The sequence below is a fragment of the Treponema sp. genome, assembly GCF_052169735.1.
GTDB lineage: Bacteria > Spirochaetota > Spirochaetia > Treponematales > Treponemataceae > Treponema.
The window spans coordinates 1-57,657 of record NZ_JBQNBW010000007.1 but is presented as its reverse complement, the minus strand read 5'-3'; the positions used below and the strand labels follow the sequence as shown (position 1 = coordinate 57,657).

The 57,657-nt window shown below is 43.6% G+C and carries 49 protein-coding genes and 3 pseudogenes; 22 read left to right on the top strand and 30 right to left on the bottom strand.

The annotated features are described in order from the left end of the window. Positions 1 to 445: 445 nt before the first annotated feature. Positions 446 to 1,840 (top strand): ribosome biogenesis GTPase Der, encoded by a 1,395-nt coding sequence (gene der / locus ACTTJ8_RS02360; RefSeq protein WP_442715343.1) that lies wholly within the window; start codon positions 446 to 448, stop codon positions 1,838 to 1,840. After that, positions 1,816 to 2,181 (top strand): MerR family transcriptional regulator, encoded by a 366-nt coding sequence (locus ACTTJ8_RS02355; protein ID WP_442715342.1) that lies wholly within the window; start codon positions 1,816 to 1,818, stop codon positions 2,179 to 2,181. The genes der and ACTTJ8_RS02355 overlap by 25 nt, the downstream gene beginning before the upstream one ends. A gap of 400 nt (positions 2,182 to 2,581) precedes the next feature. Here ACTTJ8_RS02355 and ACTTJ8_RS02350 read toward each other — a convergent pair whose 3' ends face one another. Further along, the gene (locus ACTTJ8_RS02350; RefSeq protein WP_442719183.1) at positions 2,582 to 3,931 is read right to left on the bottom strand and encodes an ATP-dependent 6-phosphofructokinase; all 1,350 of its coding nucleotides are present in this window, start codon (positions 3,929 to 3,931) and stop codon (positions 2,582 to 2,584) included. A gap of 139 nt (positions 3,932 to 4,070) precedes the next feature. Between ACTTJ8_RS02350 and ACTTJ8_RS02345 the strand changes: the two genes are divergently transcribed. From ACTTJ8_RS02345 to ACTTJ8_RS02330, 4 genes are all read left to right on the top strand, one after another. Then, positions 4,071 to 5,606 (top strand): DUF5312 family protein, encoded by a 1,536-nt coding sequence (locus ACTTJ8_RS02345; protein WP_442715340.1) that lies wholly within the window; start codon positions 4,071 to 4,073, stop codon positions 5,604 to 5,606. Positions 5,607 to 5,754: 148 nt separating this feature from the next. After that, on the top strand, positions 5,755 to 7,293 hold the full coding sequence (locus tag ACTTJ8_RS02340) for an NAD(P)H-hydrate dehydratase (protein WP_442720206.1): 1,539 nt from the start codon (positions 5,755 to 5,757) through the stop codon (positions 7,291 to 7,293). A 136-nt stretch (positions 7,294 to 7,429) separates the two neighbouring features. After that, positions 7,430 to 9,436 carry a methyl-accepting chemotaxis protein gene (locus ACTTJ8_RS02335; protein ID WP_442720205.1) on the top strand — a complete coding sequence of 669 codons (2,007 nt, stop codon included), beginning with the start codon at positions 7,430 to 7,432 and terminating at the stop codon, positions 9,434 to 9,436. Next, positions 9,433 to 9,558, top strand: a complete 126-nt coding sequence (locus ACTTJ8_RS02330; protein ID WP_442720204.1) for a hypothetical protein — start codon at positions 9,433 to 9,435, stop codon at positions 9,556 to 9,558. The genes ACTTJ8_RS02335 and ACTTJ8_RS02330 overlap by 4 nt, the downstream gene beginning before the upstream one ends. 165 nt (positions 9,559 to 9,723) lie before the next feature. On the opposite strand, the gene ACTTJ8_RS02325 is transcribed toward ACTTJ8_RS02330, so the two are convergent. Next, entirely contained in the window at positions 9,724 to 9,852 is a 129-nt protein-coding gene (locus tag ACTTJ8_RS02325) for a hypothetical protein (RefSeq protein ID WP_442719187.1), read from the bottom strand. A gap of 193 nt (positions 9,853 to 10,045) precedes the next feature. On the opposite strand from ACTTJ8_RS02325, the gene ACTTJ8_RS02320 reads away from it, so the two are divergent. The 3 genes from ACTTJ8_RS02320 (at position 10,046) to ACTTJ8_RS02310 (ending at position 15,214) form a co-directional block, all read left to right on the top strand. Then, positions 10,046 to 12,658 carry a hypothetical protein gene (locus ACTTJ8_RS02320; protein WP_442720203.1) on the top strand — a complete coding sequence of 871 codons (2,613 nt, stop codon included), beginning with the start codon at positions 10,046 to 10,048 and terminating at the stop codon, positions 12,656 to 12,658. Then, positions 12,658 to 13,773 carry a glycosyltransferase family 2 protein gene (locus ACTTJ8_RS02315; protein ID WP_442720202.1) on the top strand — a complete coding sequence of 372 codons (1,116 nt, stop codon included), beginning with the start codon at positions 12,658 to 12,660 and terminating at the stop codon, positions 13,771 to 13,773. Before ACTTJ8_RS02320 ends, ACTTJ8_RS02315 begins: the two co-directional genes overlap by 1 nt. A 157-nt stretch (positions 13,774 to 13,930) precedes the next feature. Next, on the top strand, positions 13,931 to 15,214 hold the full coding sequence (locus ACTTJ8_RS02310) for a GAF and HD-GYP domain-containing protein (protein WP_442720201.1): 1,284 nt from the start codon (positions 13,931 to 13,933) through the stop codon (positions 15,212 to 15,214). On the opposite strand, the gene ACTTJ8_RS02305 is transcribed toward ACTTJ8_RS02310, so the two are convergent. The 6 genes from ACTTJ8_RS02305 to infC are packed head-to-tail and all read right to left on the bottom strand — an operon-like array spanning position 15,144 to position 17,521. Next, a complete protein-coding gene (locus ACTTJ8_RS02305) occupies positions 15,144 to 15,611 on the bottom strand; it encodes a YaiI/YqxD family protein (RefSeq protein WP_442720200.1) in 468 nt (155 codons plus the stop codon). The genes ACTTJ8_RS02310 and ACTTJ8_RS02305 overlap by 71 nt on opposite strands. A 2-nt stretch (positions 15,612 to 15,613) precedes the next feature. After that, a complete protein-coding gene (zapA, locus tag ACTTJ8_RS02300) occupies positions 15,614 to 15,946 on the bottom strand; it encodes a cell division protein ZapA (protein WP_442715332.1) in 333 nt (110 codons plus the stop codon). A gap of 2 nt (positions 15,947 to 15,948) precedes the next feature. Then, complete coding sequence (locus ACTTJ8_RS02295) at positions 15,949 to 16,386, bottom strand: cell division protein ZapB (RefSeq protein WP_442715331.1); 438 nt, start codon at positions 16,384 to 16,386, stop codon at positions 15,949 to 15,951. A gap of 3 nt (positions 16,387 to 16,389) precedes the next feature. Further along, on the bottom strand, positions 16,390 to 16,749 hold the full coding sequence (gene rplT, locus ACTTJ8_RS02290; protein ID WP_442715330.1) for a 50S ribosomal protein L20: 360 nt from the start codon (positions 16,747 to 16,749) through the stop codon (positions 16,390 to 16,392). 28 nt (positions 16,750 to 16,777) lie between these two features. Further along, positions 16,778 to 16,984, bottom strand: a complete 207-nt coding sequence (gene rpmI, locus ACTTJ8_RS02285) for a 50S ribosomal protein L35 (protein ID WP_442715329.1) — start codon at positions 16,982 to 16,984, stop codon at positions 16,778 to 16,780. 15 nt (positions 16,985 to 16,999) lie between these two features. Beyond that, entirely contained in the window at positions 17,000 to 17,521 is a 522-nt protein-coding gene (gene infC / locus ACTTJ8_RS02280; RefSeq protein ID WP_442715328.1) for a translation initiation factor IF-3, read from the bottom strand. A gap of 527 nt (positions 17,522 to 18,048) precedes the next feature. On the opposite strand from infC, the gene ACTTJ8_RS02275 reads away from it, so the two are divergent. After that, a complete protein-coding gene (locus ACTTJ8_RS02275; RefSeq protein WP_442715327.1) occupies positions 18,049 to 18,684 on the top strand; it encodes a TetR/AcrR family transcriptional regulator in 636 nt (211 codons plus the stop codon). 24 nt (positions 18,685 to 18,708) lie between these two features. Here the strand turns inward: ACTTJ8_RS02275 and ACTTJ8_RS02270 are convergent, their stop codons facing one another. Both ACTTJ8_RS02270 and ACTTJ8_RS02265 read right to left on the bottom strand, forming a co-directional pair. Next, positions 18,709 to 20,247 (bottom strand): histidine kinase N-terminal 7TM domain-containing diguanylate cyclase, encoded by a 1,539-nt coding sequence (locus tag ACTTJ8_RS02270; RefSeq protein WP_442720199.1) that lies wholly within the window; start codon positions 20,245 to 20,247, stop codon positions 18,709 to 18,711. Between the two features lie 275 nt (positions 20,248 to 20,522). Continuing rightward, positions 20,523 to 22,613, bottom strand: coding sequence for a methyl-accepting chemotaxis protein (locus tag ACTTJ8_RS02265; protein WP_442719462.1), 2,091 nt, complete (start codon positions 22,611 to 22,613; stop codon positions 20,523 to 20,525). A 482-nt stretch (positions 22,614 to 23,095) separates the two neighbouring features. On the opposite strand from ACTTJ8_RS02265, the gene ACTTJ8_RS02260 reads away from it, so the two are divergent. From ACTTJ8_RS02260 to ACTTJ8_RS02225, 8 genes are all read left to right on the top strand, one after another. Further along, positions 23,096 to 24,661, top strand: coding sequence for an ABC transporter substrate-binding protein (locus tag ACTTJ8_RS02260; protein ID WP_442720198.1), 1,566 nt, complete (start codon positions 23,096 to 23,098; stop codon positions 24,659 to 24,661). A 75-nt stretch (positions 24,662 to 24,736) separates the two neighbouring features. Next, complete coding sequence (locus ACTTJ8_RS02255) at positions 24,737 to 25,690, top strand: ABC transporter permease (RefSeq protein WP_442720197.1); 954 nt, start codon at positions 24,737 to 24,739, stop codon at positions 25,688 to 25,690. Next, positions 25,687 to 26,511, top strand: a complete 825-nt coding sequence (locus ACTTJ8_RS02250) for an ABC transporter permease (protein WP_442720196.1) — start codon at positions 25,687 to 25,689, stop codon at positions 26,509 to 26,511. The genes ACTTJ8_RS02255 and ACTTJ8_RS02250 overlap by 4 nt, the downstream gene beginning before the upstream one ends. Then, a complete protein-coding gene (locus tag ACTTJ8_RS02245; RefSeq protein ID WP_442720195.1) occupies positions 26,508 to 28,241 on the top strand; it encodes an ABC transporter ATP-binding protein in 1,734 nt (577 codons plus the stop codon). The genes ACTTJ8_RS02250 and ACTTJ8_RS02245 overlap by 4 nt, the downstream gene beginning before the upstream one ends. A gap of 47 nt (positions 28,242 to 28,288) precedes the next feature. Beyond that, on the top strand, positions 28,289 to 28,546 hold the full coding sequence (locus tag ACTTJ8_RS02240) for a type II toxin-antitoxin system Phd/YefM family antitoxin (protein WP_162662793.1): 258 nt from the start codon (positions 28,289 to 28,291) through the stop codon (positions 28,544 to 28,546). After that, positions 28,539 to 28,799: a Txe/YoeB family addiction module toxin gene (locus ACTTJ8_RS02235; RefSeq protein WP_162662792.1), complete on the top strand. Its 261-nt coding sequence runs from the start codon at positions 28,539 to 28,541 to the stop codon at positions 28,797 to 28,799. The genes ACTTJ8_RS02240 and ACTTJ8_RS02235 overlap by 8 nt, the downstream gene beginning before the upstream one ends. Before the next feature lie 70 nt (positions 28,800 to 28,869). Beyond that, positions 28,870 to 29,220, top strand: a complete 351-nt coding sequence (locus ACTTJ8_RS02230; protein ID WP_442720194.1) for a PadR family transcriptional regulator — start codon at positions 28,870 to 28,872, stop codon at positions 29,218 to 29,220. A gap of 120 nt (positions 29,221 to 29,340) precedes the next feature. Further along, the gene (locus ACTTJ8_RS02225) at positions 29,341 to 30,144 is read left to right on the top strand and encodes a class I SAM-dependent methyltransferase (RefSeq protein ID WP_442720193.1); all 804 of its coding nucleotides are present in this window, start codon (positions 29,341 to 29,343) and stop codon (positions 30,142 to 30,144) included. Between the two features lie 155 nt (positions 30,145 to 30,299). Here the strand turns inward: ACTTJ8_RS02225 and ACTTJ8_RS02220 are convergent, their stop codons facing one another. Further along, complete coding sequence (locus tag ACTTJ8_RS02220; protein WP_442720192.1) at positions 30,300 to 31,187, bottom strand: InlB B-repeat-containing protein; 888 nt, start codon at positions 31,185 to 31,187, stop codon at positions 30,300 to 30,302. A 569-nt stretch (positions 31,188 to 31,756) separates the two neighbouring features. Between ACTTJ8_RS02220 and ACTTJ8_RS02215 the strand changes: the two genes are divergently transcribed. From ACTTJ8_RS02215 to ACTTJ8_RS02205, 3 genes are all read left to right on the top strand, one after another. Next, entirely contained in the window at positions 31,757 to 33,259 is a 1,503-nt protein-coding gene (locus ACTTJ8_RS02215) for a Do family serine endopeptidase (RefSeq protein ID WP_442720191.1), read from the top strand. 176 nt (positions 33,260 to 33,435) lie between these two features. Continuing rightward, positions 33,436 to 34,431, top strand: coding sequence for an efflux RND transporter periplasmic adaptor subunit (locus ACTTJ8_RS02210; protein WP_442720190.1), 996 nt, complete (start codon positions 33,436 to 33,438; stop codon positions 34,429 to 34,431). 7 nt (positions 34,432 to 34,438) lie between these two features. Next, positions 34,439 to 35,140: an ABC transporter ATP-binding protein gene (locus tag ACTTJ8_RS02205; RefSeq protein WP_442720189.1), complete on the top strand. Its 702-nt coding sequence runs from the start codon at positions 34,439 to 34,441 to the stop codon at positions 35,138 to 35,140. Between the two features lie 81 nt (positions 35,141 to 35,221). Here the strand turns inward: ACTTJ8_RS02205 and ACTTJ8_RS02200 are convergent. From ACTTJ8_RS02200 to ACTTJ8_RS02150, 11 genes and pseudogenes are all read right to left on the bottom strand, one after another. Continuing rightward, positions 35,222 to 35,386, bottom strand: a pseudogene (locus ACTTJ8_RS02200) (IS5 family transposase); the annotation flags it as partial. Between the two features lie 284 nt (positions 35,387 to 35,670). After that, the gene (locus tag ACTTJ8_RS02195; protein ID WP_442715314.1) at positions 35,671 to 36,639 is read right to left on the bottom strand and encodes a hypothetical protein; all 969 of its coding nucleotides are present in this window, start codon (positions 36,637 to 36,639) and stop codon (positions 35,671 to 35,673) included. Positions 36,640 to 36,713: 74 nt separating this feature from the next. Next, a pseudogene (locus ACTTJ8_RS02190) lies at positions 36,714 to 37,299 on the bottom strand (hypothetical protein); the annotation flags it as partial. A 141-nt stretch (positions 37,300 to 37,440) separates the two neighbouring features. Further along, positions 37,441 to 37,706 (bottom strand): annotated as a pseudogene (locus ACTTJ8_RS02185) (hypothetical protein); the annotation flags it as partial. A 141-nt stretch (positions 37,707 to 37,847) separates the two neighbouring features. Beyond that, positions 37,848 to 38,018, bottom strand: a complete 171-nt coding sequence (locus ACTTJ8_RS02180; RefSeq protein WP_442715313.1) for a hypothetical protein — start codon at positions 38,016 to 38,018, stop codon at positions 37,848 to 37,850. Positions 38,019 to 38,025: 7 nt separating this feature from the next. Then, positions 38,026 to 38,532, bottom strand: coding sequence for an ankyrin repeat domain-containing protein (locus ACTTJ8_RS02175; RefSeq protein ID WP_442715312.1), 507 nt, complete (start codon positions 38,530 to 38,532; stop codon positions 38,026 to 38,028). Between the two features lie 212 nt (positions 38,533 to 38,744). Further along, positions 38,745 to 39,632, bottom strand: coding sequence for a hypothetical protein (locus ACTTJ8_RS02170; RefSeq protein ID WP_442715311.1), 888 nt, complete (start codon positions 39,630 to 39,632; stop codon positions 38,745 to 38,747). A gap of 35 nt (positions 39,633 to 39,667) precedes the next feature. After that, the gene (locus ACTTJ8_RS02165; RefSeq protein ID WP_442715310.1) at positions 39,668 to 41,092 is read right to left on the bottom strand and encodes a dynamin family protein; all 1,425 of its coding nucleotides are present in this window, start codon (positions 41,090 to 41,092) and stop codon (positions 39,668 to 39,670) included. An 88-nt stretch (positions 41,093 to 41,180) separates the two neighbouring features. Continuing rightward, positions 41,181 to 42,590 (bottom strand): dynamin family protein, encoded by a 1,410-nt coding sequence (locus tag ACTTJ8_RS02160; RefSeq protein ID WP_442715309.1) that lies wholly within the window; start codon positions 42,588 to 42,590, stop codon positions 41,181 to 41,183. Continuing rightward, positions 42,553 to 44,811, bottom strand: a complete 2,259-nt coding sequence (locus ACTTJ8_RS02155; protein WP_442715308.1) for a dynamin family protein — start codon at positions 44,809 to 44,811, stop codon at positions 42,553 to 42,555. Before ACTTJ8_RS02155 ends, ACTTJ8_RS02160 begins: the two co-directional genes overlap by 38 nt. 5 nt (positions 44,812 to 44,816) lie before the next feature. Further along, a complete protein-coding gene (locus ACTTJ8_RS02150; RefSeq protein WP_442715307.1) occupies positions 44,817 to 46,586 on the bottom strand; it encodes a dynamin family protein in 1,770 nt (589 codons plus the stop codon). Between the two features lie 253 nt (positions 46,587 to 46,839). Between ACTTJ8_RS02150 and ACTTJ8_RS02145 the strand changes: the two genes are divergently transcribed. Then, entirely contained in the window at positions 46,840 to 47,199 is a 360-nt protein-coding gene (locus tag ACTTJ8_RS02145; protein ID WP_442715306.1) for a helix-turn-helix domain-containing protein, read from the top strand. Between the two features lie 110 nt (positions 47,200 to 47,309). Here the strand turns inward: ACTTJ8_RS02145 and ACTTJ8_RS02140 are convergent, their stop codons facing one another. The 8 genes from ACTTJ8_RS02140 to ACTTJ8_RS02105 form a co-directional block, all read right to left on the bottom strand. Beyond that, positions 47,310 to 48,362, bottom strand: a complete 1,053-nt coding sequence (locus ACTTJ8_RS02140; protein ID WP_442715305.1) for a s-methyl-5-thioribose-1-phosphate isomerase — start codon at positions 48,360 to 48,362, stop codon at positions 47,310 to 47,312. Between the two features lie 17 nt (positions 48,363 to 48,379). Continuing rightward, complete coding sequence (locus ACTTJ8_RS02135) at positions 48,380 to 49,210, bottom strand: carbohydrate ABC transporter permease (protein WP_442715304.1); 831 nt, start codon at positions 49,208 to 49,210, stop codon at positions 48,380 to 48,382. Between the two features lie 65 nt (positions 49,211 to 49,275). Then, positions 49,276 to 50,193, bottom strand: coding sequence for a carbohydrate ABC transporter permease (locus tag ACTTJ8_RS02130; protein ID WP_442715303.1), 918 nt, complete (start codon positions 50,191 to 50,193; stop codon positions 49,276 to 49,278). Between the two features lie 281 nt (positions 50,194 to 50,474). Continuing rightward, positions 50,475 to 51,749: an ABC transporter substrate-binding protein gene (locus tag ACTTJ8_RS02125; protein WP_442715302.1), complete on the bottom strand. Its 1,275-nt coding sequence runs from the start codon at positions 51,747 to 51,749 to the stop codon at positions 50,475 to 50,477. Between the two features lie 290 nt (positions 51,750 to 52,039). Continuing rightward, entirely contained in the window at positions 52,040 to 52,432 is a 393-nt protein-coding gene (locus ACTTJ8_RS02120) for a thioesterase family protein (RefSeq protein WP_442715301.1), read from the bottom strand. A 129-nt stretch (positions 52,433 to 52,561) separates the two neighbouring features. Continuing rightward, complete coding sequence (locus ACTTJ8_RS02115) at positions 52,562 to 54,337, bottom strand: P83/100 family protein (protein ID WP_442715300.1); 1,776 nt, start codon at positions 54,335 to 54,337, stop codon at positions 52,562 to 52,564. A 160-nt stretch (positions 54,338 to 54,497) separates the two neighbouring features. Next, the gene (locus tag ACTTJ8_RS02110) at positions 54,498 to 56,222 is read right to left on the bottom strand and encodes an outer membrane protein assembly factor BamB family protein (protein ID WP_442715299.1); all 1,725 of its coding nucleotides are present in this window, start codon (positions 56,220 to 56,222) and stop codon (positions 54,498 to 54,500) included. Then, positions 56,219 to 57,361, bottom strand: a complete 1,143-nt coding sequence (locus tag ACTTJ8_RS02105; protein ID WP_442720188.1) for a class I SAM-dependent RNA methyltransferase — start codon at positions 57,359 to 57,361, stop codon at positions 56,219 to 56,221. The genes ACTTJ8_RS02110 and ACTTJ8_RS02105 overlap by 4 nt, the downstream gene beginning before the upstream one ends. Between the last annotated feature and the right edge of the window lie 296 nt (positions 57,362 to 57,657).

The following is a 57,657-nucleotide window of genomic DNA, read 5'->3' as shown; positions in this document are numbered from 1 at the left end:
CAGGTGAACCGTTTCTTTTCTCCTTTTTTGGGGCATTTTATTTTACAACTTACCACGGTAAATAGCATTTTAAATCCCAAATAGCAGCATTAGCCGCCCCGATGCAGAACATTGGAGTACAATGCCCACTATTCCGCACGGCAGCTTCGTTTTAGTATATCTCTTTTTTACTATATTTTATATTGAGCTATCTTCATGGTTTCCCTTGATAAGAGTATCAGCGCAAATATCCCAATAGGTGCTTGAGAGAGCCGCCGGAATTTTCTATAATCACGGTCTAGCAAAGGAATATGGAATGAGTAAAAAGCACAGGACAGATACAGAGAAAGACGATAAAGATAATATATTTGACACTGGTGCATCAGTAAGTGATACGGCAGCGGATGCAGCTGATTCTATAGGTACCGGCATCTATGCTGCTGCCGAAGGCGATAAGGATACAGATATGGAAGCGCCGGAAGCTGCATTTGACTACCGCAAAAAATACGAGAACACCCCGCTTGTGGTGATAGCAGGTCGTCCTAATGTGGGCAAGTCTACCCTGTTTAACCGGTTTTTGCGGAAGCGCCGTGCCATTACCGATCCTACACCGGGTGTAACCCGTGATCCTATCGAGGCACAGGCAATTATCAACGGAATGCCGGTACGGCTGATGGACACCGGCGGTTTTAAGCTGACCCGCAGCGGCGATAAAAAAGACGACCTGATGGATGAGCTTGTTGTAGAAAAAACACAGGACGCGCTCCGCCGTGCCGATAAAATTCTTCTATTATTAGAAGCCTCTGCTCCCACTGCGGAAGACGAAGAATTTATCCGCTTTCTGCGTCCTTATTGGAATAAACTCATCACTGCCGTGAATAAAACGGAAGGCGGGCGCGGTGAAGCGGAAGCCTATAATTATTTGAGCTTCGGCTTCCCGACACTCCTGTGTATCAGCGCCGAACACGGAGACAATATCACCCCGCTTGCAGAAGAGATAACCAGGGGCTTGGACTTTTCGCGTGTATGTGAAGCGCCTGCCGACACGGCTATCCGCATCGCACTCATCGGCAAGCCGAACACCGGCAAGTCAACACTCAGTAACTACCTCACCAAGACCTCCGCATCAATTGTTTCGGAGATTGCCGGTACAACGCGGGATGTGGTGGAAGGCGAGTTTTTCTATAAAGGCAGACAGTTTATCATTCAGGACACTGCCGGAATCAGGCGCAAAGCAAAGGTAAAAGAGGATATTGAGTATTACTCGGTTGTCCGCGCTATGAAGAGTTTGGAACATGCCGATATTGTATTTCACCTTATTGACGCAGAAGAAGGGTTGACCGAACAGGATAAAAAGATCATTGTGCAGGCAACCAAGCGGGGGCTAGGCGTTATCTTTGTGCTGAATAAATGGGATTTGGTAAAAGGCGAGAAAAAATTCCGTGATGCGGAACAGTATATCAAAATTATGTTTGGAAAGATGGAATATGCGCCGATTGTTCCCGTGTCTGCACAAAAAGGCAGCGGCATTTCTGACCTGCTCAATACTGCATTGGAGTTGTTCGAGCAGCTGACAAAAAAGATAGAAACTTCTGCACTCAATCTAGCACTCAAAGACTGGCTCCAAGCAGTCCCCCCTCCACATGGGCAACGCAATTCGTTTACGCTTAAATATATGGTGCAAACATCCGCGCGTCCGGTTGAGTTTTTAGTCTTTGCCAATAAACCCGACCTTGTTTCAGAATCCTATCTACGGTACATTACAAACCGGATACGGAAAGACCTCGGCTTTAGTTCGATTCCCTTTCTAATACGGGTAAAGGGCAGCCGGGTAAAATGGGAAGAGCGGGTAAAACCGTGACAGGCTTTTCCATCGGCGAAGTTGAAAAGATAACCGGCATTAGGGCTCATGTCCTCCGCTATTGGGAGCAAGAACAGCCGTTTTTGCGTCCGCAAAAGGATACACAGGGGCGGCGGCTGTACACCGATCATCACCTTGATTTAATCTTTCGTATGAAGTATCTGGTTGAGGTGCGGAAATTTACCGTGGAAGGGGCAGGACAGCAGCTGCTTACCGATCTCTCCGGCAAGGGGGGCAGCAGGCGTATTACCGAACTGTCTCATATCCGTAGTGACCTGCTCAATGTGTACCGGCTCCTGCAGGAAAATAAAAATGCGTTTAAAGCAGCTTCTGAAGCCTGATCTCTACATTGGAACCTCGACCAAGATTGACTCTGTATGGGAGATTTCACTCAATATACCTGACGATTTCGTTGGGACACAGTACTCAATGTTTTGCACCGTGTGTGCGATCCGGCACGGATGCCATCGTTAAGAAATGTACGTCCATGTAACATTTCTTAAGTGCGAGTTTTTCTTGAGAAAACTTGCAGTCAAAAAATATACAAGGATATATATTTTTGACGAGGTGGATGCAGCCGGCTTTAATACCCTTATATTAGGAACCCTAGCATCCACTTCACCCCAGCTATTTGTTTTGTCACGAAAGTTGCTCGCTGTACCTATACGGCGCCGCAACTTTCGCGCCAACTTTGCCTTACACTTCGCGTCTGCAATGGCGCAAATGCAGGTTAAGCGTTAGTTAATGAGTCTTGCTTGCTTTGGGATTCTTCATCAAAGGCGGCTGACCGGTTGCATCCAACGCATCACGCCACAAAGACCCATCCGGCTCAACATAATTCCTGTTACGTACAACCACATCTATCGGTAAATGGACGAATTTATTATACATTAATCCAACAATCAGCTTTGTTTTTCCCGCCATTGCCGCATGGACAGCATTATTTCCAAGCCGTTCACAGTAAATAGAGTCAACCGGAGCCGCAGGGGCAGACCGTATCTGATAACTGGGATCGATATACTTCAAATTGATATGGATATTTTTCGACTTAAAGTATTTATCAATCTGTTCCTTTAAAAACACCCCGATATCGGAGAGCCGTTTATTGCCGGAATCATCAGTTTCGTTTTTACTTTGCAGTAAGTCCTGTCCCGCGCCTTCTGCAACAACGATAACGCTGTAGTGGTTTTGCGTTAAACGGTCTTCCAAGTGTTTGAGAAACCCGTTTTCTCCTTCCAAGTCGAAAGGAATTTCAGGAATCATAACAAAATCAACCTCGTGGCTGGCAATCGCTGTATGTGTTGCAATAAAGCCCGACTCCCTTCCCATCAATTTAACCAAACCGATACCGTTAATCTGCGATTGGGCTTCCATACGGGCTGCAGCAACAGCTTCCGATGCTTTTACAACGGCGGTATCAAAACCGAAAGATTTTTGGATAAAAGAAAGATCATTATCAACTGTTTTGGGTATACCAACCACAGAAATGCAGAGATTCCGCCGTTCAATCTCTTTTGCAATTTCCAAAGCCCCCTTCTGTGTACCGTCGCCGCCGACCACAAAGAGAATATTCAAATTCAAGCGTTCAATCCCGTCAACAATTTCTACTACACGGGTACCGCCGCCGCGGGATGTTCCAAGAATGGTACCCCCTGTTTTATGGCATGCATCTACAACGGACGGGTTCAACGGCAGTACATCAAAGTGATAGTCAGGCAGCAGCCCCTTAAAGCCGAACCGGATTCCGCTAATCCGTTTAACACCGTAGCGCCCCCACAAACAGCGTACAACAGCACGGATAACATCGTTCAGTCCGGGGCACAAACCTCCGCAAGTGATAATCCCTGCATGAACATGACTCGGATTAAAGAATATCTTTTCCCGCGGACCAGCTTTTTCTATAAGCTGCTCCCGTTTTAATGGTCCGGACTCCTCACCGATTTTCCCTTCCAGCTGGAAACGGATAAAATCCTCATTGGTAACATAGTTTGCAATACTGTCCCCAATAACATTTGAAAGATGGATAGGAGAAGGTATTTTGCAGTCCCCAAGTGTTTCAATACTAAAATTAAATTCTTCATTATATTTCATAGCGCACCTCCACAGTCTCTCAGCTCTCAACAGAGATACTATATGCTGAAAACATACCACAAAATTGCCGTACATGTAAGAGAGAAAAAACTTTTTTTGATTGACAGATCGGCAAATTTTCTTCATTATAGGTATATCTATGGCACAGAAGAAAGAATCTTTTTTTACACACATTGTTCAGCTTTTTTTTCCGCATGATGATGCGGAGGCGGTAAAGAAACGGCATCTAAAAGCGCTCGCAAAAGAGATTTCAAAAAATAAATTCAGCAAGTGGTATAAGCCCTCTTCAGAAGAATTGCAGCCGCAAATGGCGCGGTTCTTTTTTGAAGTGTACAAAATTGTGGGACCGGCTCGGGCTTTGCTTGCAAGTGCAGCTTCGTCAAAAGTGTTAAAGACGATTACCGTTGAACAAAACTTATCGAAACAGCAGCATCAGATAAGGGAAAAACTGACTCCTGAAGCACTGCAAGAACGGGCTCAGAAAACCGACCCGAAAGAACTGGGCAAACAAGTGCGTAAAGAGCTTTCTGCATTTATACAGGGCTTTGACGGGAAAAAGGTAGAAGAGATTGACCTTCTTTATCAGCAGCTCAATGAATTTATCCATTTTGTTCTCTTTGACTACTATTTTTTCTTAAAAAAATTCGATCCTGCACTGCCTGAAGATAAATACACGTATACGCCGAACTTTGCCGTTGTAAACGGGGAATACTTGAAAGATGGGCTCAAAGATTTTATTACGGTGCTCTATGCGCTTTCGCTTGATACAAATTGGGAAAAACTATTTGCAGTGATTACAGCCTATAAAAATGTGCAGCCGGTGAATGCAGCACAGTGGAAAAAGCAGCTATCGATACTCAACGAGGTTCGTAAATCAAGTATTTTAGAAAAAATCATACGGCATTTAACCAAAAATCCCAGCTATGCAGTTGAAAGCAGCCCTTTCACGGAAAAGGTAACGGATGAATACCTTAAACAGATAGAAAAATCGATAGATGATACACTGAAAAAGCTGATTACCGAGCAGAAAAATTCGCAGGTAGCAGTGTTAGCGCAGCGGGTATTCGGTAATGAGGTGGCATCAGGTACAAAATATTACCATCCGCGTTCCAATGCTGCATTTGAAAAGCGAGGGGTTGACGGCTATATCTATGCCGATGGGATGAATTATCTCAAGTCCTTCCTCGTTGACTACTTTAAAAGCGATATTCGTGCTCTTTCGGACTTAATTCTGGTGCGCGGACAATGGACACAGCAGGTGTTGTCTGCAGAATATTCCGAAAGCTATCACAATTTAATGCACTTAGCAACCAAGATTCTGGAATTTGATGAAAAACTGTCCGAAGTGTCTGAGATGGGGGTCAAGTTTAGGACACTCTTGTCGCGTATGGAACGAGAAAAAGAGGCAGGAAAGCATGTGCAAAAGCATTTACACGATGTCAACGAAGCAGCGCTCAAGTTGTTAAAGGTTTCTATCAAAAATATTATGACCCTTGGGAATGCGATTAAAAACTGTATTGCCGACTACGATAAGCCTCACCGTGAGCTATTGCAGAACTGGAAAGAGATTGAACAGCACTCCGACAAGCCGGTGAGGGAATGGATGAATGCTGTCTATACCAAGATTTATAATTTTATTGTGCTTGAGCAGGTTGTGCTGAAAAAAGAAGAATAGTCTTGTTTGATACCTTCTTGTCAAAAAGGGCACCGAGCGTAAAATTGCACAGATAGCACGATTTTAAGCATCGTATTTCAAGGAAGCCTGTTCAGAAGCAAAAATTTCAGAATAGGCTTAACTAAAACGCAACGCGCAAAAGGCTGTAATGGAAAAACTCTTTGATTCTGTAAAAGAACTTGATAAGCGGGCTGAGGACAGTTTCAATCTAAAGAATGGTGTGCTGATGGAGCAAGCAGCACGCGGAATGGCAGAATATATCCGCAGGTATTGTATAGATTCTGCAACACTGCAGAACCGCAGCAAGCCCTCAACACTGCAGCAGCACACTACCCCCTCAACAAAGCCTTGTGTGCAAATAGCCTGCGGCTCCGGCGATAACGGAGGAGACGGCTTTGCGCTTGCCCGAATGCTTGGCGATTTTTGTAGAGTCAGAACGGTAGTAGTTTTTGAGCCGAAGTCTCCTTTATGTAAGCTGCAGCGTGAACGGCTGGAGCTGCTTGGCATACTGGTTTATACCGATCTTATTGATCACTGTGATGTGCTGGTTGATGCCGTTTTCGGCACCGGTATACATGGACTGCTTGATGAACACACCTGTGCCGTACTTGGGCAGCTGAATGCCGTAGATGGGTATAAGATTGCATGCGATATTCCCAGCGGACTCAATGCTGCCGGTATACCTTCTCCCGTTGCCTTCCGGGCTGACACTACCTGTACCATGGGCGCTCTCAAAACAGCCCTCTACGCCGATTCTGCAAAAGATTATACCGGTACCATACAGCTGCTCGGACTCGGTCTTCCGCGAACTTCCTATGAAGGAGAGACTAACACTTTTTTGTTATCAGCGGATGATATGTGTTTGCCTCACCGCTCCCTGCAAAACACTCACAAGATGAGCTACGGACATGGAGTATTCTTGTGCGGGGAAAAAGCAGGGGCGTGTATGTTGGCAGCATCGGCAGCGCTTCATTTCGGTATAGGGCTGGTTACCATTCTCGGTACGCCGCAGCCGAACGCTTTGCCCGATTTTATGTACAGTACCGGACTTCCCGATACTTTTTCCGCACTCATGGTTGGTTCAGGGCTGGGGAGAAGCAAAACCGCACAGCTGCCGGCACTTCATTTGCTTGCTGATGAACAGGTAGAAGAACGCCCGCTGATTCTGGATGCCGATATTCTCCATAGTAGAGCCATCATGTCAGTATTGCCTGACTGTAAGCTGCCCATTCTTACCCCCCATCCTAAAGAGTTTCAGAGCCTGCTTGCAAATAGCAGGTTGGCGCAGGTCAGTGTTGCAGAAATTCAACAAGACCGGTTTGGCTACTTACGGCTGTTTTGTACGGCATTTCCTCATGCCATTGTGGTGCTTAAAGGAGCCTACCCATTGATCGGTTACGGAAAACAGATATTTGTCAACCCGCTTGGAACCAATGCCCTTGCAAAAGCAGGCACGGGAGATGTATTGAGCGGGATGATCACCGCCTTAGCAGCCCAAGGCTACCCGCCGCTCAAAGCAGCCTACACGGCAAGTCTTGCTCATGCACAGGCAGCACGTCTGTTACACACCGATTACGGCTTAACAGCAAGTGCGCTTGCGGCTTCTCTCCCTGATCTGTGCCGTATAAGCGAAGAAATCAACAACTCCGATGCAAGCGTTGGGGTATTAAACCATCCGCACGAATAATGTGATAAAACAATCATATCAAAAGAGTCTGATGATCTAAACTGACTATCAGAATTATCCTATTTACAACACTGAGTCGACGATTTTGTTAACTATAGTATATAATGCGGACAGTTTCCCATAAAGGTAGTACACAATGAAAAAGGCAACTTCTATTCGGTTTAGGTTATTGCGGGCAATTACTATAACAATCATTTCGATTATCAGCTTTATTAGCGCAGTTGTCGGTTATGAGTTGTATAAGAAAAACACAGCACAATTTAGTGAATTTACTGCTCAACAGTTTTTTAATATTGAAAAATCAATCAACTTCCTTATTCAAAAGGGAGAAAATGTTATTACTATGCTTGCTATGCATCCTGCAGTGCTGGGAGTCGATGAAACGATTTACAATTATACCATAGAAGCGCAAAAATCCGGAAAAGTATATACGCATACCGGAAAAGCAGAACAGGAAATGGTAACACTCTTTAAAGCTATAGAAGAAAGCTTCCCCGAATTTCAAGATATTTATATGGGAACCCGCTGGGGCGGCATAGCAACGTCATGGACAGGAGAAGACGAGCTAGGGTACGACCCTCGTCAAAGATCGTGGTATAAACAGGCTGTAGCAGCAAACGGAGATATAGTTATCACACCGGTATATATAGCCACAGACGGAACTCCTGTTGTTGCATTGGCTAAAGCAGTAAAAGACAATAGCGGTACAGTGTTAGGGTGCGTCGGCGTGGATATAAATTTGACGGATTTAGCATCATTCATCAGTAGTAGTCAAATAGGAGAGACAGGCTATTGTATGCTCGTACAGGACGACGGGATGATTTTAGCAGATGCTAAACATAGCACATTCAATTCTAAGCACCTCACCGATGCTGATGCAGCATTTTCAGAAATCGCTCAAAAAAAAGAAGGAGCAATTTCTATTACCCTGGATGGAAAAAACAGAAAAGCCTATATTTTCCCGCTCCCCAAATTGGGATGGAAACTCGTTATTTTGGTAGAACAAGGCGAAATCCTCTCGCTGTTTTATGCACTCGTAAGGATTATGGTGCTCATCGGGTTATTGATGTTTGTTATATATTTTACCTTGGCATTTATCGCTGCCCGTGCACTCAAACGGTATTTTGCCCGGCTTGAAACTCTGTTCGGAAAAATTGCCGCAGGCGATCTCACCGACCGCGTCATAATAAAACGTCAGGATGAAATCGGCAGGCTTATGACTCACTTAAATATGGCAACGGAACATAGCCACACTATGCTGCTTGCCCTAAAAGAAGAGTCTGATAAAATGACGGCAATCGGTTCCGATTTATCAAGCACTATGGAAGAAACAGCTGCCGCTGTCAAAGAAATAACCAACAATACCGAGGCTGTTAAGGAAAAAGCGCTCATGCAAGCAGCCGGTGTAACGGAAACCGCTGCAACAACCGAGCAAATTCAAGAAAAATTAAATCTTCTTGTTGAAGGTATCTCAACACAATCTGAAAATATTCGCCAGTCTTCAACGTTAATAACCAACACCGCAGAAAATATGCTTCGCGTTAATAAAATACTTTCCCAAAATGATACGCTGATTAAAACCGCATACGGTCAGATGAAAGCGGGAACAGACGGAGCGCGGGCGGCAAATGAGTTTATCACGCGGATTGCTGAAAAATCAGAAGCGCTGCTTGAAGCAAGTCAAGTTATTCAGAATATAGCCAGTCAAACAAACCTTTTGGCGATGAATGCTGCGATTGAAGCGGCTCATGCGGGGGAGTCAGGAAAAGGTTTTGCTGTTGTTGCCGATGAAATTAGAAAACTTGCTGAAGAGTCCAATATGCAGGGAAAGCAGATAGGAGCGGTTATCAAAGAATCGACGGAAATTATCGCACAAGTTTCCGAGGCTGGCATACAAGCTGAAAAGACCTTTATAGATGTATATGATCTTATCAGTCAAATTTCCTCAAAAGAAGATTCTATTGTGGATTTGATGCATGAACAAGAAGAAAACGGAACGCACGTTTTGTCGGCTATTGAGACTATCAATAAAGTAACGAAAGAGGTCAGCTCCGCTTCTGTAGAGATGCTTGAGGGGGAAAGCAGATTGTTACCGAAATGCAAAAACTGGCACAAATCACACGGGAAACAACAGACAATATGACGGAAATAGCCTCTGGAGCGGAGCAAATAACGAATGCGATAGAAGATGTTGTTTCGATTACAGTGGAAAATAAAGCGAGTGTTATGAAGTTGGCACAGGAAGTTAATAAGTTCAAAATCTAATCTTTTGAAAATAGGTGATGCCTCTGCGTTGTCGCTTAACAAAAAACAGTCCTCGACGTACAGCAAGTACGTCTGTGGGTGTTTTTTGTACGCTCCTAGCATCTTGCATCACCTATTTTCAAAAGCGCTGACTGTAAGGGACTTCCTTTCGTTGCGGCGCACAAATTAATTCTTGCGGCTGCTGAAATAAATACTCGACGTAGCAGAACCGCCATGGAGGGAGGGGGACAGGCACGAGATTTGCATCAATTCTTGTAATGCCGTTTTTTCAGCCCAAGGATATTTTACCATCATAGCTACTATTGTTTTACATTATTCATAGTAAGGAAGCCCTGGTATATGTCAACACTTACATTGACTTTTTTTTCCCTTATAAAGTATACTTATTAGTAATTTTAGGATATATGGAATAACACAGCCTTTATATACGAGGGTTCATGCACACATGCCGTGTTGAGGTTGTTAATTTTAGAAACGGAGGAAGAACATGAAAAAGAGCCTCATACCTTTTTTTATCCTGATAAGCAGTCTATTTATTTCCTGTAATCAGGCAGCCTTTGAGCAATTTCCGGCACAGCAAGGCTATGGTACCGTGATTATCGGAATTGCCGGGAACAGCGTAAACCGTGCGGTTGATTCGGATGGTTTACCGATTTTCAGCAGTAGCGCAATGACCATAAAGGTTACAAAGGATGATGGAACATCTATTACGGAAAAACACTTTGCCGAAAGCGACACCAAGTCCCTTTCTTTAACCTTGCCGATCGGTGAAAAAATCGTCGTAAAGATTAGCGTCGACACCGTTTCAGCTCGATGGTCGGGAGAAAAACGGCACGAGGTTACTTCCGGCACCAATACCGTCAGTGTTAAGCTTAAAAAAGCCGCCGTTGTTTTAAACAGCCTGCTATTCGGTACTGATAAGCCCCATACAAGCAATGTAAAGGATTACACATTGACGTTAAAAATAGGTTCAAATGAAGTAAAAAAAGAGCACATTAAATATCATAACCTTTGCCGCGACAATAAAGGTAGAACCTATCTTGCATATCAAGAAAGCAGCAATAGTATACTAGAACGTTACACGAGCGAAGGTGATAAAGAAAGTAAAACCTTTACCCTGCCGGAAAACTGTCATAGACCGGCGCTTGCAAGCGATCATGCAACAGGTAAAGTCTACCTTGCTGCAGAAACTTCCAGCGGTGCCAGCGGGAATATGCATCTTTATAGAATAAACGAAGACGGCTCATATACCGAATTGACAGGAAGTTCTATCGGCTATATAGAAAGTTATGCCGTATATGATAATGTACTTATCGCTCTGTTAAGAGCATCTGTACATGAAAACAGGGAATTGAAAATATACCGCATAAACGGAGATCAACGTTCCGAAATTACACTTTCCGCTCAGCCCAATTTACGCAAAGATACAAGGATTACATTAGACACTCCAGACCACTATGTACCCGGTGAGATAAAAGACTTCTATATGACTAAAGATGCCCTGTATTTGCTTTTTTCCGCTTTTGACAATCAGAGCGGCAAGTATTACTCCTTAGGCGGTATTGTCAAATACTCATATTCGGCTGACAGTACAACGGTTACAATAACTAATCCTATCCGCATCGGCATTAAAGATGCCCATACTCCTGATGGAAACGGTATTTACCAGACCGAAAAAAGCAACTTTTACGGTCCCGTCAAGGTAACCGGCTTTGATGAAGAAAACCTCTACATAGCCGATGACGGCATAAAGTTCGAGTATCAAAAAGGAAAGCCCCGTATTACCGCAAACAAAAACCGCATTGCAACGCTTAATAAAGGAACCAATGCGCTTACCTTTGATGATGCCCCAAGCGGGATTACTTGGATGAGTGAAAATCCTGTATGGACAGGTGTAAGTACAAAGACCATCGTCTGGAAAAAGAATAGTGCTGGTTATGGTTTTGACTATTATCAAATAACTCAGGCTGCGGATACGCTTCCGTCAGCGGCTTTTGGATTAGGAGGCAGTTATACTACTGTAGGAACTGATCACAAATTTACCGATGTGTTTTGCTTTGACGAAGCTGGAAACCTCTACATAGTACGATATAGAACCGGACGCTACTGTATATGCCGCTTTGAGCTGAAAGATGACGGCAGTTACGACCAAGAACCTTCTATTATGACTAATGATCTGTCTCTGTCTGATTCCCCGATCGCCATTGCCATTGACATATCGGGCAGTGTGAAAAAGGACGGTCAAGCGGTAAACGCTTTGTATTATAGCTATGACGGCAGTAATAAATCATATATCAAACGGTTTACATGGGCGAAGAATGCTGCATTTTCTACTGCTGCGGAGGATAATAGTTTCGCCGGCAGCAGCGGCGTCCTTGAAGGTCCTCAAGATACTCTCCCCCCTACACAAACGAAAACACGCTTTACCGCCCTTGCAGCCGATAAAAACGGCTTCTTTGTTGCTCTAAAAACAGAGCCCGATACTTCGGGGTATACTGTTAAAGTGCAAAAATATACGCATGTCGACGGCAGCGCAGCCGGCGGAGCAATTCCTGTTCTCAAAGAGGTAACCAACGCTTCAACTTGGTCAAGACCGGGAAATTTAACCGCTCTGCATATACAAGAAGGTCTTTTATACGGTCTAACGGCAGTGCAGTACCGCTATGAATACGACAATACTTATACATATTACCCAAAAGACTCTATTTCAGGAAAACTCATTAAAATAGGCAGTTCTACAGCCGATTTTTCCGGAAATGCGGTGGTGCTTTACACTACGGAACTGCCGAGGGATAAAATTCATAATCTTACCCCTGAGACCGATACGAAAAGGAAAGAAGGCGGCAAATTTGCACCTTACCGGTTTATTGCCGTAATGCCGAAAAAACTCATCATTGCCTCTGACGGTTTTTGGGGGTACATTAACAATCTAAGTACTCTGAGTAGTGATGATGTTGAACAATTCCATTTTATATGGGATTTTGGTATAAAGGATGACGGTTCACTTGAAGGCACGCCTCAATCGACAAAAACCGATTCCGCTATTGAGTTTTCAAAAACACTTGCGAGACCTTCCGGTTGCGGTTATGAGTGGAAATAATGCTGCCTCTTATCAGTCTTTCCGTTCCGGTCTACGGAACGGAAGGCTCCCTTCCTGTGCTGCTGGATAGCGTGTTAGCGCAGGCGCCTTTGCCCATCAGCAACGGTGGGCAAAACCGCTCGCTGCGAATATCGCTAAAAAACAGCCTTTTCGGACATTCCCATGTAGCGGATGCAAAGGCGGGGCATCTGCCAGTTGAAGTTATCATCGTAAACGACGGCAGCCCCGCCGGCGGCTCCTTGCCTACAATCCTTAAACCTTATAAAAAGAAATTCAAAGCCGCCGGTATTCCTCTTATTCTTTTGGAACACTCTAAAAATCTCGGACTGGTTGAAGCCCGCCGCACTGCCGTACAAGCCGCCTCCAGCACCTACCTCTGCTTTGCGGATTCCGACGATACCCTTCCGCCGGATGCTCTTTTGCATTTGTACAATGGACTGCTTACCTCAGGCAATGGTTCCCTTGCGGATGCCGCCGATATTATCCACGGTAAGGCGGAGTATAAGACCGACTTTTCCGATGAGGACACCTCGCTTTATAAAGAAGCCTCTCTTGCCGAAATGGAAGAAAAGATAAAAAAGGTTCATACCGGTCTTTTGGAAGGGGCTGAACTTTTAAATTCTTTTTTGCTAAAAAGAGAGCTATCAAGTTTTTTATGGGCAAAGCTCTTCCGTACCGAGGCGGTTAAGGCTGCTTTTGCAGATATTCCTCATACATTTTGCACGATGGGCGAAGACTTTCTGATTTACTTCTTTATCCTGCTCCATGCCCGCTCCTATTTCGGAATAGAAGATATCGTGTATAACTATCATATAGGCACAGGCATAAGCTCCAACCAAGAAATAAAAGACCTCGCCCGTTGGGAAAGGGCTTGCACGGCAGCCTCGGTCTTTGCCGTAATCTTTTCATATCTTGAAGAACGCCCCTTGAGCGCCCCCAATGCCGAAAAGTTGACCGCAGCCCTGCAAAACCGCTGTAAAACAGCCTTGCTTCAAAACCTCCGCCACTTAAAACGCGTTATTCCCTCCCTCCGCGATGAAGCTTACACCCTCCTCTGTGACTACTGGGGAGAGGAGTATGTAAACGCTGCGAAAAAAGCGAGTCTTTTGAGTTGAGCAATGCTATTGTTTTTTCTACTGCAGGAGAAGCGATGCAGCCGCTCATCAAGGCTCTTGTCATACTATCTTGTTGATGATACTATCAGGATATTAAGGAGAGTACTTTTCAACTATAAAAGTCGGCTCTTCAAACCTTGCGCATAAGGACAAAACTATGAGTACAATACCGGTAATAAGAACCCGGGAAGAAATTCTCGTTGATATTATGCAAACAACTTCCCGCCTGTACAGTATTCGTGATAAAGATATCCTTTTGGAAAGAATATTGACAGAAGCCCGCCAGGCATTGATTGCCGATGCAGGATCTATTTATCTTATTGAAGGCAATACGCTTGTTATTCATAATGCCCAAAATGAAACGCTCCAGCGGCGATTACAACCGGGAGAAAAGCTGCCCTTTAGGATGTTTGCATTCCCCATTGACGAAAAAACTATTGCCGGTTCAGCAGCTCTTACTAAAAAACTGATTAACGAACCTGATGTTTATGCCATTTCTCCCGATAAAAGTTATAAATTCGGCAACGGTAGCGATATTGCAACAGGCTATAAAACCGTTTCTACATTAACGATGCCGCTTATTGCTATTTCCGGCGAGGTTCTCGGTGTGGTACAAATGATCAATGCCCTTGATGTACATGGACGTATCCGCGCCTTTACCACTGATGATGAAATGTTCTTGTCTCTTTTCGCTGCAAATGCTGCAACTACATTGATGCATGCGTCCTTAACCCGTGAAATGATCCTCCGTATGGTGCACATGGCTGAGCTGCATGATCCTCGTGAAACGGGGCTACACGTACACAGGGTTGCAAACTACGCAGTGGAAATTTATGACCGTTGGGCATTTGACCATAATGTACATCGCCATGAGCGGGAAAAATTCCGTGATGCACTTAAAATTGCCGCAATGCTCCATGATGTCGGTAAGATCGGTATTTCAGATAGCATTCTCAAAAAGCCGGGAAAACTGACCCCCGAAGAGTATCAAATTATGCAAACGCATACATGGCGCGGCGCTAATCTTTTCCAGTCCGGCAATACCGTAGTAGATACCCTCTCACAGGATATTGCACTACGTCACCACGAAAATTGGGACGGAAGCGGCTATCCGGGACATATCGATACTGCTACAGGAGAAATTCTTCAATATAACGACGCGCATACAGGAGCAAAAGGGCTTGCCGGTAATGAAATTCCATTAGGAGCGCGTATTACGGCACTTGCTGATGTGTATGATGCACTTTCGTGTAAGCGTGTTTATAAAGAAGCATGGACAGATGAGAATGTACAAGAAGAAATCCGGCGCTTACGGAATATCAAATTCGATCCGGAGGTTACCGACGCTTTTTTTGAAGTACTCCCTCGCCTCAAGTCGATTCACGAGCGCTTTTCAGAACCTTCTGAGTCTCACGGTCAAAAGAGCAAGCAAACTCCATAATTTCTTTTTTCCCAAATGCCTTTGTCCGTTCAGGCGCAAGACCGTTTGCAGAAAGTTCATACATAAAGTCCCTTAAAGAAAGCCTCTCGTTAATATTTTCTGCTGTATAAACGGTTCCTCTATCATTGAGTACACAGATGTGTTCATCGACAAGCTGCTTGGCAAGAGGAATGTCACGGGTTATTACGATGTCGCCGGGTACTGCATGAGTAAGAATATAGGTATCAGCAGCTTGATCTTCTGCACCGGTTATCAGCGTTTTACAATATGACATTTTAGGAATAGGAATCAGACGATTCGCAACAAACAAGGCTGGTTTCTGCAAACGCTGGGCAGTTTTGCAGATAATTTCTCGAATCCGTACCGGACAGGAATCAGCATCTACAAAAAAAGTCATTTTTATTGCAGTTGCTTCGGGGAAAGTGTATAAATAATAGAGTCGATGTCTTCGATCATTTTCCGTGTTGACTGCTCGATTAATGCTTCCGTTTCACGCTCCGGAACTGCCGTCTGCGGGTTAAGCCGTTCCTTACTGAGTTCATCAGAAAGGAGTATCCCCGCAATAATAGCAATCCTAATCGGCTCATTTACGCCGGATGTCTTTTGGACATCCGCGACAACCTTTGCATAATGACTGTAAATTGATTGTAAATAATCATCGGATTCACCGGCGTCAATAGAAAACGATGCTCCAAGGATATCAATTTGCAGATGCCCTTTTCGATCAAGCATTATTAAAAAATTTCCATCTGGTTAGGATTTTGATTTTCTGAATCAGCAGCTTGTTGTGTTACCGGTGCAGACTCTGCTGTAGACGCTTGTGCTGCATCGGTAATATTCGGCTGGGTATTTGTGTGTGCAGAATCGGAGTCTTCACCGGCAGCATGATTTTCTACAGCTGTTGATGCAGCGGCAGAAGCTGTTATACCTTCGCTTTGGTATACGGTGTCTTCAAATGCACTCAAGTGATTGAGTGCATTGATGATGCCTTCCTCGATCTTTGCTTGATCATTCTTGAAGACAAGCACTATATTCTCTAATTCGTCGATCCGTTTTTGGCGGTCGTGTAATTCAAGTTTTAATAAATCGTTCTCGTCTTTTAACGACTGCATCAGCTCAATAGCTTTAGACACTCTTGATTCAAGCTGTTTTATTTGATCGAGGCTTAACATACTTTAAACTCCTAATGCTTTCTTTGACTGTTCGACAACGCTTTTAAACGCTGCCGGATCTTCAATCGCCATATTCGATAAAGCCTTGCGGTTTAAGGCAATACCGGCTTTTGTTATCCCATTGATGAAACGCGAATAGCTCATGCCTTCCGCACGGACGGCAGCGTTAATTCTGCTAATCCACAAGCGGCGCATATCGCCTTTACGGTCACGGCGCGCTTCAAAGCTATGAGTAAGAGCCTTAACAACAGCATCTTTGGCTGCTTTATAATTTGTACCCCGCCGTCCGCGGAAGCCTTTTGCCAATTTTAAAATCTTTTTACGTCTATGAATCCGGTTATTTGAACATAATGATCTGGGCATTGTATTCTCCTAGCTATAAATAAAAATATTAGTGCGTACCATAGGGAAGCAGCTGCTTTCGTATTTTTTTGCTGTCAACCTCAGCCAAAATACCGCTTTTGCGGAGTTCACGTTTGCGTTTCGGCGACTTCTTAGTCAAAATATGACGCAAGTTCATTTGCTTGTACTTTACTTTCCCATTGCCGGTAAGCTTAAAGCGCTTTGCGGCGGCACTCTTGCTCTTCATTTTAGGCATATTACACCTCGTAAATTATTTTTTAGACTTGGGCGCCAGTGTCATTGACATTGTGCGTCCTTCCATAGTAGGAGATTTTTCAACTATTAAATCTCCGCCGAGTTTTGCCAATACATTGTTTAGTACATCCAACCCCAGCTCAGTATGGGCTAATTCCCGCCCCCGAAAGCGGATTGTTACCTTTACTTTATCGCCGTCATCAAGAAAATCCTGTATATGCCGTGCTTTGAATGATAGATCATGGTCATTTATCTTAGGCTGCATACGTATTTCTTTGAGTACCTGCAGCTTCTGTTTTTTCTTGGAATCACGGAGCTTTTTTTCCAATTCAAAACGATACTTTCCATAATCTAGAATCTTGCAAACGGGAGGATCCGCTTGCGGAGCCACTTCAACGAGGTCAAGATTAACGTCTTGAGCCATCCTGAGCGCTTCTAGGGTGGAAACAATACCCTTTTGCGCCCCCGTATCATCAATTAACCGAACCTCGCGGACACGGATTTGTTCATTAATCCGCAAACCTTTATTCTCCGCCAACTATTCTCCTCCAGTACCTTTTCTCAATGTACAAAAACAATGCTATGCGTGCTTCTTACTTTCTAAAAAGCGGACACTCGATGAATATTTTATAAATTTCGTATTATATTATTTATAAAATATCCGGCATCATTCAGAAAACCTTTTAACTCCATTACAGCGAGAAGTTTTCACAGAGCATAAGTATATCGAATTTTCTTTGAATATGTCAAGGATGCGCCGCGGGATGAAAAGAATTTTTTGAGTACATCTGTAAAGAAAATACCGCTTTCTTATAAGCAAAACTTGTGTGACAAACGGAAAGATTGGCTCGATAAAATATGCAGCGGTTATAATAGACCTATTCGATAACTGCGTTTTCGAATAGGTCGACGAGTTCTAAATCGCGCAAATAGCACGATTTAGAACATCGCATTTCAAGGTAACCTGTTCAGAAACGGAAGTTTCCGAACAGGTTTAATACTCAAAGACCGGATAAAATCCATTTTACGGTTCACTTTTATCGCGATAGCTGCTAGAATACCGCCATGGCTGCATTCGAACGAAAAACAAAGGCTGCACGGATGGCGGAAATCAGGGAAGCTGCAAAAAAAATATTTTTAGAAAAAGGTTTCCGCTATACAACCATGGAAGATGTGGTAAAAAACACCACCCTTTCTAAAGGCGGAGTGTATCAATATTATAAAACAACAAAAGCAATGCTGTTTGATATTATGCAGGACGGCAATTACTTCCGGTATGAAAGGACTGATCATATCATCCATACATTGTCGGGTTCAGCATCCCCAACCGAAATACTCACCCAAGCCTGTATGGCAAAGCTCTTTGATGAATCGCCTGAAAAACGGCTGTATCTGATGTTTTTGTCCGAGATGATCTACGATAAAGACTACGAAAAGCTCCTCCTTACATTGCAGCGGCAGGCATTTGAGTTATTCTTGCAAAATTTTCATTGTCCTCCTGAAGCAAAAGACGAAATTCTCTCATTCCTTGAAGGTGAAGGATATTTTGCTTTACAGATTATTCACGGGATGATGGTGATGCATGAGCTGTTCAGCGATAAAACCATTTTCCTCCGCCATGTAGAAACAATTCACGGCATGATTTTTTCGGCAATACAGCATTTTTTTGATCAACACCCTGCTATACGCTTGAGTGTATAAAAAGCAAGCACACGATTGATGTGTCTACTTTCCGCCTTCGTGAGAAGCGCTACGCTGCTTGTGTTTTTGTTTATGTGCGTACATGTCGCTATCCGCCTGCGTAAAATGCAGGGTAAAATCGGCATCAGCGCGTTCTATAACCGAAAAGCCTACTGAAACGGAAACAGGCCATGGTTTCTTTTGCTGTGCGCATAGTGTTTCTATCTTTTTTACAATTATTTCCGCATCAGATTCAGTACAGTGCGATATAAAAGCAACAAATTCGTCCCCGCCAATGCGGAATAGCGTATTTGATGTGTTTATTGCATTTGTCAGTAGTACAGCGCAGGTTTGAATATACTCATCTCCGGCATTGTGTCCGAACGTGTCGTTTACTTTTTTTAAATCATCTATATCGGCGACGAGCAAAAGGCAGGGTTTTGCAGCATGCTGCATGATCATCTCTTTCCGCAATTCAAAACAGCTTCGATTGAGGCAGCCGCAGAGCGCATCGGTAAACGCATTTTGTTCAATCTTTTGTATCAGGTCACCCAGCATGGCTGCATCATACATAATAACCGTTGTTCCGATGCTTTTATTGTTTTTAGGATTTAATACTGTCTTTTGATAACAAAGGAACACTTTTCCGGTGGTTCTATGCTGAAAGTACAGCGCAGCAGCAGTTTGTTCCCGGGATTGAATAGGAACAAAAAACCGATCGCAAAAAATATCGCTGTATAATGTGTATTGTTTAATCGGTATAGTCAAGGCGGTAAAAAACTGTACGGCATTTGTATTTGCTTCAAGCAACTCATTTTTTGCATTGAAAATAAGCACCGGCTGATTAAAATCTTGAAAGAAATCTTTTTTACCGTGATAGATTCCTTTTTGATCCATATCCCAAGAGGTTAAAAAATAGAGCGCATTGATGTTGAAAAAATGAGCGACGAGCGACAGTAAAAGCACCAGTTCCGTTTGTGCGACAAAGGTACCAATGATGTTCATCCCTACAAAAACAAAGAGGGAGGCTGTTATGGCTATGACTGCTTTGCGGTTTTTTATTCTCGGTGAAAACATCTTGATAAAAAACAAAGTACACGAAAGGAAGATGAGCGCATAACTGTATAAGACATGTACATAAAACCATGGGCCGCGTATAAAGGGTTTAAACTCAATACTAAAAAATTCTAGATCGGGATTTAAATTAATAAAAAAAGCATGCCGGCTTGCCGTAATACTAAGTATACAGGTTATGATGGGAATAACCGCCATCAATCTGCGGTACAGAACCGGAAAATTCGGTACACAATAGGCTTGCGCATAGTAAAACAAAAACAGCGCCGAAAATGCGATGCACGTATAAATAGAACGCATCATAATAAAGCTCAACGGAAGTTCTTTTGTCTGCAGCAGAAAGAAACGTATCAGGTTCCAAAAGCCGAGTGTGGCAGTTAAATACGCAATGGGTTTAAAAACAGGATTTTCATTGCTTTTTTTTAATGAACAAACCGTTATAATAAAAGCGGTCACTGCGTTAAGAATACGAAAAAAATTGAGGACATCCGTCATATTTATATTATTCATTAGATAGAATTATAAGAACGATTTTTTATATTGTCAATCTTTTTTTGCAAGCAAACTCGCTGCTGCATGGAACCACCGCCGTCCGTGTCCGTTCTGAAGATGCAAAAACCGCAGGCGTATCTTTGATACGTTGAGGATTTTCAGCAGCGGCACGGATGCCGCTCGTATTAAACAGTAGCGAGTTTCGGCATCGCCGAAACTCGCTGACAAAAGCGTACAAGGATGTACGCTTTTGTCAATGCGACGAAGTAGATGCGCCGTATATTTGCAAAAGATTACACTTTGAATTTAGAAACCTCTTGCGCCAGCCCATTAATACTCTGCTTATTCTTCTGTGTTAGCTCATTTACCTCCTGCACAGCATTGTTAATCTCCACAGCGCCGGCTGCCATTTCATTCATGCTGTCAGTGATAATACGGGTAAGATCATCCAACTTGCGCATTTCTTGTGCAACACTTTCTCCGCCTTTCAGCATTTCTTCCGATCCGGCTTGTACCTCAACCGTTACCATGTTGATATTCTTAATGGCAGTCAATACTTCTTTACTGCCGTTTTCCTGCTCCCGCATTGATTCGGTTAAGCGGGTACTCATATCCTTTACCTGTTCAGCAAGATTAAAGATGATATTGAATTTTTCTTCTACTGTTTTGGACGAAGCAGAAAGCGTTTCAATCTCACCGCTGAGCGTTTTCAGTGTAGCGGTAATCGCCTTCCCCTGCATAGCGGAATCCTCTGCTAACTTGCGGATTTCGTCTGCAACAACAGCGAATCCTTTACCCGCCTCTCCCGCGTGAGCCGCTTCGATTGCAGCGTTCATGGCAAGTAAGTTAGTCTGTGATGCAATATGCTGAATAACATTGGATGCTTCCATCAACGAGCCGGATTCTTCGGCAATTTTCTGTGTAACGGTATTAGAAGTTACGAGCGTCGCTTTGCCGTCACCGGTTGCAGACGTAAGACTGCGGATAGCGCCATCGGTTTTCTCAAGTGTTTGTGTGATTGATGCGATATTAGCAACCATTTGTTCTACTGAAGAGGATGACTGAGCAACACTTGCTGCCTGTGTTTCGATGCCGTTGTTAAGCTGTTTAATGGTTCTGACGATTTCTTCGATAGTGGCGGCAGTTTCGGTAACGCTGGCTGCTTGGGTGAGCGCCTGCTGTTTAACACCGTCAATATTTGCACTAATCTCATTGACTGCACTGACTGTTTCAACCATGTTAGAGGCAAGCTCATTACCGATCTCTTCCATGCTGCTGCTATTTATACCGACATGCTGAATCGCTACACCGATTTTCTCGATTGTTTGGTTAAAATATACTGCCATATCGGTTACTTCGTCATTACCGGTAACCGGCAGCCGTACCGTCAAATCGCCTTCTCCTTGGGCAATATCCCGTAGTATTGCTGCTGTAGTGCGAATCGGCTTGACCATTCTAATAGCAATCAAATACACAATAATCAGACCAACAGACAGCACAATACAGCCGACAAGATACAACGATTTGCGGAGCGAACTAATCGCTTCCATAAACTCATGATACGGAGCTTTAATAACGACTGTCCAAGGAGCATTCTTGAGTTTTGCATGGGAGGCAATATTGTACACACCGTCATAGCTATAATTGCCCACTGATGACGTATCGGCTATTAATGCCTCTTTTTCAAATGCTGCAAGAGATTCAAAACTGTTATCCGTTTTTGCCTTCTCTTGTGAATTTTCCTGCACTTCCACCAATGAAAAGTTTCTATGAGCGATAACGGTTCCGGCTTCATTTAAAATATAGCAATAGCCTGTTTCGCCGACAACAATATCTTTTATGTCATTGGAAAGTTTCTCTGCATTGACAACGGCATTTAATGTTCCGATTATGACGTGTGCGTCATTATAGATAGGCACGGCAAAAATCAGTAAAAACGAAGAATCAAATTTAGAATGAAACGGATCAGCAATTCCCTTTTCGCCTTTTAAAGCTGCTTGATACCATGCCTTCTCGCCTTCTTTAATGGAGCCACCATCGATATATGTTACGCCCTGTGTATCGCTTATCTGTAAATCTTGTATGAGAGGATTAAAAGACGCTTCTTTTTTAAGCCATTTCACCTTGACAGAATACGGAATATTCGGGTCACGTAGTTGAGGCATTCGGGCTATACCTTCCAAAAATTGAAAAAACGACCCAATTCTTCCATCAATAATCTCTGCTGTATCTGCCGCCTTATCCGTAAGCTGTTTTTCGGTTTTTTGGGTTAAGGCTTTACGGGCTGTACCTATGGAAAATAAACTTTCAATCATGCCGGCGATTAAAAACAGCAAACCGAAAATAAGAACAAGTTTGTAATGCAAGAGAAAACGGCGTTGCATTGTAGACCTCCAAATTATATTATGATAAATTGCACATAAAAGCGCAGCTAAATACATGAGAAAAAACCACGGGATACTATGATCCGGGCAAAGTTTAATGCGAAACGAATTTAATAAAAATTCGGTCTTGTTTATAAAGACTTGAGTGGTGTAGATATACGTGCTGTAGTAAATAATGCATAGCCGTATAAATTGTTTGCCTATTATAATGGTTGTACTCAAGAACTGTCAAGGAGTATTTTACAATAGTCAAAATATTCCTCCGGCTCCTGATAACAGTACTGATACAGCATAAAAGTATCCTTTTCATAGAAATTCCGCATTATAAATGGGTTAAAACAAACAGCAACGGCACCGCACGAATAACTACGTGCCCTTTTTTTCTTTCATGCTAAAAATAGTTGACATGCTAGTGCATAATGCACTAATATGCGCAACGAAGTTAGCTATTATTAACTTACTGAATATTTGGAGGCGTTACGATGAATAACAAGTTCAGTGCACACAATACGCTCGGTATGTGTGCTTTGTGTGCGGTGCTGGCGGTTTCGTGCAGCAAGGACAAAAATGCGGATATGCAAACTATGCAGAAGCCGGCTGCAAAACAAGATGCAGAGATTGTGCTGCGGGAAGCAGGCGGAGACTTCGGTTATCCGAACCCGTTCCGGCACCAAAACCGCGGGCCGGGGTTTTTCAAGATGGAATTGATTTACGATTCGCTTTTGGAAAAGGATGAAAAAGGGCTTATCCCGTGGCTCGCAAAGGAATGGACGGTGAGCGAAGACGGACAAACGTATACGTTTACACTTGTCGATAATGCAACGTGGCATGACGGAAAGCCGCTGACGGCGGAAGATGTTGCGTTTACCGTTAAGTATTTTGAAGCACACCCGCCGATGCGCGGAGGGCTGATGCTGCACGGTAAGTATCTGATGGATTCTGTTACCGTCAACGGCAATACGATTAGCATTCATATACCGGAATATACGCCGACTGCGTTGGAAAAAATCGGCAGTATGCGCATCATCCCCAAACACGTCTGGGAAAAAGTCGAAGACCCTGCAAAATTTTCCGGCGAAGGCGATGTTGTCGGATCGGGGCCGTATAAATTAGCTTCCTATCAGAGCGAACAAGGCGCATACAAAATGGTACGGTTTGACGAATTTTGGGGATTAAAGCCTGCGGTTTCCGCAATAGAATGGATACCTGTCAGTGATGCTATTTTGGCATTTAACAACGGCGAAATTGACATTACCAACTTGCCTGCCGACCTTGTAAAAAATTACGAAAACAACAGCGAATTTAAAGTCGTGAAAAATTTCGGCTTGCACGATTTCCGTTTCTATTTCAATTTTGATAAGGTTCCTGCCTTCCGCGAAAAAGAAGTCCGTCAGGCAATCGCGTATGCTATAGATCGGCATGAGCTTATTGAAAAACTTGAACGCGGTTCGGGACTGGAAGGCAGCCAAGGCTATCTGCACCCTGCGCACCCGATGTACAATCCCAATCTTCCTCAGTACGAGTTCAACCCTGAAAAGGCAAAAGAGCTGATGAAGGGTAAAAAGATTTCAGCTCAGCTGACCGTGGGCAGTTCACCCAAAGAGGTCAAGATGGCAGAGCTGATTAAAATCAGATTGGCGGATATCGGAATTACGCTGGATGTTGTCAGTGTCGACTCTAAAGCGCGGGACGGTATGATCCGGGATAAGACCTATCAGACTGCGATTGTGGAATCAGGCGGTATGGGAGGCGATGCGGATATGCTGCGTGAAATTTATTCCTCCAAAATGAAAAAGCCTCACCTTGCCGGATATGCAAATGCGCAACTGAATGACCTATTGTACCGGCAGTCGGTAGAACGGAATGCGGAAACCCGGAAGCAGCTGATATATTCCGTGCAGGAAATCTTAGCGGATGAAATTCCGATGCTGCTGTTGTACGGCAAAATGGATAACACCGTATATCGCCCGGCAAAGTATGACCGCTGGACGGTACGGTACGATCACGCAAAACTGGATCATCCTAAACTTTCGTATATAGAGCGTTAATGCAGCTAAACACTAAGCTCTTTAGGCTCTTTAAGCCATCGATGCCGAACCGAGCCTTGCCTTGAGGACATATCCATGAGGATAAAATATGTTGTTTTATTCTTTGCGTTAATTACGGCTCATTTTTTTCTTCCTCGTTTGATGCGTGCGGATCCGTTTGTGTTCATCTCCTCAGACGGAACGGAGGTTGCAAGCTATAGCGAGGAAGAAATCAATAAGTATAAAGCGTATTACGGATTAGACAAGCCGCTGCGGCAGCAGTATGTGCAGTATTTAGTCGGTATTGCTTCCGGGAATCTAGGCTACAGCATTTATTTTAAGGATTCGGTGGTCAACCTTATCTTTAAGCGGCTGATCTGGACAGCAGGGATTGTATGTACTTCTCTGCTGTTCAGTTTATTGTCGGGGCTGTGTTTGGGAAGCCTGAGCGCATGGTTTGCCGGAAGGCGGCTTGACGGTTTTTTGTATCATACAATGACGGCAGTGTCTGAGATACCTTCATTCTTAACGGCAAATGCTATTTTGATGCTGTTTATTATCCGCTGGCGGGTATTGCCGACATCGGGCGGTATAACGCCGTTTTTATCGCTTGAGTTTACCCTGCCTGTGATCATTGATATTATCAAACACGCCGTGCTGCCTGCGCTGACCTTATCCTTGCTCAAAACACCGGATTTTTATTTTGTAACACGGAGCGCGATGCTGCGGCAGTTGCAAAAAAAATATGTGGAAACCGCACAGGCAAAATCCTTAGGCGCTTTCACCATTGCGGTAAAGCACTGCCTGCCGAATGCATCAAATCCGATTATCACTCGTTTTTTGCTCAGCTTGCAAACGCTGTTTAACGGAGCGCTCATTGTAGAAAATGTCTTTAAGTATCCCGGTATCGGCAAACTGATTAGGGATGCCGTCTTTTACCGTGACTATCTGTTGCTGCAAGGCATTTTCTTTGTTGTTACCGTGTTTATCTTGTGCATCAGTGCATTGGGAGAAGCAGTGTACCGGCGGACTGACAGGAGCGCAGCGTGAGAAAGCCTCGAAATACACTGCCATATTTGCCCTGTCTTTTTTTATGTGCCGTTGTGTGTGCAGCCTGCTTACCGCATTTCTCATTTTTGAAATCGGGAACCGTACCCAGCGGACAAGCACTCAGTCCGCCGTCGCAGGAGCATTGGTTCGGTACGGATGATCTCGGTATCGATCTTTTTGCATCGGTTTGTTATGGAGCAAAAAGCAGTCTGCTCTTATCGGTTGGAAGCGCCGTGGTTGCAGCAATCGGCGGTAGTATTATCGGAATGCTTGCAGGCTATGCAGGCGGTATTATCGACACATTGATAGTCAGCATAATCGATTTTTTTATCGGTATTCCCGATCTGCTGCTCATGGTGGTGCTCGGCGTTTTTTTAGGACCGGGCTTGGCGAATATTATCTTTGCTATTTCTCTTGTATCGTGGATAATGCCTGCGAAAATTGTCAGAAGCGAAGTGCTGAAAATAAAAACGGAAAATTATATCCGGCTTTCAAAAGCCTACGGTGCTCATTTTTGGCATATCTTTGCGTGGCATCTTTGGAAACCGCTTTTTTCTATTATATTGGTGAGCGTGATTAAGATTATGAACAAAGCAATTCTAGCGGAAGCCTCTTTAGCGTATTTGGGGCTTGGTGATCCGCTGTCAAAAAGCTGGGGCATGACGATTACCCGCGCAATGGATTTTCCTACTATCTACCTCACGGATTTTTGGAAGTGGTGGCTCGTATTCCCCACTACCGTTATGGTCTGTACCGTGCTTTCCGTTGCTGCAATCGGCAGATGGATGGAGCTGCGTATTGGAGGACGTACCCGCTCATGATACCGGACGAAATACTCAGGGTTGAAAACCTCACGGTAAGATACCGCAGCGCAGATTCAAAACGGAAAACATACGAACCGAACGCTGCCGGTGATACTGATAGAGCCGAAACCGGCATACGGAACGTGAGCTTTTCGTTAAAGCGGGGAGAACTTTGCGGCATTATCGGGGAGTCCGGCGGCGGGAAAAGCACATTGCTTTCAGCCATTATGGGCTTACTGCAAGAAAAGCGCGGCGGCGGTGGAGCTGCTAACGCCGGTAGTGCTGCTGAGGTAACGGGGAAGATCATCTACAACGGCAGGGAAATACAAAGTGCCGGAAAAGCCGAATGGAAGAATCTCCGCTTTAGGGAAATCGGGCTGGTCTTTCAAAATCAGGATGAGCGGCTCAATCCTGCGCTGACAGTCGGGGAGCAAATTGCCGAAGTTCTGCGCAAAGCCATAACCGATACTACGGTGCTGGAACAAGAACTTGCCGCAGTGCTCCATTCCGTCGGACTGGAACCGAGTGTAAAAGACCGGTATCCGCATGAACTTTCGGGCGGTATGCGGCAGCGGGTGTTTATCGCAATGGCAATTTGTCTGCATCCGCCGCTCCTGTTAATCGACGAGCCGACAACCGCGTTGGATCCCTCATCAAAACAACAGATATTGCAGCTTTTACAAAGGCTTCACCGTGAATACGGTACGGCGATGCTGATTGTTTCCCATGATCTTGAAGTGATTGAAACCCTCACTGATAATCTGATGGTGCTGCTGCACGGATATATTATCGAAAAAGGTAAAACGCAAAATATCTTGGAAGAGGCAAAGCACCCGTACACCGCTGCGCTGCTGCAATCAAGTACCTATCTTAATCCATGGAAGGATTTGTGGGGCATTAAAGAAGCGGATGAACGCCAAAGCTGTCCGTTTTATGAGCGGTGTACACAAAAAAGTAGCGAGTGTTTATCGTATACGCCGTATTTGCCGCCGGAATGCAGCGAAGGATGCGCGTGTGCAAAAAACGGCATACAAACCATTTTAAGCGTCCGGAATATTTCAAAGACGTTTGATACGGGGAAAGAAAAAACAGCCGCCGTCAAAGACTGCTCTCTGCGGGTGCGGCATGGAGAAATTGTTGCGCTCCTCGGAAAGTCGGGTTCGGGGAAAACGACCGTACTGCATATCATTGCAGGGCTTTTGAAAAAAGATGCAGGTTCCATCGTGTTTAACGGCACGGCAATAGAAAAGAACGATTTGCTTGCGCGGGAACATGCCCTGCAAATTGTAGAGCAGGATGCCTTTTCTTCAATGAATACCGCACTCACGGTGCAGGAAATTATTGCCGAACCCTCCGTCATCCGCTATCATAAAGGAGCCGCTGCCTTTACGGAAACAGCGGTGAAGTATGCAAAGCTCTGCGGTCTTCCCGCCGATGCTGCTATGCTGAATAAAAAGGCACGGGAACTATCCGGCGGACAGCGACAAAAAACGGCGATTGCACGGGCGCTTTCGATGCAGCCGGTCTTGCTGCTTGCAGATGAAATAAACGCTATGCTCGACGATTCATCCAAGGTGAATATCATGCGGCTGTTAAAACAGCTGCAATACGAGCTGGGCTTTTCGATGCTGCTGGTTACACACGACATCGATCTTGTGAAAAAAGTCGCCGACTATGTGTACCGTATGGATGCCGGACGCATTGTGGAAGAAGGCAGTGTAAGGAAGGTCTTTGGTAAAGAGAATTGACTTTTCAGCATAAGTACAATATGTTGTACTTATAAAGAGGTATTACTATGGATGTTATTACGTATTCCGATTTACGGCGAAACTTAAAAACATATATGGACAAAGTGTATTATGATTATGAACCGTTAATGATTGCACGGAAAAATTCTGAAAATCTTGTACTATTATCGGTACATGAATACAACAGTCTGGTTGAAACCGATTATCTGCTGCGCAACGAAGCAAACGCCGAACACCTAAAAAAGTCGATAGAACAGCATAGAAACGGTAATTTGCACAGCCATGAGCTTTTAGAAAATGAATAAGCTTTTTACAGATGAAGCATGGAATGACTATATCTATTGGTTTAATACCGATAAAAAAATTTTGGAAAAAATAAACGATCTGATAAAAGAAATAGAACGAACGCCGTTTACAGGAAAAGGAAAACCTGAACCGCTCAAACATGCTTTATCGGGATACTGGTCGAGAAGAATCAATCAGGAACATCGAATAGTGTATCAGGCGGATGAAAAGCAACTGGTATTTATTTCGTTCAGATATCACTATAAAAAATGATAATGCGGATTATCATGAGGAGGTATATTGCTGAGTTTGATGGTAACCGCTACAAGGGGAACATAGAGGAATGAATATCAATGAAAAATCGAAGTTTAAACATTTGACGGCATTTATCTTAGTTATTCTTGCAAAACAGCCGCTCAATCCGCGGGATATACACTCGAGCCTACTGCAAGATTTTCCCGGTTTTACAATTGATATGTCGACCGTGTACCGCTGCCTGAGCAGTTTGGAAAAAGAAGGCTTGGTAACGATGGAGTGGGAATTGCCGCCGGAAGGCGCTGCCCGGAAAAAATATGCGATTACACAGAGCGGTAAAAAAGACTTACACGAATGGAAAGAAGACATTGAAATCCGCAAACATAATTTTGAGGTCTTTTTACAAAAATATAGCGGACTGGATAGGGGGAATCCCTGACAACTCGGTTAGCTTTTGAGCGCTGCCCTGTAAAAAGCAAAGCAGCTGTGCGAAAAAATCTGAGCCGGTTGTATATCATTTCGTAGTGAAAATTTCGTACTGAAAATAGGAGAACGTATTATGGTTATAACAATGAATGATTTTGAACAGTATATTCAGAAAGATATGGATGAATCCCGTGCTGAGCAAATGTGGGATAATAAAAGTAAAAGTTTTTATGAACGTACCGAAAAGACTCAGCAGCAATTTGTACGGGAATTTGTATTTACATTTATAAAGGAACGAAAGCTGCTGAATGCACAGTCTCGCGTTTTGGATATCGGCTGCGGTACCGGACGGCATTTGCTGGAATTTTCGGCATACACATCGTATCTTACCGGAATAGATATTTCTTCAAACATGCTTGCGTATGCAAAAGAAAAATTACAGCACATTCCGCAAGCAAAGCTGATTCACGGAAACTGGATGAATACCTTTACAACTGAGAATGAGTTTGACTTGGTGTTTGCCTGTATGACTCCTGCTATCGCCTCCATCGAGCATATACAGCGGATGAATATGATCGCAAAAAAATATTGTATGCTGGAACGGATCGTGTATGAAAAAGATACGGTGCAGGAAGAAATAGAGCAGCGCCTTGGGCGGAAATTATTTAGATTGCCGCATAACGATAAAAACTATGTCTACGGTGTGTGGAATATACTCTGGCTTATGGGCTACTGCCCCGAAGTTGTGTTTGATAAGCAAGTCCGCAGTACAACTCATACTATCGAAGACTATATGCGCGACGCTGCCTATACCGATGAAGAAAAAACAGCAGTTACGCAGCTTTTGAATGCAAAACAAAAAGACGGCATCATTACTGCGGAAGAGTCTGTGGTAAAAGCAATTATCCTGTGGAAAAAAGAGAAACTTCCCTGCTAAGCGCTTGAGCTAACGTGCCGAAAAGCCCTGCAAGCACCGCGAGGCACAGCGTGGCAAAATGATAAGGGGCAGGCTCCGGTATTGACCGAAACCTGCCATAAACAAAGCATCTTGAAAAAAGCCGCTGTAAGTTTTTTTCAAGATGGAGGCGTTATTTATTTTTCATCATAGGAAACCTTGATAGTTTGACCGTTATGCCCAGCTGTTATGGTGTACGAAAGATACTTCGGATTGTTCGGTAGTTTGTCTTTTACTTTCTTGGCATTGACTTTCCACTCGATAATCTTGTCGGCAGATACTGTCGCGATAAAAAATAACACATCCTTTTCATACACTGTGTCACCTGAGTTCACATTTTTATTGTTTTTCGTGCAGGTCATTTTGCTAGAATCAAATGTTATGGTCGCTTTTGCCTGAACTTTTGTCGTATAGCTCACGGTAATAGTTCCATTTTTTATATCCTCACTTTTTACAGTGTAATGAAAAGCTATTGAAGTAGCTTTGTCTTCGCTGCTGACTAACCACTTGTCAATAAGTTCACCTTTAGATAGCTTCGCATCAAAGTCAAGAACATCTCCTTTAGACACCTTATCGCCATTGTTAACACGCACGCCCTTCTTATGGCATTCTATTTTGTTGGGGTCAAAGTTAATAGTAATTGCCCCTTTGTTGTCGTCACCATTACCATTGCCATTGTTATCATTGCCATTATCACTGTTATTACCGTTCCATTTTGCATACAGCGTAATGTTTGCGGTAACGATGTCAGATTTAAAGTTCCACAGTGTTTTACATTCTTTTTCTTTATACCAGCCGCCAAAGGTAAAAGAAGCTTTTTTCGGATTAGCCGGTTGGCTAACCTTTGTCCCCTGCTTTACCTTGACAGCTGGGACTGCAGAGCCGCCTTGTGAGTCAAACTTTACCGTATAGGATGCCGAAACGGAATTAGAACCGGGACTGCCTTTACAACCAAGAAAAACGCCTACCACCGACACCATAAGAAGCATAAGAGGAATACCGCGTAACATGTTTCGAACTTTCATAATAATACTCCCATCATCAGGGCATCTGCAAAAACTGCGAAAGAGCTTTTTTAGATGCTGTTTTCATTTTTTGAGCACAAATAGCACGATTTAGAACCTTGCACCGCAAAGTAACCTGTTTAGAAACAGAAGTTTCCGAACAGATTTAGTCTACCGGCTAATCATCACGACTAACAGGATTTTCTATGTAGTGCCCGTAAAAAATAATTTTCTACAAAATATATGCTTTATATATGCTTTCCTCTAAGAGGTCAAGCATATAATTCCTTTTTGCTCAAAAAATATACTTCCTAACACATTTTTCATCTTACCTCCGCACGAATACGCTTGAGAAAAACTACTGGAAAACTTGCAGCTTTTTAACGGTTTATATGTGTATCATACGCGCTCTTTATCTGTTTAATATAGGTAGTTCAGTCGACTATGCTATTTATAACAGGCACAAGTTTCAAGGCGTATACGCACTTTGAGCAGTGCCGGCTACAAATATAAGAAACGTTTTTTATTCGTGCTGTATAAGGATGTCATGCAGAGAATAAAAGCGCTTCCTTTCAGTTGGAGGTAATATCATGCTTGTAAAACAAAAAATTCGATCCCTATTGGTATCCGCGGTAGGAATGTGTATGGCAGCGATAGTGCTTACAGTATCGTGCTCTGCCAACCCGGCTTCGGCAACAACAGTATACGCCGACACCAAACGTTCCGAGGCAATCACCAAAGAAACCATATCACTGTTGGAAGGGCTGCAAAGTGCAAACCGGCAGGTATCTGCAGCAATTCTGCCGTCTGTAGTAACCCTCTCTGTTACGGAAATAAAAAAAGTTCGCAATCCGCTTTCCGGCGATGGATTCCCGTGGTTCTTTTTCGGTATGCCGAATCAAGAAAACGGTGAAAAATCCGATGATAAGGATAGCGGTGGACAAGAGTATAAGGCTGAAGGTATGGGTTCCGGAGTGATTGTCCGCAAAAGCGGTAACACGTATTATGTACTCACCAATCAGCATGTTACCGGTTCAGCAGAAAAAATTACCGTAAAGCTGTACAATGGTCATACAGCAGAGGGGAAGCTCGTCGGCGGGGATCAGCGGCGGGATATTGCGCTGGTTTCGTTTGAATCAACGGAAAAAGACATCGTAATTGCAGAGTTGGGAAATTCTGAGGCGGTTGAGGTAGGCGATATTGTATTTGCCGTAGGTTCGCCGCTGGGCTATGTATCTACCGTTACGCGCGGTATGGTCAGTGCTGTAGGAAGGTCGGGCGGCCCGAATAACAACATCAATGATTTTATTCAAACGGATGCTGCGATTAACCAAGGCAATTCCGGCGGCCCGCTTGTCAATATTTATGGACAGGTGATTGGTATTAACACATGGATAGCATCTTCCAGCGGCGGTTCACAGGGGCTCGGCTTTTCTATCCCTATCAACAACGTAAAAGCGGCAATCGATTCGCTCATTTCCGATGGCAAGCTCAAGTACGGATGGGTTGGTGTTCAGCTTGTAAGCGCTGATGAGACCATGCTGAAAGCGCTGAAAGTGGAGGACAAAGCCGGAGCTTTAGCAATCGATGTATTCCTCAGTTCACCGGCATTTAAAGGCGGCATCCGACCAGGCGATTTTGTTATCAAATTGAACGGTAAAGAGGTCAAGAATGTCGATCAGCTGGTACGGGATGTCGGCGATCTCCGCAGCGGAACCACAGCAGAATTTGTGGTAATCCGCGATGGTGCTGAGCAAAAACTTTCGGTAAAAATTGAAGAGCGGGATCAAAAAATCGTTACCGATTCTTCTAAAATATGGCCGGGCTTTGTACCGTATGAACTCACAGAGGATGTACGGGATAAACTGAAGCTTGATAAAAAGCAGAACGGTGTCTTGGTAACTAATATCAGGAATAAAACTCCGGCGGTTATTGTCGGGCTAAAATCCGGAGATATTATTACCGCGGTAAATGATACGCCGGTAAACAACACCCGGGAATTTTACCGTGAGCTTTCTAAAGCAAAGAAAGAAGTATGGTTCGATGTTCTGCGGGAAGGGCAAATGCTGTCCACGCTCCGGTTTAAGTTCTAAGCGGCTGCTTTTGTAGCGGGTTTGTCGGTTGAAACATACCAATACGGCTTTGACATACAAATACCGCATCAATCCACCGCAAATGGCGATGACGTTATACCGCCGCGGCATTATGGTAGTGTGCAACATCCGTGTTGCCATTACCTTATTTTACTATACGGGGAGGCTGGAACAGTATGATCGAGCACAGACCGCCGCTTTCGGGAAAAGTGCGTAAGGCCCGGAAGAAGAAAATCATTATAGCGATAGGGCTGCTGCTTGCCGGATGCTGGTATTTTTTTCTCAGACCGCGAGGGCAACAATCTGTTGAGCTGCCCCCGCTTACGGTAAAAAAAGAGGTTGAACATAATCAAATTGAAGTATCAGGCTATATTGAAGCTGCTCAAACGCAGGTACTGGAAGCTCCCGGAGAGGGATTTGTTGAACAGGTGTCGGTAAAAGAAGGCGACCGTGTAAAAAAAGGTACGCTTCTTTTTGCGCTTGATACCGATAAGCAACGCTATGATGTTGCACGTCATGCCTTTTCGATGAAGCAGGAACAGATAAATGGGGCTTCTCAGAAGCTGCTTCTGATGGAACAGGAACAACGGCTTCTCGAAAAACAGCTTGCAGACCGCAAGGTATATGCAAAATTCGATGGTATTGTTGCAGCATTTACGGTCTCTCAAGGACAATATGCAAAGACAAAGGATTCGTTTGGAACACTGATTGACCGTAGTTACCTAAAAGCAACGGTTGAGATTGCTGAAAGTGATGCATCCCGTTTGGCTGTTGGACAGAAAGTTACGCTGTCTTTTCCGGCAGAACCGGATATACGGGTACAGGCAGAAGTTGTCTCATACCCGTCGATAGCCCGGCTGACTAGTCTGGGGAGAACCGTTGTTGATACACTGATCCGGCTGGACAATCCGCCTGAAAAAATTCTTCCCGGGTATTCATTCAATGGGACGATTGTAACCGGTGCGGATTCCGAGGCGCTCATTGTAGAGCAAGATGCTATTCGGTATGTAGAAGGAAAGCCCTTTGTTGATAAAATCGACGGAACTATCGCCCAAGAAATTGCAGTAACAGTGGAGCCGTATATTAAAGGTTTTGTAAAGATTATTTCCGGGGTACAGGAAGGAGATGTTTTACAAAATCAGGCAAGTATAAAGACCGGTAGGCGGCGGTAGCAGAGCGATGAAAGAGGGAATGATTGTTTCCTTAGATACGGTAGTTAAGACCTTCTTTATGGGAGAAAATGAAGTACACGCTCTGCGAGGCGTTTCGTTCGATATTCCTGAAGGAAGTTTTGTGTCCATTATGGGACCGTCCGGATCGGGAAAAACAACGTGTATGAACATGATCGGCTGTCTAGACCGCCCAACTTCAGGAGCTATTTATATCGCCGGTGAAAATACTGCGGAAATGAGCGATAACGATTTAGCTTTTTTGCGAAATAAGACTATCGGTTTTGTCTTTCAGCAGTATTTTTTATTACCGACACTCACCATTCTGGAAAATGTGATGCTGCCGCTCCGTTATCAAGGCATACCGGCTTTGGAACGAAAGAAACTTGCATCAGAGGAACTGGAAAAGGTCGGATTAAGTAACCGGCTCAAGCATCGCCCCAGCGAACTTTCTGGAGGACAAAAACAGCGGGTTGCTATTGCCCGTGCGCTTGTTACCCGTCCTCAACTAATTCTAGCTGATGAGCCGACCGGGGCACTCGATTCTGAAACAGGGCAATCCGTACTGGATCTTTTTTTTGATATTAACCGGCAGGGCACCGCCGTTATTATTGTCACCCATGATCCCGATATCGGTGCCACCGCGCCCCGTTCCATTCACTTAAAAGACGGGAACATCATTTCTGACACAACCTACCCCTCCCCCGGGTAAATCAGTATTTTATGAAGTTTTTACATATTCTTATTTGCTTTATTTTTTATTCTACCCAGATGATTATCCGCTTGCTTCTTTTTATTTCTTTAGAACGCAATAGCGGCATAAATTATAGGTAAGGTTCATTATTATTAAGAATGTTGTACGTGCGAAGCTTATTGTTCTAACATATATACCTTTCATTGAATTTGTCATAAAACCAAATACATGCTCTACTCTTGCGCGTATTTTTGACTTCTTTCTATTACGGTTCTTTTGTTATTGGGTAAGCGGTTTATTGCGGTAGCCTTTTTCACAAATACATCTATCTATCCCCTTAAAATGCAACAGTTGAGAGAATGTCAATTCTCGAAGACTGTTGCATTGATGCGCGGAACGCGCATACGACAATGAGCGAATTTGCGGGTGAGCAAACTCAACGTGTTTTTCAGCCGCGATATTTTAGTGGCTGAAAATAAACCTTCATGAAAATTGAACAACATTTTATCATTTTTCTTTCTCTTTTTTAAGAGGTTTTTAGAGGTACCCTACAGCATATCCAATATGCGCGTAAGCATTTTTCTTTCACGCTGCTCTTGTTTCGCCCATGGATGAAAACTGCAAGCGGCTCCAAGTGTGTTATCAGGATTTCTCCGGTATTGCATACAGTAGGGTATACAGGATTCACCGTATATATCAATAGTAAGATATTCAAAATGTTCATTGTTCCCGTTATGTTCTATACCTATTCTACAGGCACTATATACCGGCTTTGAAGAATCATACTTTTGCGCATCTTCTATCCGGTATTCTATATGCGGGATAGAACTATTTTCCTTCTTGGTTGCACGGTGGCAAAAAGATACTTTACTCAGCTCTAGTATTTTAAAATCTTCTGATCTGTAGGAAAATGTGGTATCAATATAGAGAAGATACCAGCTACTCCAAGCATAAATAACATGGACAGGGCGAATGAAGACGCATATATCTTTGATGTCAGGTTCTGCCATCATTTCTATCCAGAGGCATACATCACTGTTTATTGCATGAACAAAGTCATATATATCGAAGTGGCAGAGCGGATTTTTCAGTGCTATCAGCAGCGCCGTAGGCATCGGACCGTCTATAAAGGCTTGTGTATATTCAAGCCGCTCCATTAATGTGTCAAATGTTTTACAAACTTCAAGGTAGCTTTCAGTGTTATAAAAAAAGGACAGCATCAGCGAGCGGGCAAAGGCAAGAACCTGTTTATCTTTTGGGTTTAACAGCAGATTGGCAAAACTGCACGTTTGTAAATCTTCGTCAGTATAGTAGTAGGTATGCGCGTTCGCATTATACTGGATGGGCAGTCCGATTTCAGAACTTGTCATGTATGCAATATCCCGCTGAATGGTTCGGCAGCTGACACCAAGGGCTTGTGCCATATCCGCAACTTTTTTGTGTTTTTTTGCGATACAGCCTTCGCGAATCATCGCGTCAATTTCTTTAAATCGCCGATATGCGGCAGTGTATTTCATACCCATAGTCTGCTCTGCGCAATAATACTGAAATTTTAATACAAAATGAAGTATATTACCACCTTAAATGTACTCTACAGTGCTTCTATTTCTGCTTGGGATAACCCGGTTACTTGTACAATTTTCTGTACTGGATCGCCTAATTGCTTTAATATTCGGGCTGTTTCAAGTTTATTTTGATATGCACTAATTCTTGCACTTTCTTCCCTTTGTACTGCAATGTCTGTATCGTAGTCATATTCAGCTACGAGCATATTGATTACCTCCCGAGCCTTCCTTTGTAAGTAGTCTTTTAAGATTCCTTTTTCTATGCATATCTTTACGGCGTTGGTAAAGCCATTTTCAGAGTCAAGTTGTGTTTGAATACGCACTTGTTCAACAAACAAGCTATATTCATTCAAAGTTTTGCAACCGCTTAATACTTTTGCTCTTTTATTCTTGTTTATGTTATATACCGTTACTTCAAGTTCTAGCGGAATTTTTTCTCCCTTTGCAATAAAGGCATCGGAAAGTTTAAGAACAGTAGTTTCTGGATAATCTTCGATGCCATTGTAAAATACGTAAAACTCCGACTCTTTTGAAAATATACGGTGCATCTACTGCGTCGTACGGCAAAAAAGTGTCCTCAACGTATCATAGATACGCCTGCGGTACTTTTTTGCCTAACTCCTTGTATCTACGCCGTCTATTTCCAAAGGGCTTTTCAGAACCGCCACGGATGGCGGTGGTTCCATGCATCAGCGATGTTTTTGCGTGAGCAAAAACTCGTAAGCAAAAACTGTACAAGGATGTACAGTTTTTGCGCTGGGCATATTTTCGTTTATGGTTGATTGATGCTCCGCAAGAATGATGATTTTACCATCTATAAGACACGAAACGTCATTGATTATATTCATATACATAACATTATCAAGCCGTATGTTTTCCACCGGACAAGAAAGTTGTAGATTGGTATTATGCAAAGCATTATAAAGCGACAAAAAGTTTTCTTTTGCCTTTTCATCTTCACTGAAAAGGTCAACAAATACCGAATCTTTATATTTGCGGTTGTATGATGTTTCGATCATGTCAAAAGTATAGCATAGAATCTATGAAGAGATAAGGTAATATCATTACAAATATCCTGACTGTTCCGCCGCATTATTCCTCCGGTTTTTTCCTATTTTGCTGCGTAATACTGCTGAAATTTTATTGCACAATGAGGTATCTTACCACGATACTATAGAAATACATTTCATACTTCCGCATTTCGGGCATTTAACCGGCAGGGGCAGCAGCTGTTTTTTTTGGGTAAAGGTATGCCCGCAGGCGGTACAAGTGTAGGGAACCGGTGTTCCTTGTTTCGGCGGTATAAAGCCGTTTGTTCCGGGAATGTTCATAGGGTGGTTACCTCGCTTTATTTAAAAGTCCGACAATATACCGTTTGCCGTTATTCCGTGCAATGTCAAGTGCTGTTTCGTCGTAATCATTTTCCATAGTAGTATCGGCATTATGCGCTAAAAGGATGGTTACTATTTTACTATTTCCGGTTTCTGCAGCAATCATAAGAGCCGTATTATTGTTATCATCTGTTTGATTCACATCAGCTCTTTCTGCTAATAACGCAGTGAGCATTTCTTCATCATTGTCGTGTACTGCTTGAATTAAAGGACAATTCGTATCGGACAATTCATCATCATAGTCGGTATCAATATTAAAAAACTGAATGGCTTTCCTGATACCTTCGATACGGGCATCTGCTAAGGCTGCTTGCTGTTCTTTTTTTTCCGCTATCGTATTTTTACACTTTTTTTCATTTGTTACTGCTTTCTGTAATTTGCAGCCGCAGTTGGTACAAAAGAAAGCAGCTTTTTTTACGGCGGTTCCGCATTGTGGACAGGTTGCGTGCAGCATAGTATTCCTCCTCGTAGGTACGGATGTCCAAAAAGGAAGGTATAACTTCGGCTGCTAACATTGCGCAGCCTCGTTAACCGATGAGTTTGCCTTTCGGCAAACATCACAGATTGCGTGTACGCTATCGCGTACCAATGTAACAGTCTTCAGAAACTGATGTTTCTTCAACTGTTGCATTTTAAGGCACCGCTTTTGGACATCCTCATTGTTCATTAAAATTTCTGGTAGGTAAAGCCCGGCAGTAGTTCCGTCAGTTTTCGTTCTTCTGCAGCTAATTGTTCGATTTCAGCTTTTATATCTGCATATCTTCCCTCTGATTGTTCAAGCTGCTGAATGTTTGTTTCAAGCACACAGAGTTTTTGTATTGTGTCTTCCACACAGGCATAAAAGTCAAAATCTTCGGGAATGTTATTCACCAATGTATTTGGATCATTATTACTTTCTAAACTTATTCCAAAGAGTGCGGCATAAAGACTAATAACACTGTCAAGATACATTCTAGGATTTTTAAAATACGTGAGAAAATTCTTTCTCGAAATAGGGAAGAGATTTTTCATTCTACTGAACAGCAGTGCTTTTTCTTCGGAATATTGCCCATCCAATACCGACAATAGTGCTAAAAGCCATATAACCCCAAAAAAAGTTTCCATTGAATCATATGATTCATAATTAGCCCATTTCTTAATTATATCTAACAGAAAATCACTGACAAAATTATAACGAAATTTTTCATTTTCTATGATAATTTTTGACTCAGTCGTCAGGGTATAGTTTGCCTTTGATTCACGACTGAGGCTGTATTCTGCTTGAGGCTGATTAAGCAGAATGTCAAAAGCCATATTTAACTCAGTTATTTCATCATCCGTAATGTCATGGGATAAACACAGAAAATTAACTATCAGCTTATCCCGTACATCTGCCTTTACTTTCATTCTTTCAAAACTTCCAAAAAATGAAGGTCTAAAAATACGTAAAAAAGCACCGGCAGTGATAGGATTACCGGCTTTTTGTACCGCTTCCGGCTGCTGCGGCGTACCGCAAAGAGGGCAAAAGACCGATTCATCGTTAATAGCTTGGCTGCATGATATGCAATTTTTCATAGTAAACTCCTTATAGATTTATTATATATATGCGATTACTCAGTATCGCAAAGGGTTGATGTACCGCACTTTGGACAGAAATTATCACGTTCAAACAGCTTTGTGCCGCATTTATCGCAAAATTTTTTCTTTATCGCCGGTGCCGATTCACCGGAGTTGTTCCCTGTACCTGCTGTCGGTGTGCCGGAAGCTTCCTGGTCCGGAGGAAGCTCTGCTTTTTGTATGCCGACATCATCACAAAAACGGTTGATACACTCAAAAAAACGTTGTTCTATCTCCGTAATGGTTCCAAGCGTTTGTGTCAGGTCGGCGGGTTTCAGATAGCTTTTCAGTTCGTTTAATCCGTCTTCCAACACATTTTTAGCTTCGGAACTAAGGCTTATAACCTGATGCTCCATACCGTCAAGAATAAGCGTCTGTATTTTTCTTTGGAATTGTTTATCCGTTTCGTACTTCTCGCGAGTTCTTTTTTTATACCGATCAAAAACAGCTTTTAATGGGAGGGCAAGCTCCACATATTTTTGCGTAGGCACATTCTGCTTTTTAAGAAATTCTTTTACCTGCATTCCTTCGTACAGGTATTCTTCTTTGTGCTGTGCTTCGTAGATACTAATGCCGTCATAACTGATACCATTATCATCCAAAGTTTCCTGCAGCACTTCCAGAATTCGTTGCCGGCTGGATGGGGTAACTCCGCGGGCTTTGTTGGCGACAATATAAAGACTTCTTGAAGGGTCTTTTCCGAATGGCAGCTCAGGATCCATCAAAAACTCAATATCCGTTCTGGGAAATGTACCGTTACTATCCAGTCCGATAACCCAAATCAGAAACTTCGCATCCTTAATATAATTGTAGGCAACGGCTCTATCCTGTTGCATGGTGCCGGTCGAAGAGGCATTATAACCGGGAGTATCAATCAAGCAGATATTTGAAAAACACTCACCGTCAAGTTTAGCCGTTACGGTTATGTATCGTAGAATATCTTTTAAATCAAAATCAAGCGTTTTTAAAAGTTCATGTGAAATATCCTTATACATGTCTGCCTGTATGATAAAACGCCCTCCTCGGTATGAAATACCGCAAATATCAGGCATCTCACCGCAGATAACATAACTCGGAATAGCCGTTACCGGAATAACACCTGTTGCAAGTTGTATGTTTTTATCAAGCATAAAGCTATTGATGAACGATGATTTTCCCGAAGAAAATCCGCCTCCAATAGCGCCGACCATTTTAGAATGAACCGGCGGACAATGTGCAATCAGATTCATTTCACTTTCGATTTTTTCGAATAGTTCCATATCTTCCATCTGATTGAGTTCCACCGCCTTGTTGCAAAACTCTTTAAAGTCATTGCGGACAAGGCTGCGGAACTGCTGTATATGTTCATTCTCTGTGGGTTTTGCTTTGAGAATATCAGTTATTAAACTGAATATTCTGTTTGTATTTTCTTGCTCCATAAATAACCTCATGGTACCTCATTTTTTATGTTCACTGTACTGCTCCAATAGCTTTACGACCCTGTCAAAATTACCCAAGAAACATTATTCAGCTGGTACTTCCCTGCGAATCTAATACAGATGTATCCATTCTTTGTATGCCGATTTCATCACAAAAACGGTTGATACAATCAAAGAAACGCTGTTCCATTTTGGTGATAGTTGTAAGTGTCTGCGTAAGATCTGTTGGTGGAATGTAGCTTTTAAGCTCATTTAATCCGTCTTCCAACGCGTTTTTTACTCCGGAACTGATATTGATAATCTGATGCTCCATACCGTCAAGCAGAAGTGTTTGTATTCTTCTGTGGAACTGTTGATCTGCTACATATTTTTCACGTGTCCGTTTTTCATACCGTTCAAAAACAGTTTTGAGCGGTACTGCAAGCTCAGCATACTTTTGCACAGGAATATTTTGTTTTTTGAGAAATTCTCTCACAGGCATTCCTTCGTACAAATATTCTTCTTTCCGCTGTGCTTCATAGATGCTAATACCGTCATAGCTGATACCGTTATCATCCAAAATATTTTTCAACTCTTCTAAAATCTGCTCTCGGTTGGATGGAGTAATTCCGCGGGCTTTATTCGCTACAATATAAAGCCCTTTTTCAGGGTCTTTACCGAAAGGTAAATCGGGATTATTCAAAAATTCCAAATCATCTTTCGGAATAGTACCCTTACTATCCAATCCGATAACCCAGATAAGAAATTTTGCATCTTTAATATAATTGTAGGCAACTGCCCTATCGTGCTGCATCGTACCGGTTGAAGCGGCATTATATCCGGGAGTGTCAATCAAGCAGATATTTGAAAAGCACTCACCATCAAGTTTCGCCGTTACGGTTATATATCGCAGAATTGCTCTTAAATCAAAATCAAGCGTTTTTAAAAGTTCGTGTGAAATGTCTTTATATATATCCGCTTCTATTTTGAACAGACCTCCTTGATATGAAATACCGCAAATATCAGGCATTTCACCGCAGATAACATAACTCGGAATAGCCGTTACCGGAATAACACCGGTTGCCAGCCTTACCGTATCATCAAGCATAAAGCTGTTAATGAATGATGATTTTCCTGATGAAAACCCACCTCCTATAGCGCCGAGCGTTTTTGAATGAATAGGCGGACAATAAGTGATACGCTGCATTTCGTTTTCGATTTTTTCGAATAGAGCCATATCATCCATCTGGTTTAATTCCACCGCTTTGTTGCAAAATTCTTTAAAGTCATTACGGACAAGATGGTGAAATTGCTGTATATGTACATTGTCTGCCCGCGACGCTTTGAGAATATCCGTTACTAAGCCGAATATTCGTTTTGTACTTTGCAGCTCGGAGGTTACGACCGTATGTGCATTTTGCAAGTTACTGAGTTCTGCTGTTATCGACTGATTTGCTTTTTGCAAATCAGCGATGATCAACTTATGCGGTTGCAGAAAGTTCTTTAATGCACGTATCATATCTTGCAAGCGTAGATTTTTTATTTTCAATTTGCTGCTCCAAAACTTTTAATTCTTTGTCAAGATTGCTGAAAAGAAGACTGGAAAGAGTATCCTGCTTAGCCGATGCTTCCATCTGATTTAGAAAGCTCTTAATCTGGCTTGCATACGTTGAACGCAATTCGGCAAGATGTTCATCTATTTCGGAAAGGAAGCTGTCGATTTCATCATCAGTAAGCTTTCCTGAATAGTTATCCCCGAATTTCGCACCGGAAAGTTTAAATTCCGGTATTTTCATATTACCGATAACTTTTCTGATGCTGGTTTTTAAAAGCGGAATATCAATCATGTTTTCATCTTCTAATGATCGTCGGAGGGCGGAAATGGTTTTTTGCTGAACGATTCCCCGCCATTCCATAACAGCTTTTTCGGCACAATCTTCCAGATCAGCCTGTAAGCTCAACGCAAGATCATTAACCTTACGCTTAATAGGGGCGGTTTGCATTGTGCGATACGTTTCAGTCGTTTGGTAGTCTTCATAGCCCCAATCGGTACCCAAAAAACCTCCAAAAAATCTCCCAACTCCTGAAAGAATACCGCTTTTTTCACGTGAGCGGGTAACGGTTTTGCTTTCCGTTTTTTCATAGGAACTAAAATCGCCGAGGTCATCAAATAAGCCTCTACTGTTTTGTTTTAAGGTGGTAGAAAGTCCTGTTTTAAAATTGAATACGGCTTCATCAAATGCTTCATCAACATCGGCAGAGGCACTTACCCTCATTTTTTCTTTTGCCTCTTTTTGTGCTTGCAATTCCGCTGCATCCGTATTTTTGAGCCGATCGACAGCTTCCCTCAATGAGTTTTTAAGTTTTTCAAGATAAGCATCGACATTCTGTGTTTGCTGTTCCGCATAGGCTTGCTGCTTTTTTTGAATAATCTCATCTTTTTTTTGCCGGACAGTACCGACATTGTTCCGCACTGCGGAGACTCCAGCAAGTTTTTCAAGACTGGTTTGTGCCGCTTCTCCAGAAAAATAGTCCGGATAATCTTCACTTAAAAGTCCCCACGTGTATTGCATATCCTCGTCCCATGCGTCCTGCTGATTAAACAGTAAATGCATGGAATGGCACATGGAAGAAGTGATTAATACTCTATGTTCCGCATCATCCAGCAATGATTGATACATTTCGCTGCATTCAGGATTTTGCTGTTTTCTTTTACCGCAGACTTCTTTTGCATGGGTTACGAGCTGAGTACGGATATTTTCTATCACATTTGGTAATATCCCTTCTGCCCGCTCTTTTTCACTTCCGTATAATTGCTGGTCAAAACGGGAGGCTGTAAGGAACACCTGATCAACACCTTTTTTACCGGAAATATGTCCCATTAAATTTAAATCTTCTTCCGAAAGGAATTCCCCCGCAGGGCTTACAACAAAGACAACATCACATTCTCCAAGATAGTGTTCAGTCCGCTCTTCACGGGATTTTATCGGGTCATTGATACCGGGGGTGTCGACAACCTGTATGTCTTTTAGGTCTTCGATATTAAGGTACAGTGTTACGCTTTTTGTAAAGGGCATATATTGCCCATCAGCACTGACGTAGTTGCTTAAACTATGCATCAATGCGGATATTTCGTCTCCTGTAATGGTATAGGTTGTATCTCTTCCGGACGTTGAAAACTCTGCAAGTTTGCCGCTTTTTTTCATCTGCTCATACTGTTCAAATGAACCTGCCTTAGGATGATTATCCATCTCTCTTTTTACCATACGTTCTATTTTTTTCTGATCGTAGGGAATTTTTTTCTTTTTTTCATCTTCGCGAGCTTTTTTCTCCGCCTCCTGCCGTTTTTTTTCGTACTGTTGTGTAAAAGATTCATATTCTTGTTTGATGAAAGCAATATCCTGCGGAGTAAAAAATTCTATTTCCGCGTGAGGGTTTTCATCATACCGGATAATTGTGAGCGCTGCCGTCATAGGTGTTGCCGCCTTAGGCAGTATTTGTTTTCCGCCAAAAAAGAGGGCATTTAACAAAGATGATTTGCCGGCTTTTACTCTTCCAACAATCCCGATGCTCAATAACCGGTTTTCTGCAACAACTTTTGCTAACTCCTGCTCCATTACTTCGGCAGATGTTACGCCGCTTTCAGATCGGGCTGTTCCGGCAATTTCGCCCGTTACATCATCATACCGCTCTACAATCGAATCGACTTTCTTTAGTTTTTCAATAAAAAGTGTTTCCATCTATACTACTCCATTCTCCACGTGGTAATTTTTTCCAAAATGCGCTGAACTTCTTGACGGTACCCGACAAAAAGTTCTTTTTTCTGCTTATTCGCTTCTACCGATTCTTGTTTTTCCTGCATTGCTTTTTCAAATTCCGCTTGCTGGCTCTGCAACACCCGCTGATACTGCTGCTGCACCTGCGTAATCATGCCGCCGACTTGCTCCTGTAAAAGAGCAGGCAGTTGTGCCCTCAATTTGCTTTTTATCTGCGGGAATACTTCCCCAGTAACCTTTGCCCGCACCTGTGATTCTCCGGTATCTTGTTGTGTCTTCTGTCCAAAGAGCGACATAAGCAAGGGAACGGCAGCAACAGCGATACCCAAAAGAGGGTTTATAACCGTTGCTACCACCGATGTTGCCGTCGTAATCGTACTGCCGATTGTGCCGGTCAGAAGAGCGCTTAAACCTCCGATAGCAGTTCCGCTGAGCAGTCCGCTCATCGCTTTCGGCAGCTGCGTACTTGCCGTACCGACAGCCATAGGCACCGATTTAAACACCTCTTGTAATCCGCTTACAATGGTATCTGCATAGTGTAAGTCTATATCCATTGTTTTAAACACTTCTGACAGGTCTTTCACGGAATCGGAAAAATCCATAACAATACTGTCATTTGCTTCCTCTACACGCCGTTCCAATGAAGAAACAAGGGATGACCGTATAATGTCATTTAATAATGACTCCGCCCTACCGGATTGCGACATAATTGCTGAGGTAATTTCATCGGCAGAACTGTCAAGCGCTTCTGTAATATCCCGTAAAATGTTGTTTACCATACTGCCGGAATATTTGCTTTTCATGTGGCGGATATCTTGTTCAGCTGTCGATTTAACTCTTTCGATACTGCGTTTCAGTTCATCTTGAGCGCTTTGAATTGCAGAAGCTTCCATATCAAAGGCTTTTATGCGGTAGTTAAGACCTTCAAGCACTGTGTTGGTGCATTCATTCATTTGCGGATAGTAAAGATTTTTCAGCAAAGCATTGCTATCTATCGAATGGAGGCATTGTAAAACGCTGTCTACCGAGGTGTTATTAATTGCTTCAATATGAAAGGTACCGCCGAAGGTATCTTGCAATATATCAGTACACTGCTGTTTTACCTGTGCAAGTTTTTCTGACCGTTCGAGATCGGCGTTTGAAAGAAAAAGTGAAAATTTTCTGCCGCTTGCGTGTATTTCATCCAGACGCTTCAACAATGTACGGGAAACCGTACCGTCTGAAATTTTTGTCAGTACAATATAGTACAGTCCTTTATCAATGTATTCGAGAATAGCCTTATTATGATGTTCCATCGGTGCATCAAAGCCGGGCATATCAACGAGGATGAGCGGTTCAAGCTCCTTCAACTGAAGGTTTTTGATATATACTCGTGCAAACCGATATTGCTTAGCATCTTCGGTTAGTTTTTTCATATCGAATAGTACATAGCGGTGTGCTGTACCGTTTTCCGTTATCCCTTCCGCATATTCTTCCCCCTCAGTGTAATGCATTTCGGTTGCAAGCGAGGTTTCCGGAGTAATACCGGTCGGCAATAAATTACTGCCAAGCATGGTATTGATCATTGTTGATTTACCGGCGCTGAATTGTCCTATAACAGGGACAAGGAGCTGTGTTGCTGCAACATTTTTTTGAACTGCCTCAATGTTATTCACTTTTTCTTGTGCCAGTTCAGCTTGTTTTGAATACGTATGCAAGGTATTACATACTTCAAGAATTTCCTCTTGTGCTGGAATCATTCTATTGCCTCCTCTTATTTAGAAAACAGGATAGGATGTCTCAAAACCGATTATGTTCTGAGCCTCCCCCTCATCATATCACAGTTACGCGACAAGTCCTGTCGTTTTATTTCAAAATCTTTAATATCTAATGGTATTACAAAATCAAATAAATATATCTATTAGATATTTTTATAATAATTTTAGACGCTCATTAGATATTTGTCAAACCCTAATCCTATTGGGAGAATAACTAATCCGGAGGAATACAGGAATGACAGGTGCAGATGTACGGACGATCCTTGCAAAAAGAATCAAAGAGCTGCGGAGCGGAAAAAACTTTTCTCAAGCTCAGCTTGCGGAAAAAGCTGATATCTCAATTCCTTTTTTAAGTGCAATAGAGAGGGGGACAAAGTGGCCCTATCCGGAAACGCTCGCAAAACTGGCTGATGCACTGGATGTTACTATTGCAGACTTGTTTCTCTCCGACACACTGCAGAAAGACAGTACCCCTGATGCAGGAGAAATGTTGAAATTTGTTCTTGAAAAACAGCAACAAACATTGACGGATATTTATGAACATTTTTTTGGTTTCGCTTCACCGCAAGGGGATGACACCGGCGTAATACTTTAAAAAGTGTCCTCTAAAATGTAACAGGTGAAGAAACATCAGTTTGTTATTCGTACTGCGGGGTAATGCGTACAAGCTGCATCTAATATGAGGGTATTAACTCTCAGTATGAATCAATAAAACCGATCCTGCGGAGTATCGAAGTAGCGGTACAATGCTTCCGGCTGATATACGCCTTTGTCTGTTACAATACCGCGGATGAGGTTCGGAGGCGTAATATCAAAAGCCGGATAGATGGCTTTAACGCCGGGGAAGGTATGCCGTATGCCGCGGAATGAAAGCACGTCGGTAGGATCACGCTGTTCAATGCGGATATCGGCAATAGTTTGCTTATCTGCATCCGGAATACCCGTTACATAGTAGGGAATGCCGAAGTGTTTGGCAAGTAATGCAATTTGGAAAGTACCGATCTTATTCGCGATATGTCCATCTTGAGCAATGGTATCTGCTGCCGATGTAAAAAGATCAATATGTTCATGCTGCATAGCGTATGCAATCATATTATCGGTGAGTACCGTAGTTTCAAAGCCCATGTCGGCAGCACAGCTTGCAGTCAGTCTAGCTCCTTGTAGAAACGGTCTGGTTTCGGCGCAAAAGAGCTTAACGGGATTGTTATTACGGCGGGCTGCTTTCAGCATCATACCCACAATCGTTTCACCAAAGCATTGCGTCAGAATGCAGCCGCCTTTCGGAAATAATTCCGCAAGGTATGTACCGACTTTTTCCATTATTCCGTAGCGCCGGTTGAGGGAGAGAAGGGTTGCATCAAAGATAGCTGTGGCTGCATCTGTTCCCGCATCCAAGGCTGTACGCGCAGCAGCTAAGCAGCCTGCTGTAATCTGTCCCATCCGGTTCGCTGTCGTTGGGCGGGCTGTGCTTAAACCGTGTGCGGCTTCTTCTAAAAACCGGAGCTGCTGCTGTTGCGGTTTTCCCCGTATCTGATACGCTGCAAGCGCCATCCCCATACCGGCAGCAGTGTAGGGACCGGCGCTTTGCGTTACCATGTCTGCAATCGCCTGGCGTACCTCTTGCCACGAATAACAGGTAACGTAGACGGTTTTTTCGGGATATATGCGCCGGTCTAATATCTTTACAAAGCCTTGTTCAAACCATGCAACATTCTCATACCGCAATAAAAAGGCTAATCCTTCATCTTTTCGTTCCATTTTTATCCTTGCACATTTTATCCTTTCACAGCTCCGGCAGTTAAACCGCTGATAAAATGCCTACTCATACTGAGGTAGAGCAAGATAACGGGTACCGCAGAAAGGCTTAACACTGCCAGAATCTTAGACCAGTCGGTTAGATATTGTCCAAACAGCCGAGTAACCCCAAGGAGCAGGGTTTTGGAACCTTCGTCTGTGATAAAAATAAGCGGGAACCAAAGATCATTCCAAATCGGGACGAGGTTATAGATACACACGGTTGCGATAGCAGGGGTAATAATCGGAAAGATGATTTTTCTAAAAATCGTCATTCTGCCGGCTCCATCAATAACCCCTGCCTCAGTTAAATCCCGCGGAATTGATCCGATAAATTCAGTTAAGATAAAAACGGCAATCGGGATTCCCATCGCGATATAGATAGGATATAACCCGGCAATGCTATTCAATAGCCCCAGGGCTTTAATCATTTGCAGCAGGCGTATACTGCCTATCTTAATAGGCAGCATCATTCCGGCAATAAAGAAGATATAAAGAAAGCCGGTGATTTTATTTTTTTTGTTGACAAGCGCATAAGCAGCCATTGAGCCGAAGACAATAATAAAAATCAGCGACCCTACCGTAACTAAAAAGCTATTGGCAAAATACATTAAAAAATCACCGCTTTGCAAAACCGACCGGTAATTTTCAAATATCCACTTTTTAGGCAGCGAAAAAGGCGCTTCATAAATATCGTACTTGGTTTTAAATGAATTAATGAGCATTGTCCATATAGGCAGCAAAACAATGACCGACCAGATTGAAAGTACAACATGGTGTATGGTAAAGCTCATTTTTCGTGATTTTGACATGCAGCATCTCCTCTCAAACATTGTATGCATGATACAGTGGGTTTTCCTTAAATTTAGTTGCGGTATCACTCATTTTTCGATCGAGTGAGCTGCAATACCATCATAGCGCCGATGAGCAGCATGATAAATGTTACCGTTGCAATAGCCGAACCGATTCCCGGATTAGGGATTCCTACGGGGTGCTGTCCTGCAATGCCAATCCGGTAAAAGAGGGTTCCCATAATATCGGTACTGTACTGAGGCGCTCCATTGGCATTTTCCATTGCAAAAATAACATCAAATGCGTTAAAGTTATTCACAAACGTAAGAATAGCGACAATACCGATAATCGGCAGAATCATCGGCAGTTTTATTTTAATAATTTTCTGCCATCCATTTGCACCGGCAATATCTGCTGCTTCTATAATCTCATACGGTATGGTTTGCAGCGCTGCATAGAACATCATTGTCGGAATCCCCATCCATTGCCAAGCTGAAACCAGTCCGACGGCAGTCAGTGCGGTATGTTCATTCCCCAACCACGGCTGAATGAATGATCCGCAGTTTAATGCATTGAGTAATACGGCAAATGCCCCCCATTGCGGATTGAGCAGGAGCTTCCATAAGTAGCCGGTAATGAGGACAGCAAAGGTTACCGGTAAAAAGATCACCGTTTGATAAAAACGGGAGGCTTTAAAATCTTTTGATGCCAGTAACAGGGCAAAAATAACGGCAAGGCAGTTTTGCGCTACCATGTGAATAAGAAAGAAATACCATGTATTTTTGAAAGCTCCCCAAAAACGCTGTGAATATTCTTGATTGGTAAAAAGGTCAATATAATTTTTAAATCCGATAAATACATTTTTGCGTGCAGCTGCATCAAAGGTAAAAAAGCTAATCCTGATAGAATCTACGAGCGGAAAAGCCATAAAGACAACATAGAACATCAATGCCGGTACTAAATAGAGGTACCAGCCTATAGCATACTTGTTTTTGATAGTCATTGTACATTCTCAATGAACGGCAGCTGCAACAATTCCGGATAAGTAAACCTGCTCGGAAACTTATCTTTGGGTATCTCTAAAACTGAAGTTTTTAGAGGTTCTCATGTCTAAACAGGTCTAGTGTTGATAGAACCGCCGCTCTTTTATAGATGCTAGAAAACAGGATATTTCCGCGAAGGCAGCTCCCGCTCAGGCGGGAAGGCGGGAAAACGCAGTTTCTGTAATACAGATAACCGCGTTCAGCACACATCCTGTGCAGCCTGTTTTTCTACAACAGCCGTTTACTCCGGCTTATACCACTGGGCAAGTCCGTCTGCAAGCGCATTTGCAGCTTCTTCAGGCGTTTTTTGTCCCTTCATAACCGCAATAACCCCTTCGTTCAACAGGTTATATCCGGAAGGTGTGCCGTTCATCAGCTTCGGCCATACAAAGCGGACATCTTGCCCCTTCCCTTGCAGTAAGCCATACAATTCTGCGCTTTGTGCATCCTCAATGGCGATATTTCCTTGAAACATCGGATAGAAGCCATTGGGCAGATATTTTGCAACCACAGCAACCCCTTCCGGTGTACACAGCCATGCTAAGAATGCCCGTGCTTCAGTAGTGTGCTTACCATTTGCATTCATTGCGATACCCATATCAACATGGAAACAGATTTCGGGAGATTTGCCTGCGGGCGGCGGAAATGCGATATTTCCCCACTTAAAGGGAAGGTCTTTAAAGGTATCGAGTGTCCATGAACCGTCTGCATACATTACCGCCTTACCGGTAGCAAATAATGCGTTTGAGTCATTGTAGGTAAGCGCTTCAAAACCGTTGGGGCAATACGGAGCGATATCCTTCATTGCTTGAAAGGCTGCGATCATATCAGCATCATTGAAGGGGCGTTTACCTTGCTCATAAGCCATACGGCCTTGCGCGCCGCCGATAAAGTTAGGTAACAAGCCCATCATAAAGCATTCGTTAATATCCCATTCATCAGCTAAGCCGTTTGCAAAGGGAATATACCCAGCCTTCTTTAATTGTTCAGATGCAGCGAGCAGCTCTTCCCATGTAGTAGGAATACTGATTCCTTCTTTTTCAAAGATATCCTTGTTATAGAAGATAGTTTGTGCAACAGCTGCAACAGGAACTCCAAAGGATTTTTTATCTTTGTTGCGCCATGCATCTTTACTGCTTTCGCTAAAGTGTTCCTGTAATCCGGGAATATCCGATACATCGGCAAAGAAGCCTTTATCAAATAATTCCGCACCGGTTGCATACGAGCGGGCAAACATAAGATCGGGACCTGTACCGTTATCAAGCTGTAGGCGTAACGAAGCATTATAATCAGGCGGGTTAGTCGGTTTAAACTGAATCAGGACACCGCTGATCTTTTCGTATTCGGCAAGTAATTTTGTCCATGCCTCTACATCATCAGCTCTCCATGAACCCATTGTTAACACAATTTTTTCTGCTTTAGGGGCTTCTTCTTTTTTTGCGCAGCCTGCGGCAATCACTACTGCTGCAGTCAGCATAAGTACACCAATTCCGGCTGCTATGATTTGTTTTTTCATTGTCTTTCCTCCTCAAGAAATACAATAGGGCATCTCTAAAAACTCGGTTAGATTTTTAGAGATGCCCGACGAGTCTTTTTGATAAGTCTTTACATGGTTATAACTTATCAAAAAACATCGCAAAAGGAATCTAAGGAAAACCTCTCAAAACTGAAGTTTTGAGAGGTTCCCAATAAACCTATTCGAAAACACAGTTATCGAATAGGTCTGATCTCATCTATTAGTATACCCTGATTTTTTCTCCTTTGCAAAGAAAAAGTTCAGGCATTCTTGAGGAAGATGAGGACGCTTTATTGCGTTTTTTTTGCGTTTACTTTTTCCATAAAGCGGTCAATAGTGATAACAGCCCGTTCGTGGGTACCGCTGCCGATAACACCGCATTCATCACGGGCTTCTACTTTGAACGTTAAAAAACGTCCGTTGTCACTGATGCCGGTTAATTCGGTATGGATAGATACCTTCATTCCTTCGGGAGTTGCTGCGGTATGGTGCACATCAAGATATGTTCCCACAGTTGCCTGTCCTTCTGCTAAGTGAGGCATTACACTGCGCATGGCAGTACCTTCCATCTGGGCAATCATAACCGGGGTAGCAAACACCGCTACCGTGCCGCTTCCTGCCGCACTTGCAAGCATATCTTTTGTAACAATAAACGAATGATCTCCAATAAGTCCTACTTTCATATATATTCCTTTATGCTTCTGAAAAAGCGCCCTCTAACATCTCATCGAGTTTTTAGAGGGCTTCGGTTACTTGTGCATCCGGCTTAACTTCCCGAACGCACTGAATCACCGGCAGGGATTTTTGTTTGTTTACTTTGTTGATTCAGCAAGCGTTTCGGCATTCAGCACGCGAATATTGTTTGCAGTATCTTGCACAATCAGCCCTTTTTCCGTAAGCCTGATTGCAGTATACGGCAAGACAGTAACTGTTGACCGTGCCTTAACTTCAAGGTTTTCATCAAATCGTGCAAGAACGTATTTACCCGATTGATCTATCACCGCATAGCAGCCGTTGTCAGCAGGAACGAGCATACTCTGTTCTGCAACAGAAACCGTAGCTTGCTTTGTCATTTCGAGGGTACGGGGGTTAATAGAAACCAGTGTAATCATTTGATTGCCTCCCTTTGATCCGGCAATCGCAATCAGGGATTCTGTTCCTTCTACGAGCATCCGTCCGCGTACTGTATTCAGCGAGGATGTTTTGAGTGATTTTTCCGTCCGTAGATCAAGGAGAACCACCTCAGCCAGCATTGTGTTCGGGTCTATAATTTTGAGTGCTGCACGCGGCATAGAGGAGGCAAACACCGCTTCATCCTGAGCTTTCCGCTCTGCACGCTTGTCTTCCAGTATTTGCCGGGTATCAGCTGCAATATCTTTCCGGTCACTTTGGGCTTCCTGTTCTTTTGTATCGGCAAACTGCTGTTCGGCTGCGACTTCTTTTTCCTTTGTCTGTGCTTTTTGACCGGCTTGATCAGCTTCTTTTTGCTTTGCGGCAGCTTCTTTCTGCTTTGCAGCGGCTTCTTGATCTACCTTTTTAGCATCGCTTGCTTTTTCAGCAGCTGTCTTGTTTTTCTCAGCTGCCTTTTGCTTGGCTTTTTCTGCTTCCTGCTGCTTTTTTTCAGCTTCGGCAGCCGCTTTACGGTTGTTGGGATCTTTTTGAGCCTGTTTTTGAGCTGCTGCTGCTGCTTTTTCGGACTGAGCAGCCTGTTTTTTTGCAGCATCCGCTTCTTTCCGCGCTTTTTCTGCATCTTTCTTTGACTGTTGTGCAGCAGCTTTGGACTTATCAGCATCTTTTTGTGCGCTTTCAGCCTCTTTCTGTTTTGTTGATGCATCTTTCCGTGCTGCAGCTGCATCTTGCCGAGCTACATCCGCACGCTCCCGAGCAGCATCACTTTCACGCTCTTTTAAGTCTATCATGTCTTTACGGGTTGCAAGGTCTTTATCATCCTGCTCCCTCATTTTTTCGACAACATTTTTATCGGAAATAGACGTGGTGTCGATGGTACTCAATGTACCGCTGTATTTTTGATCGGAAAGCGGAATAACAATCTGCGTTTTTCCCGGCCATTCATCATAGCGAAGCGCAAGACCTACCTTATCAGCTGCCAGGTTCTTCAATACGACCGCCTTGTACTTAGCTTTAAAGGTTTCGAGATTACCCCGGTATACTGCGTTATAAATTGTTACAAAATGAGCAATGGTCTTTGCATCTTTTTCAGAATACCCGTAGGCTGCCCGCAGGTAGCCGGCAATGATAACTCTCAAGTTTGTAACATGATCCACCCTAGCTCCGCTGCCGATAATCAAAATATCTGCATCAAGCCCTGCTGTAACACTGGTATCTACTGCATGGATAACCGCATAGCGGTTCATATCTCCTGCCCGTCCACGCTGGGCAGCTCCGGCAAGCGCTGTTCCTATTGCTGCAATGGATTGCAGTGAATCAATTTCACTATGCGGTCCCGTATAGTTGATAAATTCAATCGGGGTGTTTTCAGCTTGTCTGAGTTCGTTTTGATCAACTTCGATAGCAAATACCGCGTTCATCAACGTAAATGCACAGAGGCACATAAGTAATCTTTTCATTAAACAACCTCTCTTTATAAAGTTTAATGCAGATGAGCATTGTTAAAAACTTCCATTTCAAGCAATGCCCAAAGAGGAACCTCTAAAATGTCTGGTTTTAGAGATGCCAAAATATAACTGCAAGCGGTTCTTACAACACCGCTTTGTTATCCACCGGTTCTTATTCTACTATAGTTTGAATTTTTTGTCTTGCATACTGCCGCAGACTTTCAGGATAGGCTCCGGCTGCAATGGCAAACAGGGCTTTCATTGCCCCATCGGCAGTAGTTTTATCACCGTATTTCGCTATTTCGGCTAGAGCCTCGCATGCCGCATAAGCCGGCGCAAGCTGCCGCACCCCGGAGCGCTTGAGCAAATCTTGAATCGTTTGAATCGATTTTCCATCCGGATCCGCGGTGATAGAGCCTAATGCCCGGATAATCCCGGTTGCGAGTACCGGCTCTGTAGTACGCCGTGCAGCCTCCAACAAAACTGGTCGGTATGCAAGCGATTCAAATTTTCCGAGAAGTTCCGCAGCTTGCGCCTGTTCATACACAGTAAAATTATATGGGAGTACTGCCGAACGCTTATTGTTCAGCAAAATGATTTCCAGTACGGCTGCATCTGCGGTTTCTTGCTGATATGCCGTATCTTGGGCTATTGACGCTTCGATACGGGTGAGCAGGGCTTCTGTGTCGCCGTAAGGAACAAAAAACGGAATAGCCTGTGTCCCGGCAGACGCTCCCGGATGAAGAGCCTGCGGGGGTGTACTGTGTTCCGTTTTACCGGCAGATACGGCAGAGCGTTCTTGAATCGGGGCTGTTTTGAGTATCTTTGTATCGAAATTCCAGCCGCTTATAACCCAATCGTCTACTGTAATGAGTATTCCCCCCGGCGTAATAACGGGCAGAAACGGTGTTGCGGCAAGTTTTTTTTCCCGTTTTATGGTTCCGTTACTGCCGACCGCTCCGACAAAGCCCTTACACGCAAGGTAATAATCTCCGTCAGCTTTGATGCAGTAGAGCGGAAGTGTGAGTGTACTGCCGAATGTAAGGAGCTGTAGTAAAGAGCCGTCTGCAAGTGACCGCAGCTGTACGGTGCCGTTGGAATAGGCACACAGCACCTCATTACCGAATACGTGTACACATAAGGGGACTCCTTCTTGAAAATGCCACACAAGTTGTTCTTCAAGACGGTTTACCGTATTTTGTGCAGAAGATGCAGTGAGTGCGGTGCGGTAATAGGAAAGCAGTCCTTCACTGCCGATGATGTAGCCGCCGGGAGCTGCTGCAAGGACGCTTAACCCATTTTTTACAGCTCTTGTACTCAGCGGTTCACCTGAAGATGAGATCATCAAAACCTCTCGATTGATTAACGGCAGCGCCAGCACCCCTGATCCTGCTTCACAGAGTTGTTGCGCAGGAGCTGCCGGCAGTTGTAATTGCTGCCGTATCTTTCCTTTTATAGAGATACAGTAGAGCGAGGTTTGTGTCAGTACATATATTCTTCCGTCTGCTGCACTATATGGTGCAAAAAGTACCGGCTCCGGCAGCTTGAGCGACCACAGATATATTCCCTGACCGGATACTGCCTGCACCTTACCTGCTGCATCTGCAACAAGAAGTACCCCTGAAGCCGTAATCGAGAGGAAGGGCTTGGCTGTCCGTTCAAGGGTACGCCGCCATACAAAAGACCCGGCAGTATTCAGACAGTTGAGTGCATGGTCGGAACTGAGCGTATAAAACTGCTCGCCATATACCACCGGATCGCAGCGCGTTTCTCCAGCCATAACAGCTGACCATTGAGCTTGTTCGTTTTGTGCTGTCTGTGCAGCCGCGGCTATAGTACCGAAAAGGCTTAGTGTCAGTCCTAAAAAGGCTGCCGCATACTGCCGGTGCATCTTCATCGTATAAAAATCCCCATAAGCTCGCAGTGATGGGTCTGCGGGTAAAAATCAAAGAGACGATACTGGGTAAAACGGTACCCCATGGCTGTCAATTCTTTTGCATCGCGGACAAATGTCGCAGGATTACATGAAACGTAATACAAAAGAGGAATAGCTGCCTCCTTTAGATAGGCAATAACCTGTGTATGGAGTCCCTGCCGCGGCGGGTCGATTACCGCTGCATCATAGTGCAGCCGGGCTGCCGGAAGCGTATTCCAATGCGCATCAGATACTGCATGAAAAAAGCATCGGCATGAATGGTTCCGTGCTGTAATAATCCGCTCAAGATTCTTTTGAGCAGTATGCATAGCCCGCTCATTATGCTCTACCAAATGGATTTCTTGGGCTTTTCCTGTTAAAAAAGCAGAAAAAGTGCCGACTCCTGCATAAAAGTCGAGAATCCGAGTACATTCCGGTAGGCTTGTTATGCAGTCAATGACGTTTTCCAGCATACTAATATTAGATTGAAAAAAGCCGAATACGCTAAAGTTGAGTACCGTGTTATGCACCCGCGCTGCTGCATCCGGATTGAGCGGACTGTACAGGCTGTCCTGCGCAAAGAGATGATAGCGGTCTTGCTCTTTTTTATTTCGGTGCGGAAAGAGGGTAGGGAGCTTGCCGTGCTGCAATACGCGGCGGAGCGCCGGTACCGCAATAGGACAATCCTGTACCGGAATAACAGTGTTGCTTGCTAAACCGTGCATCCCGATGGTGCCGTGCTTATCCGCATGGAATTGGAAGCGGTTGCGGTACTCCCACGCCGACCCTGCAACAAAAACCGGCGGCTGCTCGGCAGTTACATGCGCACGGGTAAAAAGTTCCTCCACCATCGCTTGTCTGATAACCTGCTGGTACTGCTCCTCCGCCATCTGGAGGTTACAACCACCGCAGCGTCCAAAATAAGGGCAGGGCGGAGCTATCCTATGCGGGGAGGGCGTGAGAATCTTGTTGATAACTGCTTCATTATAATCGCGCCGGCTTTGCGTAATGCTAATGTCTAGCTTCTCCTGCGGAAGCGCAAAGGGGATAAATACTGCCTTGCCCTCTACCCGTGCGAGGGCTTTACCGCCGAATACTATCTTTTCTGTTGTAACATACACAAACAGCAGTATACAGAAAACGCAGCTGTGTATAAATGCCTGCCGCATATTGCCTGCGGAACTCAGTTTTTGCCTAACACTGTCAAGGCTTCCGCATTATGAAAATGCCGGAAACGTTTTATCATCATTAATTCAGTGCTTCTACTTCCTGTACGGTTAAGCCGGTTGCTTTTGCGATATTGTCAATAGATAAACCTATCACAAGTAAGTTACGCGCTGTTTCGAAGGCTTTTTGCCGTGAGCCTTCAGCAAGACCGAGCGATTTACCTTCAGCAAGACCGAGCGATTTACCTTCA

Coding starts and splice junctions, on each gene's coding strand:
- der (WP_442715343.1), top strand. CDS start 446: ATGGAAGCGCCGGAAGCTGCATTTGACTACCGCAAAAAATACGAGAAC.
- ACTTJ8_RS02355 (WP_442715342.1), top strand. CDS start 1,816: ATGGGAAGAGCGGGTAAAACCGTGACAGGCTTTTCCATCGGCGAAGTT.
- ACTTJ8_RS02350 (WP_442719183.1), bottom strand. CDS start 3,931: ATGAAATATAATGAAGAATTTAATTTTAGTATTGAAACACTTGGGGAC.
- ACTTJ8_RS02345 (WP_442715340.1), top strand. CDS start 4,071: ATGGCACAGAAGAAAGAATCTTTTTTTACACACATTGTTCAGCTTTTT.
- ACTTJ8_RS02340 (WP_442720206.1), top strand. CDS start 5,755: ATGGAAAAACTCTTTGATTCTGTAAAAGAACTTGATAAGCGGGCTGAG.
- ACTTJ8_RS02335 (WP_442720205.1), top strand. CDS start 7,430: ATGAAAAAGGCAACTTCTATTCGGTTTAGGTTATTGCGGGCAATTACT.
- ACTTJ8_RS02330 (WP_442720204.1), top strand. CDS start 9,433: ATGACGGAAATAGCCTCTGGAGCGGAGCAAATAACGAATGCGATAGAA.
- ACTTJ8_RS02325 (WP_442719187.1), bottom strand. CDS start 9,852: ATGATGGTAAAATATCCTTGGGCTGAAAAAACGGCATTACAAGAATTG.
- ACTTJ8_RS02320 (WP_442720203.1), top strand. CDS start 10,046: ATGAAAAAGAGCCTCATACCTTTTTTTATCCTGATAAGCAGTCTATTT.
- ACTTJ8_RS02315 (WP_442720202.1), top strand. CDS start 12,658: ATGCTGCCTCTTATCAGTCTTTCCGTTCCGGTCTACGGAACGGAAGGC.
- ACTTJ8_RS02310 (WP_442720201.1), top strand. CDS start 13,931: ATGAGTACAATACCGGTAATAAGAACCCGGGAAGAAATTCTCGTTGAT.
- ACTTJ8_RS02305 (WP_442720200.1), bottom strand. CDS start 15,611: ATGACTTTTTTTGTAGATGCTGATTCCTGTCCGGTACGGATTCGAGAA.
- zapA (WP_442715332.1), bottom strand. CDS start 15,946: ATGCTTGATCGAAAAGGGCATCTGCAAATTGATATCCTTGGAGCATCG.
- ACTTJ8_RS02295 (WP_442715331.1), bottom strand. CDS start 16,386: ATGTTAAGCCTCGATCAAATAAAACAGCTTGAATCAAGAGTGTCTAAA.
- rplT (WP_442715330.1), bottom strand. CDS start 16,749: ATGCCCAGATCATTATGTTCAAATAACCGGATTCATAGACGTAAAAAG.
- rpmI (WP_442715329.1), bottom strand. CDS start 16,984: ATGCCTAAAATGAAGAGCAAGAGTGCCGCCGCAAAGCGCTTTAAGCTT.
- ACTTJ8_RS02275 (WP_442715327.1), top strand. CDS start 18,049: ATGGCTGCATTCGAACGAAAAACAAAGGCTGCACGGATGGCGGAAATC.
- ACTTJ8_RS02270 (WP_442720199.1), bottom strand. CDS start 20,247: ATGAATAATATAAATATGACGGATGTCCTCAATTTTTTTCGTATTCTT.
- ACTTJ8_RS02265 (WP_442719462.1), bottom strand. CDS start 22,613: ATGCAACGCCGTTTTCTCTTGCATTACAAACTTGTTCTTATTTTCGGT.
- ACTTJ8_RS02260 (WP_442720198.1), top strand. CDS start 23,096: ATGAATAACAAGTTCAGTGCACACAATACGCTCGGTATGTGTGCTTTG.
- ACTTJ8_RS02255 (WP_442720197.1), top strand. CDS start 24,737: ATGAGGATAAAATATGTTGTTTTATTCTTTGCGTTAATTACGGCTCAT.
- ACTTJ8_RS02245 (WP_442720195.1), top strand. CDS start 26,508: ATGATACCGGACGAAATACTCAGGGTTGAAAACCTCACGGTAAGATAC.
- ACTTJ8_RS02240 (WP_162662793.1), top strand. CDS start 28,289: ATGGATGTTATTACGTATTCCGATTTACGGCGAAACTTAAAAACATAT.
- ACTTJ8_RS02235 (WP_162662792.1), top strand. CDS start 28,539: ATGAATAAGCTTTTTACAGATGAAGCATGGAATGACTATATCTATTGG.
- ACTTJ8_RS02230 (WP_442720194.1), top strand. CDS start 28,870: ATGAATATCAATGAAAAATCGAAGTTTAAACATTTGACGGCATTTATC.
- ACTTJ8_RS02225 (WP_442720193.1), top strand. CDS start 29,341: ATGGTTATAACAATGAATGATTTTGAACAGTATATTCAGAAAGATATG.
- ACTTJ8_RS02220 (WP_442720192.1), bottom strand. CDS start 31,187: ATGAAAGTTCGAAACATGTTACGCGGTATTCCTCTTATGCTTCTTATG.
- ACTTJ8_RS02215 (WP_442720191.1), top strand. CDS start 31,757: ATGCTTGTAAAACAAAAAATTCGATCCCTATTGGTATCCGCGGTAGGA.
- ACTTJ8_RS02210 (WP_442720190.1), top strand. CDS start 33,436: ATGATCGAGCACAGACCGCCGCTTTCGGGAAAAGTGCGTAAGGCCCGG.
- ACTTJ8_RS02205 (WP_442720189.1), top strand. CDS start 34,439: ATGAAAGAGGGAATGATTGTTTCCTTAGATACGGTAGTTAAGACCTTC.
- ACTTJ8_RS02195 (WP_442715314.1), bottom strand. CDS start 36,639: ATGAAATACACTGCCGCATATCGGCGATTTAAAGAAATTGACGCGATG.
- ACTTJ8_RS02180 (WP_442715313.1), bottom strand. CDS start 38,018: ATGAACATTCCCGGAACAAACGGCTTTATACCGCCGAAACAAGGAACA.
- ACTTJ8_RS02175 (WP_442715312.1), bottom strand. CDS start 38,532: ATGCTGCACGCAACCTGTCCACAATGCGGAACCGCCGTAAAAAAAGCT.
- ACTTJ8_RS02170 (WP_442715311.1), bottom strand. CDS start 39,632: ATGAAAAATTGCATATCATGCAGCCAAGCTATTAACGATGAATCGGTC.
- ACTTJ8_RS02165 (WP_442715310.1), bottom strand. CDS start 41,092: ATGGAGCAAGAAAATACAAACAGAATATTCAGTTTAATAACTGATATT.
- ACTTJ8_RS02160 (WP_442715309.1), bottom strand. CDS start 42,590: ATGATACGTGCATTAAAGAACTTTCTGCAACCGCATAAGTTGATCATC.
- ACTTJ8_RS02155 (WP_442715308.1), bottom strand. CDS start 44,811: ATGGAAACACTTTTTATTGAAAAACTAAAGAAAGTCGATTCGATTGTA.
- ACTTJ8_RS02150 (WP_442715307.1), bottom strand. CDS start 46,586: ATGATTCCAGCACAAGAGGAAATTCTTGAAGTATGTAATACCTTGCAT.
- ACTTJ8_RS02145 (WP_442715306.1), top strand. CDS start 46,840: ATGACAGGTGCAGATGTACGGACGATCCTTGCAAAAAGAATCAAAGAG.
- ACTTJ8_RS02140 (WP_442715305.1), bottom strand. CDS start 48,362: ATGGAACGAAAAGATGAAGGATTAGCCTTTTTATTGCGGTATGAGAAT.
- ACTTJ8_RS02135 (WP_442715304.1), bottom strand. CDS start 49,210: ATGTCAAAATCACGAAAAATGAGCTTTACCATACACCATGTTGTACTT.
- ACTTJ8_RS02130 (WP_442715303.1), bottom strand. CDS start 50,193: ATGACTATCAAAAACAAGTATGCTATAGGCTGGTACCTCTATTTAGTA.
- ACTTJ8_RS02125 (WP_442715302.1), bottom strand. CDS start 51,749: ATGAAAAAACAAATCATAGCAGCCGGAATTGGTGTACTTATGCTGACT.
- ACTTJ8_RS02120 (WP_442715301.1), bottom strand. CDS start 52,432: ATGAAAGTAGGACTTATTGGAGATCATTCGTTTATTGTTACAAAAGAT.
- ACTTJ8_RS02115 (WP_442715300.1), bottom strand. CDS start 54,337: ATGAAAAGATTACTTATGTGCCTCTGTGCATTTACGTTGATGAACGCG.
- ACTTJ8_RS02110 (WP_442715299.1), bottom strand. CDS start 56,222: ATGAAGATGCACCGGCAGTATGCGGCAGCCTTTTTAGGACTGACACTA.